Origin of the sequence: Streptomyces sp. NPDC059008 (genome assembly GCF_042749045.1) — a bacterium.
Taxonomy (GTDB): Bacteria; Actinomycetota; Actinomycetes; order Streptomycetales; family Streptomycetaceae; genus Streptomyces.
Genome location: NZ_JBHYJC010000017.1, coordinates 1 through 56912 on the forward strand (window position 1 = coordinate 1; position 56912 = coordinate 56912).

General features: G+C 72.7%; 47 protein-coding genes (1 of these 47 running past the window's edge). 19 read left to right on the top strand and 28 right to left on the bottom strand.

Translation table 11 applies throughout. The annotated features are described in order from the left end of the window. Positions 1-369: 369 nt before the first annotated feature. Positions 370-1377 carry a stage II sporulation protein M gene (locus ACFWZH_RS20865; protein ID WP_384433019.1) on the bottom strand — a complete coding sequence of 336 codons (1008 nt, stop codon included), beginning with the start codon at positions 1375-1377 and terminating at the stop codon, positions 370-372. Positions 1378-1492: 115 nt separating this feature from the next. Between ACFWZH_RS20865 and ACFWZH_RS20870 the strand changes: the two genes are divergently transcribed. Further along, a complete protein-coding gene (locus ACFWZH_RS20870; RefSeq protein ID WP_384433022.1) occupies positions 1493-2575 on the top strand; it encodes an RDD family protein in 1083 nt (360 codons plus the stop codon). A gap of 80 nt (positions 2576-2655) precedes the next feature. Here ACFWZH_RS20870 and ACFWZH_RS20875 read toward each other — a convergent pair whose 3' ends face one another. Together ACFWZH_RS20875 and ahcY are read right to left on the bottom strand one after the other, a co-directional pair. Then, on the bottom strand, positions 2656-3270 hold the full coding sequence (locus tag ACFWZH_RS20875; RefSeq protein ID WP_384433025.1) for a hypothetical protein: 615 nt from the start codon (positions 3268-3270) through the stop codon (positions 2656-2658). Between the two features lie 181 nt (positions 3271-3451). Then, a complete protein-coding gene (gene ahcY / locus ACFWZH_RS20880; protein WP_384433028.1) occupies positions 3452-4909 on the bottom strand; it encodes an adenosylhomocysteinase in 1458 nt (485 codons plus the stop codon). 525 nt (positions 4910-5434) lie between these two features. Here ahcY and ACFWZH_RS20885 point away from each other — a divergent pair. Continuing rightward, on the top strand, positions 5435-7573 hold the full coding sequence (locus ACFWZH_RS20885) for a fructose-specific PTS transporter subunit EIIC (RefSeq protein ID WP_384433432.1): 2139 nt from the start codon (positions 5435-5437) through the stop codon (positions 7571-7573). A gap of 271 nt (positions 7574-7844) precedes the next feature. Here the strand turns inward: ACFWZH_RS20885 and ACFWZH_RS20890 are convergent, their stop codons facing one another. From ACFWZH_RS20890 to ACFWZH_RS20915, 6 genes are all read right to left on the bottom strand, one after another. Further along, positions 7845-8807 (bottom strand): cation diffusion facilitator family transporter, encoded by a 963-nt coding sequence (locus tag ACFWZH_RS20890; RefSeq protein WP_384433030.1) that lies wholly within the window; start codon positions 8805-8807, stop codon positions 7845-7847. Positions 8808-8976: 169 nt separating this feature from the next. Beyond that, positions 8977-10191: a mannose-6-phosphate isomerase, class I gene (manA, locus tag ACFWZH_RS20895; RefSeq protein WP_384433033.1), complete on the bottom strand. Its 1215-nt coding sequence runs from the start codon at positions 10189-10191 to the stop codon at positions 8977-8979. Positions 10192-10289: 98 nt separating this feature from the next. After that, entirely contained in the window at positions 10290-11426 is a 1137-nt protein-coding gene (locus tag ACFWZH_RS20900; protein WP_384433036.1) for an SIS domain-containing protein, read from the bottom strand. 77 nt (positions 11427-11503) lie between these two features. Next, a complete protein-coding gene (locus tag ACFWZH_RS20905) occupies positions 11504-11686 on the bottom strand; it encodes a Trm112 family protein (RefSeq protein WP_384433038.1) in 183 nt (60 codons plus the stop codon). Between the two features lie 154 nt (positions 11687-11840). Beyond that, positions 11841-13199 (bottom strand): phosphomannomutase/phosphoglucomutase, encoded by a 1359-nt coding sequence (locus ACFWZH_RS20910; RefSeq protein ID WP_384433041.1) that lies wholly within the window; start codon positions 13197-13199, stop codon positions 11841-11843. A 123-nt stretch (positions 13200-13322) separates the two neighbouring features. Continuing rightward, the gene (locus tag ACFWZH_RS20915) at positions 13323-13766 is read right to left on the bottom strand and encodes a DUF3499 domain-containing protein (protein WP_384433044.1); all 444 of its coding nucleotides are present in this window, start codon (positions 13764-13766) and stop codon (positions 13323-13325) included. 268 nt (positions 13767-14034) lie between these two features. Between ACFWZH_RS20915 and ACFWZH_RS20920 the strand changes: the two genes are divergently transcribed. Continuing rightward, on the top strand, positions 14035-14493 hold the full coding sequence (locus ACFWZH_RS20920) for a metallopeptidase family protein (RefSeq protein WP_384433047.1): 459 nt from the start codon (positions 14035-14037) through the stop codon (positions 14491-14493). A gap of 172 nt (positions 14494-14665) precedes the next feature. Here ACFWZH_RS20920 and ACFWZH_RS20925 read toward each other — a convergent pair whose 3' ends face one another. From ACFWZH_RS20925 to ACFWZH_RS20935, 3 genes are all read right to left on the bottom strand, one after another. Next, the gene (locus tag ACFWZH_RS20925) at positions 14666-16258 is read right to left on the bottom strand and encodes a DUF5719 family protein (protein WP_384433050.1); all 1593 of its coding nucleotides are present in this window, start codon (positions 16256-16258) and stop codon (positions 14666-14668) included. Beyond that, a complete protein-coding gene (locus tag ACFWZH_RS20930; protein ID WP_384433053.1) occupies positions 16255-20061 on the bottom strand; it encodes a glycosyltransferase family 2 protein in 3807 nt (1268 codons plus the stop codon). The genes ACFWZH_RS20925 and ACFWZH_RS20930 overlap by 4 nt, the downstream gene beginning before the upstream one ends. 317 nt (positions 20062-20378) lie before the next feature. Continuing rightward, positions 20379-20642 carry a WhiB family transcriptional regulator gene (locus ACFWZH_RS20935; RefSeq protein WP_003983763.1) on the bottom strand — a complete coding sequence of 88 codons (264 nt, stop codon included), beginning with the start codon at positions 20640-20642 and terminating at the stop codon, positions 20379-20381. A gap of 705 nt (positions 20643-21347) precedes the next feature. Here ACFWZH_RS20935 and ACFWZH_RS20940 point away from each other — a divergent pair. The 3 genes from ACFWZH_RS20940 to ACFWZH_RS20950 all read left to right on the top strand — a co-directional run bounded on the left by ACFWZH_RS20940 (position 21348) and on the right by ACFWZH_RS20950 (position 24318). Beyond that, positions 21348-21857, top strand: a complete 510-nt coding sequence (locus tag ACFWZH_RS20940) for a cysteine dioxygenase (protein WP_384433056.1) — start codon at positions 21348-21350, stop codon at positions 21855-21857. A 33-nt stretch (positions 21858-21890) separates the two neighbouring features. Then, positions 21891-22925, top strand: coding sequence for a 2-phospho-L-lactate transferase (cofD, locus tag ACFWZH_RS20945; RefSeq protein WP_384433059.1), 1035 nt, complete (start codon positions 21891-21893; stop codon positions 22923-22925). Positions 22926-22989: 64 nt separating this feature from the next. Continuing rightward, on the top strand, positions 22990-24318 hold the full coding sequence (locus tag ACFWZH_RS20950; RefSeq protein ID WP_384433062.1) for a coenzyme F420-0:L-glutamate ligase: 1329 nt from the start codon (positions 22990-22992) through the stop codon (positions 24316-24318). 9 nt (positions 24319-24327) lie between these two features. Here ACFWZH_RS20950 and ACFWZH_RS20955 read toward each other — a convergent pair whose 3' ends face one another. The 3 genes from ACFWZH_RS20955 to ACFWZH_RS20965 form a co-directional block, all read right to left on the bottom strand. Further along, positions 24328-25233 carry a DNA-3-methyladenine glycosylase family protein gene (locus tag ACFWZH_RS20955; RefSeq protein WP_384433065.1) on the bottom strand — a complete coding sequence of 302 codons (906 nt, stop codon included), beginning with the start codon at positions 25231-25233 and terminating at the stop codon, positions 24328-24330. Positions 25234-25281: 48 nt separating this feature from the next. Further along, positions 25282-26364 (bottom strand): sugar phosphate nucleotidyltransferase, encoded by a 1083-nt coding sequence (locus tag ACFWZH_RS20960; RefSeq protein ID WP_384433068.1) that lies wholly within the window; start codon positions 26362-26364, stop codon positions 25282-25284. A gap of 338 nt (positions 26365-26702) precedes the next feature. After that, a complete protein-coding gene (locus ACFWZH_RS20965) occupies positions 26703-28043 on the bottom strand; it encodes a peptidoglycan recognition protein (protein WP_384433071.1) in 1341 nt (446 codons plus the stop codon). A 129-nt stretch (positions 28044-28172) separates the two neighbouring features. On the opposite strand from ACFWZH_RS20965, the gene ACFWZH_RS20970 reads away from it, so the two are divergent. The 5 genes from ACFWZH_RS20970 to ACFWZH_RS20990 all read left to right on the top strand — a co-directional run bounded on the left by ACFWZH_RS20970 (position 28173) and on the right by ACFWZH_RS20990 (position 34716). Next, complete coding sequence (locus ACFWZH_RS20970) at positions 28173-28937, top strand: TIGR03089 family protein (protein WP_384433074.1); 765 nt, start codon at positions 28173-28175, stop codon at positions 28935-28937. Positions 28938-29132: 195 nt separating this feature from the next. Next, positions 29133-30347: an LCP family protein gene (locus ACFWZH_RS20975; protein ID WP_384433077.1), complete on the top strand. Its 1215-nt coding sequence runs from the start codon at positions 29133-29135 to the stop codon at positions 30345-30347. 237 nt (positions 30348-30584) lie between these two features. After that, positions 30585-32351 carry an LCP family protein gene (locus ACFWZH_RS20980; protein WP_384433080.1) on the top strand — a complete coding sequence of 589 codons (1767 nt, stop codon included), beginning with the start codon at positions 30585-30587 and terminating at the stop codon, positions 32349-32351. Between the two features lie 71 nt (positions 32352-32422). Beyond that, positions 32423-34111 (top strand): LCP family protein, encoded by a 1689-nt coding sequence (locus ACFWZH_RS20985; RefSeq protein WP_384433083.1) that lies wholly within the window; start codon positions 32423-32425, stop codon positions 34109-34111. 44 nt (positions 34112-34155) lie between these two features. Further along, entirely contained in the window at positions 34156-34716 is a 561-nt protein-coding gene (locus ACFWZH_RS20990; protein WP_384433086.1) for a GNAT family N-acetyltransferase, read from the top strand. Positions 34717-34792: 76 nt separating this feature from the next. Here the strand turns inward: ACFWZH_RS20990 and ACFWZH_RS20995 are convergent, their stop codons facing one another. Continuing rightward, positions 34793-35824: a glycosyltransferase family 2 protein gene (locus ACFWZH_RS20995; RefSeq protein WP_384433087.1), complete on the bottom strand. Its 1032-nt coding sequence runs from the start codon at positions 35822-35824 to the stop codon at positions 34793-34795. A 268-nt stretch (positions 35825-36092) separates the two neighbouring features. Here ACFWZH_RS20995 and ACFWZH_RS21000 point away from each other — a divergent pair, with 268 nt between their 5' ends. The 3 genes from ACFWZH_RS21000 to ACFWZH_RS21010 are packed head-to-tail and all read left to right on the top strand — an operon-like array spanning position 36093 to position 38657. Beyond that, positions 36093-37556, top strand: coding sequence for an LCP family protein (locus ACFWZH_RS21000; protein WP_384433090.1), 1464 nt, complete (start codon positions 36093-36095; stop codon positions 37554-37556). A gap of 22 nt (positions 37557-37578) precedes the next feature. Further along, a complete protein-coding gene (locus ACFWZH_RS21005) occupies positions 37579-38037 on the top strand; it encodes a hypothetical protein (RefSeq protein ID WP_384433093.1) in 459 nt (152 codons plus the stop codon). 38 nt (positions 38038-38075) lie between these two features. After that, a complete protein-coding gene (locus ACFWZH_RS21010) occupies positions 38076-38657 on the top strand; it encodes a VanZ family protein (protein WP_384433096.1) in 582 nt (193 codons plus the stop codon). On the opposite strand, the gene ACFWZH_RS21015 is transcribed toward ACFWZH_RS21010, so the two are convergent. Then, the gene (locus ACFWZH_RS21015; RefSeq protein ID WP_384433099.1) at positions 38608-39162 is read right to left on the bottom strand and encodes an acyl-CoA thioesterase; all 555 of its coding nucleotides are present in this window, start codon (positions 39160-39162) and stop codon (positions 38608-38610) included. The two genes, ACFWZH_RS21010 and ACFWZH_RS21015, sit on opposite strands and share 50 nt — an antisense overlap. Positions 39163-39403: 241 nt before the next feature. Here ACFWZH_RS21015 and ACFWZH_RS21020 point away from each other — a divergent pair, with 241 nt between their 5' ends. Beyond that, on the top strand, positions 39404-40690 hold the full coding sequence (locus ACFWZH_RS21020) for an LCP family protein (RefSeq protein WP_384433101.1): 1287 nt from the start codon (positions 39404-39406) through the stop codon (positions 40688-40690). 80 nt (positions 40691-40770) lie between these two features. Here the strand turns inward: ACFWZH_RS21020 and ACFWZH_RS21025 are convergent, their stop codons facing one another. After that, positions 40771-41946 carry an acyl-CoA dehydrogenase family protein gene (locus ACFWZH_RS21025; protein WP_384433104.1) on the bottom strand — a complete coding sequence of 392 codons (1176 nt, stop codon included), beginning with the start codon at positions 41944-41946 and terminating at the stop codon, positions 40771-40773. Positions 41947-42155: 209 nt separating this feature from the next. Here ACFWZH_RS21025 and ACFWZH_RS21030 point away from each other — a divergent pair, with 209 nt between their 5' ends. Further along, a complete protein-coding gene (locus ACFWZH_RS21030; protein WP_384433107.1) occupies positions 42156-43496 on the top strand; it encodes a UDP-glucose dehydrogenase family protein in 1341 nt (446 codons plus the stop codon). 394 nt (positions 43497-43890) lie between these two features. Here ACFWZH_RS21030 and ACFWZH_RS21035 read toward each other — a convergent pair whose 3' ends face one another. From ACFWZH_RS21035 to ACFWZH_RS21045, 3 genes are read right to left on the bottom strand one after another with little or no spacing between them, the layout of a single operon-like run. Further along, positions 43891-45027: a dipeptidase gene (locus ACFWZH_RS21035; RefSeq protein WP_384433110.1), complete on the bottom strand. Its 1137-nt coding sequence runs from the start codon at positions 45025-45027 to the stop codon at positions 43891-43893. After that, positions 45024-45563, bottom strand: a complete 540-nt coding sequence (gene purE / locus ACFWZH_RS21040; protein ID WP_384433113.1) for a 5-(carboxyamino)imidazole ribonucleotide mutase — start codon at positions 45561-45563, stop codon at positions 45024-45026. Before purE ends, ACFWZH_RS21035 begins: the two co-directional genes overlap by 4 nt. Beyond that, positions 45560-46744, bottom strand: a complete 1185-nt coding sequence (locus ACFWZH_RS21045) for a 5-(carboxyamino)imidazole ribonucleotide synthase (protein WP_384433436.1) — start codon at positions 46742-46744, stop codon at positions 45560-45562. Before ACFWZH_RS21045 ends, purE begins: the two co-directional genes overlap by 4 nt. A gap of 185 nt (positions 46745-46929) precedes the next feature. Between ACFWZH_RS21045 and ACFWZH_RS21050 the strand changes: the two genes are divergently transcribed. Then, positions 46930-47358, top strand: coding sequence for a hypothetical protein (locus tag ACFWZH_RS21050; protein WP_384433116.1), 429 nt, complete (start codon positions 46930-46932; stop codon positions 47356-47358). Between the two features lie 136 nt (positions 47359-47494). Next, a complete protein-coding gene (locus tag ACFWZH_RS21055; RefSeq protein WP_384433119.1) occupies positions 47495-48013 on the top strand; it encodes a GtrA family protein in 519 nt (172 codons plus the stop codon). Between the two features lie 19 nt (positions 48014-48032). Here the strand turns inward: ACFWZH_RS21055 and ACFWZH_RS21060 are convergent, their stop codons facing one another. Together ACFWZH_RS21060 and ACFWZH_RS21065 are read right to left on the bottom strand one after the other, a co-directional pair. After that, positions 48033-49280: an ATP-binding protein gene (locus tag ACFWZH_RS21060; RefSeq protein WP_384433122.1), complete on the bottom strand. Its 1248-nt coding sequence runs from the start codon at positions 49278-49280 to the stop codon at positions 48033-48035. 6 nt (positions 49281-49286) lie between these two features. Continuing rightward, positions 49287-49967, bottom strand: a complete 681-nt coding sequence (locus tag ACFWZH_RS21065; RefSeq protein WP_033266590.1) for a response regulator transcription factor — start codon at positions 49965-49967, stop codon at positions 49287-49289. A gap of 486 nt (positions 49968-50453) precedes the next feature. Here ACFWZH_RS21065 and ACFWZH_RS21070 point away from each other — a divergent pair, with 486 nt between their 5' ends. Beyond that, entirely contained in the window at positions 50454-51983 is a 1530-nt protein-coding gene (locus ACFWZH_RS21070) for a peptide MFS transporter (protein ID WP_384433125.1), read from the top strand. A gap of 60 nt (positions 51984-52043) precedes the next feature. On the opposite strand, the gene ACFWZH_RS21075 is transcribed toward ACFWZH_RS21070, so the two are convergent. The 5 genes from ACFWZH_RS21075 to ACFWZH_RS21095 form a co-directional block, all read right to left on the bottom strand. Further along, positions 52044-53480: a hypothetical protein gene (locus ACFWZH_RS21075; protein ID WP_384433128.1), complete on the bottom strand. Its 1437-nt coding sequence runs from the start codon at positions 53478-53480 to the stop codon at positions 52044-52046. Further along, positions 53480-54610, bottom strand: a complete 1131-nt coding sequence (locus tag ACFWZH_RS21080; protein WP_384433130.1) for a hypothetical protein — start codon at positions 54608-54610, stop codon at positions 53480-53482. Before ACFWZH_RS21080 ends, ACFWZH_RS21075 begins: the two co-directional genes overlap by 1 nt. Continuing rightward, on the bottom strand, positions 54607-55596 hold the full coding sequence (locus ACFWZH_RS21085) for a hypothetical protein (RefSeq protein ID WP_384433133.1): 990 nt from the start codon (positions 55594-55596) through the stop codon (positions 54607-54609). Before ACFWZH_RS21085 ends, ACFWZH_RS21080 begins: the two co-directional genes overlap by 4 nt. 46 nt (positions 55597-55642) lie before the next feature. After that, positions 55643-56350, bottom strand: coding sequence for an LPXTG cell wall anchor domain-containing protein (locus tag ACFWZH_RS21090; RefSeq protein ID WP_384433136.1), 708 nt, complete (start codon positions 56348-56350; stop codon positions 55643-55645). 264 nt (positions 56351-56614) lie between these two features. Continuing rightward, positions 56615-56912 carry the 3' portion of an ATP-binding protein gene (locus tag ACFWZH_RS21095; protein WP_384433139.1) on the bottom strand. 203 nt of this gene lie beyond the right edge of the window, so the window shows 298 of its 501 coding nt (coding positions 204-501); its start codon lies beyond the right edge, outside the window; it ends in the stop codon at positions 56615-56617.

A 56912-nucleotide genomic window follows, 5' to 3' on the forward strand; every position in this document is an offset into this window, starting at 1 on the left:
TGGCCCCCTGTTGGAGCGGGGTCGGCCGTTCGGCTTTCGCTTTCCGGCTTTTCCGACTCTATCAGATCCGTTTCGTTCCGTTGCCGGTCCGAATTCATTTCCGATTCCCCGTCGGAGGGGGTTGCCTTTTGGCTTATTCCGACTTTATCAGAAGTGCTGTGGTCGAATTAAATCGACCGGGGCTTCCGGTAAGTGGTCGGTTGCGCCTCGCCGAATTGAAATTCCGGCCGAAGCGGAGAAGAGACTAACCGTCGCGGATGAACTTGTCCAGTTCGTTGCAACCGTTCGAATCTACCTCCCCCTGCTACCCGTGTCAACGGGTTTCTGGGGCGGAGAGGAGATTAGCAGGTCAGCGGGGCTCGACGCACATCAGGCGGCGGTCGGGAGGGTGGCGTCGCGGTCGGTGGCGTCGACGTCGCCGGTCACCCCGGCTCGTACGGCGCGGCCGCCCAGCACGTAGACGTACAGGAGGAATGCCAGCTCAACGGCGGCGCCGATGCCGATGCGGGCCCAGGTGGGCAGGCCGGAAGGGGTGATGAAGCCTTCGAGGGCGCCGGATATGAAGAGGACCGCGGCGAGGCCTATGGCGACGCCGAGGGCGGCGCGGCCCTCCTCCGCCAGGGCCGTACGACGGGTGCGCGGGCCGGGGTCGATGACGGTCCAGCCCAGGCGGAGGCCGATGCCGGCGGCGATGAAGACGGCGGTCAGTTCGAGGAGGCCGTGCGGAAGGATCAGGCCGAGGAAGGTGTCGAGGCGGCCGGCCGAGGACATCAGACCGATGCCGACGCCCAGGTTGAGCATGTTCTGGAGAAGGATCCACAGGACGGGGAGGCCGAGGAAGGCGCCGAGGACCAGGCACAGGGCTACGGCCTGGGCGTTGTTCGTCCATACCTGGGCGGCGAAGGATGCGGCGGGGTGGCTGGAGTAGTACGTCTCGTACTGGCCACCGGGGCGGGTCATGGCGCGGAGTTCCTCCGGGGCGCCGATGGCCGCCTGGACCTCGGGGTGGGCGGCTATCCACCAGCCGATGAGGGCGGCGACGACGGTGGAGAGGATCGCGGTAGGGATCCACCAGTGCCGCAGGCGGTAGACCGCGGCGGGGAAGACGGTGGTGAAGAAGCGGGCGGCATCGCGCCAGGAGGCCTTGCGGGCGCCGGTGACCGTGCTGCGGGCGCGGGCCACGAGCGAGGTGAGGCGGCTGGTCAGCGCGGGGTCGGGGGCGCTGGACAGGAGGAGGGAGAGGTGGGTGGTGGTGCGCTGGTAGAGGACCACCAGTTCGTCGGCCTCGGCGCCTGTGAGGCGGCGTTTGCGGTGCAGGAGTGCTTCGAGGCGGTCCCATTCGGCTCGGTGTGCCGTGATGAAGACATCGAGGTCCATAGGGGGTCGCTCCTCGCAGCGGCGTGGGTGGGTGCCGGGTCAGCTTGGCAGACTGGCCGTGTCCGGCTGCGGGGTGGGCGGAATTTCGGGGATCGAGAAGGAAGTGGGGCAGGGCGTGAGTGAGCTCGTAACGGGTGAAGCGGTGGTGCTGGGGCTGCGGCCGGCCAGGCTGCCGAGCCGAGGGCTGGCGGTGGCGGTGGATGTGGCGATGGCCTGGAGCATCTACATCGCGGTGTCGATGCTGCTGGTGAGCGCGACGTCGTCGATGGACAGCGCGGCGATGGCGGCGGTGTCGGTGGCGACGTTCGTGCTGGTGCAGGTCGGGATACCGATCGCGGTCGAGACGCTGAGCCATGGCCGTTCGCTGGGGAAGGTCATGTGCGGACTGCGGGTGGTGCGGGCGGACGGCGGGCCGATCCGGTTCCGGCATGCGCTGGTGCGGGGCGCCCTGGGGGCCATCGAGATCGTGCTGACGCTGGGGGTGGTGGCGGCCATCGCCTCGTTGGTCTCGGCGCGGGGGCGTCGGATGGGGGATGTGTTCGCCGGGACGTTGGTGATCCGGGAGCGGATGCCCGCGGCGCAGGTGGGGAGTGCGCTGCCGCCTCCGCCGCCCTGGCTGGCGGCGGAGCTCGGGGCGCTGGATCTGTCGCGGGTGCCCGATGGGTGGTGGCTGACCGTGCGGCAGTACCTGACGCGGATGGGGCAGCTGGATCCGCAGGTCGGTGCGGCGATGGCGGGGCGGCTGGCGGAGGACCTGCGGGGGTTCACCGGGGTGCCGGGACCGGCGGGGATGCACCCGGCGGTGTATCTGGGAGCGGTGATCGCGGAGCGGCAGGCGCGGGAGGCGCGGCGGACGTTCGGGGTGGCGGCGGGCGCCGGCGTGGCCGCTCCCGGGAACGGGGGTGCGGGGGCCTGGACCGGCGCGCCGTCGATGACCGGTGCGTCGGCGGGGGTTGCCGAGGAGACGGGGGCGTCCGCACCTGTGGTGGCCGCGAGCGGGGGCACGGCGTCGGTGGCGGGTGGGGCTTGGGCGTTGCCCGGTGGAGGTGGCGCCGGGGCAGTCGGAGCCGGGGGGACGGTGCCGGCCGCGGGTGGCGCGGGGGTTGCGGGACCGCCGGTCGGCGAGGGCGGCGGTGGCGCGGGGAGGGGCGACGCGGGTGGGCGGCCGCCGCGTACGGGGTTTGCTCCGCCGGTGTGAGGTCGGCGGACGTGGCGGACGTGGCGTGGCATCGGGCGGCTGCCGGTTGCGGGCGGTGGTGCGGCGCGGGGCCGGGACGGTCAGGTGAACGTCGACGGCGGCGATTCGAGGGATTCGAGTTCGATGCCGGGCGCCGACAGGACTACGTCGCCGGTGATGTGGACGGTGTGCTGCTCGCCGGTTTCGAGGTCGTTGACCTGGTATTCGTCGGCGATGAGGGGGGCGTTGTCGGTGGCGTGTGGTGTGCTGGCGAGCAGGGCCCAGGACTGGTCGAGGGTGCGGGGGGCGAGGACGGGGGGTGTGAAGGCGACGAGGCGGGTGCGGATGGCGCCGCCGCCGAGGGTGGGGCGCAGCAGCCGGGCGGTGGCGATGAGGAACGCGGGGGACGCGCCGGTGAAGGCGTGGGCGGGGACGTTGCCTTCGGTGGCGTGTTCGCCGGTCGGGTCGGTGCGTACCCAGGTGACGCCGTCCAGGGCGGCGCCGCGGACCTGCCAGGCGGAGGCGTGGAGCTCCAGGCGGATGGGGCGGCCGAGGTCGTCGAGGGTGAGGTCGACGGAGCCGACGTGGTCGCCGGAGGGGTTGATGATCTGCGAGACGTAGCGCCAGCCGGAGGGGCCGGTGGCGCAGTGGAAGTGCTCTTCACCGAGGGGGGTGTGATCGTGCGGGTCGTGGAGGGAGTAGTGGCCGCGGGGCATGGGGGTGCAGTCCTTCGAGCGGCGGCCGGCGGTGGGGGTGGCCGGCAGGTGAGGGAACGGGTGGATTCGGGGTTCTTACGGGCCAGGCCCCCGCCGTGAGTGGCGAGGGCCTGGGTTACCGATTGCTGTGGGAGTGCGCCGGGCGATCAGGGGTGCTGATCAGCCGTGAGCACGCCCGGGCTCAGTAGCGGTAGTGGTCGGGCTTGTACGGGCCCTCGACCTGGACACCGATGTAGGCGGCCTGCTCCGGACGGAGCTCGGTCAGCTTGACGCCCAGGGCGTCGAGGTGGAGACGGGCGACCTTCTCGTCGAGGTGCTTGGGGAGCACGTAGACGTCGGTCGGGTACTCCTCCGGCTTGGTGAACAGCTCGATCTGGGCCAGCGTCTGGTCCGCGAAGGAGTTGGACATCACGAAGGACGGGTGTCCGGTGGCGTTGCCCAGGTTCAGCAGACGGCCCTCGGACAGGACGATCAGGACCTTGCCGTCCGGGTGGGTCCAGGTGTGGACCTGGGGCTTGACCTCGTCCTTGACGATGCCGGGGAGCTTGGCGAGGCCGGCCATGTCGATCTCGTTGTCGAAGTGGCCGATGTTGCCGACGATCGCCTGGTGCTTCATCCGCGCCATGTCGGAGGCAAGGATGATGTCCTTGTTGCCGGTGGTGGTGATGAAGATGTCGGCGGTCTCGAGGACGTCGTCCAGGGTGGTGACCTGGTAGCCGTCCATCGCGGCCTGCAGGGCGCAGATCGGGTCGATCTCGGTGACGATGACGCGGGCGCCCTGGCCGCGCAGGGACTCCGCGCAGCCCTTGCCGACGTCGCCGTAGCCGCAGACAACGGCGGTCTTGCCGCCGATGAGGACGTCGGTGGCGCGGTTGATGCCGTCGATGAGGGAGTGCCGGCAGCCGTACTTGTTGTCGAACTTCGACTTGGTGACGGCGTCGTTCACGTTGATCGCCGGGAAGAGGAGGTCGCCGTCGCGGTGCATCTCGTAGAGACGGTGCACGCCGGTGGTGGTCTCCTCGGTGACACCGCGGATCTCGGAGGCCAGGTTCGTCCACTTCTGCGGGGCCTCGGCGAGGGTGCGGGTGAGCAGCTCCAGGATGGCGCGGTGCTCGTCGCTCTCGGCGGTCTCGACGGCGGGGACCTTGCCGGCCTTCTCGTACTCGACGCCCTTGTGGACCAGGAGGGTGGCGTCGCCGCCGTCGTCGAGGATCATGTTCGGGCCGCCGGTGGGCGAGTTCGGCCAGGTCAGCGCCTGCTCCGTGCACCACCAGTACTCGTCGAGGGTCTCGCCCTTCCAGGCGAAGACCGGGATGCCCTTGGGGCTGTCCGGCGTGCCGTCGGGGCCGACCGCGATGGCGGCCGCGGCGTGGTCCTGGGTGGAGAAGATGTTGCAGGACGCCCAGCGGACCTCGGCGCCGAGGGCGGCCAGGGTCTCGATCAGGACGGCGGTCTGCACGGTCATGTGCAGGGAGCCGGTGATGCGGGCGCCGGCCAGCGGCTGGGCGGCGGCGTACTCCTTGCGGATCGCCATCAGGCCGGGCATCTCGTGCTCGGCGAGGGTGATCTCCTTGCGGCCGAAGGCGGCGAGGGAAAGGTCGGCGACCTTGAAGTCCTGGCCGGTGGCTGCTGTCGTCATGCGGGCTGCTCCTCGAGCGTCGAGGTGGATGGGCTGGCAGTCTGCGGCGCGGGCCGGGGCCCAGCTTGAGCTGGGGGAAGAGCGTACGCGGAAGCGGACACACCTCTCCCCTGGCCGCAGCGCAGTCCGTCGGAGGCCCTCTCTCCCTCGGCCGGTCCGCGGGGCGGGCCGACCGACCGCCATCAGCAGCGACGTCTGGCACTGGTCACGAATCTACACCGATCGGCCCAGTGAACCCCAGCCCGGATGGGCCGATTCAGTGCGGTCCCGGCCACGGAGGGGCGCCGGGACGGGCGCGTGGCGGCCGGAGTGGGAGGCGGCGGCGGGCGGGTCCGGGTGGCCGCAGGCCGGGTTGTCAGGGGGGTTTGCCCCGGCCGGGACGTCATGCAGGATGCCTGGAGCGCGCGAACACCGGAACGCCTGTACGACGGCGCGCATGTGCGTAAGGAGACCCACGTGACGACCAGTCCAGCCGAGGCGCCCCAGGGTGCGGGGCGGGGCGGGCAGGGGCTGAAGCTGCTCGCAGTGACCGCCTGCCCGACCGGCATCGCCCACACGTATATGGCCGCGGAGAAGCTGACCCGGGCCGCCGAGTCGCTCGGCCACGAGATCAAGGTGGAGACGCAGGGTTCCATCGGGGCTGAGAACGTACTGTCTGACAACGATGTCAGGGATGCCGACGGGATCATCATCGCCGCGGACAAGGACGTCGACCGGAGCCGGTTCGTCGGCAAGAGGGTGCTGGCGGTCGGGGTGGCCGAGGGCATTCACCACCCCGAGCGGCTGATCGAGCGGGTGCGCAGCGCGCCGGTCCACGGGGGCGAGGGGGCCGGCGGGTCCGGGACGGCCGCGGCACCGGGGGGCGGCAAGGAGCGCAGCGTCGCCTACAAGGCGCTGATGAACGGGGTCAGCTACATGATCCCGTTCGTGGTGGTCGGCGGTCTGCTGATCGCGATCTCGCTCGCGCTGGGCGGGCATCCGCAGGCCGACGGCGGACTGGTGATCCCGGACGGCTCGTTCTGGAAGCACGTCAACGACGTGGGTGTCATCGGCTTCACGCTGATGGTGCCGATCCTGTCCGGCTATATCGCCTATGCGATCGGCGACCGGCCAGCGCTGGTGCCGGGCATGATCGGCGGCTGGATCGCCAATACGGGTGCGCTGTACGACTCCAAGGCGGGCGCGGGGTTCATCGGCGCGATCGTCACCGGCTTCCTGGCCGGCTATCTGGTGCAGTGGATCAAGAAGGTCAAGGTCCCCGGGTTCGTCCAGCCGATCATGCCGATCATCGTGATCCCGATCGTGGCGACCACGACGCTCGGGCTGTTCTTCGTCTACGTCATCGGCAGGCCCGTCTCCTGGGTGTTCACGCACCTCACCGGCTGGCTGGGCGGGATGACCGGGTCGAGCGCGATCCTGCTCGGCGCGATCCTCGGGCTGATGATCGCGTTCGACATGGGCGGTCCGGTCAACAAGACCGCGTTCCTGTTCGGCGCGGGGCTGATCGCGTCCGGCAACCAGACCGTGATGGGCATGTGTGCCGCGGCGATCCCGGTCATGCCTCTGGGTCAGGGGCTGGCCACGCTGATCCGCCGGCGCCTGTACTCCGAGCAGGAGCGGGAGACGGGCATGGCGGCGCTGTTCATGGGGATGTTCGGGATCTCCGAGGGCGCGATCCCGTTCGCCGCGGCGCGACCCGCGCAGGTCATTCCGGCGAACATGCTCGGTGGCGCGGTGGCCGGCGCGGTCGCGGGGATGGCCGGGGTGACGGACGCGGTGCCGCACGGCGGGCCGATCGTGGCGGTGCTGGGTGCGGTCGGCGGGGTGCCGACGTTCTTCCTCGCCGTGGTGATCGGGACCGTGGTGACCGCGCTGACGACGGTGGCGCTGGTCGATGTCGCGGAGCGGAGGAAGGGCGGGGCGGCCCAGGCAGGTGCCGCGGTGGCTGCCGCTCCGGTGGTGCAGCCGGTGGTTGCGGGGGTCGGGGCCGGGGTGGGGACCGGGGCCGGTATCGGCGTGGCAGCGGAGTCCGGTGCGGCCGTGAGTGCGGGGTCTTCTACGGCGGTGGCGGTGGAGTCCCGTAAGGGCGAGGCGTCGGTGCCGGCCGGTGAGCGGGCGGGCGGCCACGGTACGGGCGGCGCGGGCGAGGGCGCCGGGGGCGCGGGCGAGGGCACCGGGGGCGACGCCGACGGCGGCGCGGCCGGCGCGGAGGTCCTGTCCGGCTATCTGACCGAGCGGACCGTCAAGCGGCAGCTCGTAGCCGGCGAGAAGGAAGCCGCGATCCGCGAGATGGCCGAGCTGGCGGCCGGCACCGGCAGGGTGGCGGACGTGGACGAGCTGGTCCGGGTGGCGCTGGCGCGGGAGGCGCAGGGCACCACCGGGCTGGGTGAGGAGATCGCCATCCCGCACGCCAAGACGGACGCGGTGACCGCTCCGGTCGTCGGCTTCGCGCGGTCGGCGGACGGTATCGACTGGGGTTCGCTGGACGGGACGCCCGCCAAGCTGGTCTTCATGATCGCGGTGCCTCAGGAGGCGGCCGGGGATGAGCATCTGCGCATCCTGGCGCTGCTGTCGCGGAAGCTGATGGACGGCGGCTTCCGGGCCCGGTTGCAGGGTGCGGAGGACGAGGCGGCGATTCTGGGGGTTCTGGGGGAGATCCACTAGGGCGGGGGCGAACGGATCCCGTAGGGGAGGCGAGCGCCCCCTGCGGGCCAGAACGTGGTGGGCCTGGGGCGGTATTCCTGGGCTCGCCACGTGATCGGCAGACGCGGTCGACGGGCGTGGAGCCGTCCGCGGCGAAGCGCAGCCCCACGCGGCGAAGGCTCACGGCCGAGCACCGGCCGGCACGACGCAGACCGTACGCCGCAGGCCCCCGCGCTCCTGGGGAGTGCGGGGGCCTGCGGCGTGGCCTGTGGTCGGGCCGGGGGTGTGGTGCTCAGTCGTCGGCAGGGGTCTTCGCCGGGGCGGCGGAGGTTGCGGTGGCCGCGGTCTCGTCGTAGATGTCCGGTTCCAGGTAGATGACCCGGGCGATCGGGACGGCCTCGCGGATGCGGGCCTCGGCGGCGTCGATGGCCTGGGCGACCTGGGCGGCGGTGTCGTCGTTGCGTACCGCGATCTTGGCGGCGACCAGCAGTTCCTCGGGGCCGAGGTGGAGCGTGCGCATGTGGATGACGCGGGTGACGACCTCGCCGTCGACGACGGCCTCGCGGATCTTGGCGACCTGCTCGGGGCCGGCCGCCTCGCCGAGCAGCAGCGACTTGGTCTCGGCGGCCAGGATCAGGGCGATCAGCACCAGCAGCGCGCCGATGCACATGGTGCCGATGCCGTCCCAGACGCCGTTGCCGGTGGCCAGGGTGAGGCCGACGCCGCCCAGCGCGAGGACCAGGCCGACCAGTGCGCCGAAGTCCTCCAGCAGAACGACCGGCAGTTCGGGGGCCTTGGCGCGGCGGACGAACTGGGCCCAGGTCTGCTTGCCGCGCAGCTCGTTGGACTCCTTGATGGCCGTGCGGAAGGAGAAGCCCTCGGCGATGATCGCGAAGACCAGGACGCCGACCGGCCAGAACCAGTTGTCCAGCTCGTGCGGGTCGTGGATCTTCTCGTAGCCCTCGTAGAGGGCGAAGACGCCGCCGATGGTGAACAGGACGATGGAGACCAGGAAGCCGTAGATGTAGCGCTCGCGGCCGTAGCCGAAGGGGTGCTCGGCGGTCGCCGCGCGCTTGGCCTTCTTGCCGCCGAGCAGCAGCAGGCCCTGGTTGCCGGAGTCCGCGACGGAGTGCACGCCTTCGGCCAGCATCGAGGACGAGCCGCTGAAGGCGAAGGCCACGAACTTCGCTGCGGCGATCGCCAGGTTGGCGCCCAGCGCCGCAACGATCGCCTTTGTCCCGCCTGATGCGCTCATAGGTGCCGCATGTCCCTTCCGTCGACGGGGCTCGCCGCTTTACCGCCCCTTTAATTACCGTGCGGCGGTCATTGTTGCAGCCCGACGGCGGGCGGCCGCCACGAGGCCACCTGCCGGACGGATCGTGCTGCTCGCCGCTCCCTTCCCGGGCCTCTGCGCGGCTACGCCCCTAGGCCACGACCGTCGCGCGGAAGAGGGTGCCCTCCCCGGAGAGGGTGAGCCGCTCGTCGGCCGGTACGAACGCGGACTCGCCGGGTGCCAGGGCCAGCTCGGCCCCGGTGCCCCCGCTGTCCCCGGCGGCGCCGTGCAGGTGGACCGTGCCCGCCGTGCAGAGCAGGATCTGCGGCGTACGGGAGTGCAGCGGGCGCGGTGCGGCGCCGGGGGCCAGGACGAAGCGGGAGAGCCGGAACTCGTCGACGGGGGTCTCGTAGATCTCCTCCCCGTCGACCGCCTCGGGGCGCAGTACGCCGGGGTCGCCGGCCTCGAAGCGGACCACCCGCAGCAGTTCGGGTACGTCGACGTGCTTGGGGGTCAGACCGCAGCGCAGCACGTTGTCGGAGTTGGCCATCAGCTCGACGCCCAGGCCGCTGAGGTAGGCGTGCGGGATGCCGGCGCCGAGGAACAGCGCCTCGCCGGGCTGGAGCCGGACGTGGTGGAGCAGCATGGCGGCGAGGACGCCGGGGTCGCCGGGGAAGTGGTGGGCGAGGCCGGCGTAGGCGGCGTAGGCGTCGGCGTGCTCGCCGCCCTTGGCGGCGCGCTGTTCGGCGGCGAGGGCGGCGCGCTCGACGGTCCGGGCGATCGCGTGGTGCTCGGCGCTCAGGACGGCGGTGAGGACCTCGCGCAGCGCGTCCTCCTCCGGGCTGGCGCGCAGGATGTCGACATAGGGCTTGAGGTCGTCGACGTCCAGGGCTTCGAGGAGGTCGGCGGTCTGGGCGGGGTGGCGGAAGCCGCACAGGCCGTCGAAGGGGGTGAGTGCGCAGATCAGCTCGGGCTTGTGGTTGGCGTCCTTGTAGTTGCGGTGGCCGGCGCCGATCGGGACGCCGCGCCGCTCCTCGTCGGCGAAGCCCTCCTCGGCCTGGGCCAGGTCGGGGTGGACCTGGAGGGAGAGCGGCGCGCCGGCCGCGAGGACCTTGAGCAGGAAGGGCAGCCGGGGGCCGAAGGCGCGGACGGCGTCGGGGCCCAGTTCGGCCTCGGGGGCGGCGTCGATCACCTCGGCCAGCGAGACGGGGCCCGCGCCGCGGTCGATGCGGGAGGGGGCGCCGGGGTGGGCGCCCATCCACAGCTCGGCCTGGGGTTCGCCGGTCGGCGCGGTGCCGAGGAGCTCCGGTATGGCGGTGGTGGAGCCCCAGGCGTAGGGGCGCACGGTGTTGGCGAGGCGGTCCATGGGGTTGTTGCTTCCTTACGGGTCGTACGTGACCGGATGGGTCGTACGGGGTGGACGGGGTGTTCGGCCGCGGTGGCTGCGCGGCCGGCCGTCAAAGGTCACTCGGTGCCGGCGAGCGCCAGGTAAACGGCACCGAAATCTGCGATGGCGAGGAGTTCCGCGGCCTTCTCCAGATCGCTGCCGGTGTCGGGTTGCAGCTCGCTGACGGCGGTGTCGCGCTCCTCGGCGAGGGAGTGCGCGGCGCGGGTGGCGGAGAGCGGTCCGGGCTCTTCCTCGCGCAGCAGTACGACCCTGGCGTGCATCGCCGCGGGCTGCTCGACCCGGTCGCGGAAGAAGTCGTCGGGGTCGGCGCCGGCGGCCAGCGCGCCGGCCAGCAGGGTGCGGTGGGTGGTGAGCGCCTCGGGGAGTTCGGCGGCGAGGGCGGGGCGGCCGGCGAGTCCGGCGAGTTCGGTGGCGAAGTGCCGGCCGACGGCGCCGGCGATGGTGCCCTCGGTCCAGATCAGCGGGAGCGCGTCGGCGAGGTCGGCGGCCAGCGCCTTGGCGGGGTTGGTGTAGGTCGGGATGGCCGGGCCGCAGCGTTCGGCGATCTGGTCGAGGCGGTCGGCGAGTTTGCCCAGGGCGTCCGGTGGGGCGCTGAGCAGGCCGATCCGGTCGGCGAGCGCGAGCAGCGGGATCAGCACCGACCAGAGGGTGCCGGGGGCGGCCGGGGGTGCGCCCTCGACGTCGAACTCGGCGTCGTAGGGGGTGGTGGCGAGCGGGACGGCGAGGCCGCAGGCCTGGATGACGGCGTCGTAGAGCGGGCCGCCGGCGGGGGTGACGGCGACGACGGAGCAGCCGCGCCGGTAGGCCTGTTCGACCAGTTCGGCGAGGCCGGGGTCGGCGGCGTCGGGCCCGGCGAGCAGCAGCAGGTCCAGGGGGCCGGCCCAGCCGGGCAGCGTCCAGCGCAGCGCTCCGGGCAGCGGGGCGACGCCGGTGGGCTGGATGAGGCTGACCGGGCTGCTGCCGCCGCTGAGGGCGCGCAGGAGGTCGGCGACGCCGGCGGCGGCCGGGCCGGGGCCGGCGACGAGGACGGCGCGCGGCCGCCCGTCGGGCGACAGTTCCGGGATGCCGGATTCGGCGGCGCCGCGGGCGGCGGTGCGGACCCGGGCGCCGGATTCGGCGACGCCGCGCAGCAGACCGAACCGGTCGGCGCCGGCCAGTGCGTCGGGGGTGTCGAGGAGTGACTCGTCGAGCATGGTGGGCGCGGCCTCCGATCGCCGGTGCGGGCGGGGATGTAAGCCGGGCGGTGCCGGGGCGGGCCCGGCGTGCCCGGTCAGGCGGGGCGGCGGGCTTCGTCGACGAGGAGTACGGGGATGCCGTCCCGGACGGGGTAGGCGAGGCCGCAGTCCCCGGAGGTGCAGATCAGCTCCGCGGGGTCCGCCTCGGTCCGGTCCTCCAGCGGGGCGTGGCACGCCGGGCAGGCGAGGATCTCGATCAAGCTGGCTTCGACCGGCATGGAGGGTGCTCCTTCGGGGTGGGTGCGGCGTGGCCAGCGTACCGCCGGACGGCATGGGCCGGCCTGCCCGGCGGGGATCGGCGGTGGTGGGGGCGGGGGCGTGGGCCGCCCGCCCGCACCACCGGAGCCGGCCTGGTGTCCGGGCTCCGCGGGCTCAGCCGCGGATGATCGCCAGTGCCTCGTCGCGGGCCCGTTCGGCGGTCGCGGTGTCGCGGGCCTCGACGTTCAGGCGGAGCAGCGGTTCGGTGTTCGAGGGCCGTACGTTGAACCACCAGTCGTCGGCGGTGACGGTCAGGCCGTCCAGCTCGTCGAGGGTGACGCCGGGGCGGCCCTCGTAGGCGGCCCTGATCGCGGCGAGGCGGCCGGCCTGGTCGTCGACGGTGCTGTTGATCTCGCCGGAGGCCGCGTAGCGGTCGTACTGGGCGACCAGCTGCGAGAGCCCGCCGTCCTGGCCGCCGAGGGCCGCCAGGACGTGCAGGGCGGCGAGCATGCCGGTGTCGGCGTTCCAGAAGTCGCGGAAGTAGTAGTGCGCGGAGTGCTCGCCGCCGAAGATCGCGCCGGTCTTGGCCATCTCCTCCTTGATGAAGGAGTGCCCGACGCGGGTGCGGACCGGTGTGCCGCCGTTCTCCTTGACGACCTCCGGTACGGACCAGGAGGTGATGCAGTTGTGGATGATCGTCCCGCCCGGGTGCTTGGCCAGCTCGCGGGCGGCGACCAGGGCGGTGATCGCGGACGGGGAGACGGGGTCGCCGTTCTCGTCGACGACGAAGCAGCGGTCCGCGTCGCCGTCGAAGGCCAGGCCGAGGTCGGCGCCGAGCTCGCGGACCCGCGCCTGGAGGTCGACGATGTTCGCGGGGTCCAGCGGGTTGGCTTCGTGGTTGGGGAAGGAGCCGTCCAACTCGAAGTACATGGCGTCGAGTTCGAGGGGCAGTCCCTCGAAGACGGTGGGGACGGTGTGGCCGCCCATGCCGTTGCCCGCGTCCACCACGACCTTCAGCGGGCGGATGGCGGACAGGTCGACGAGGGTGCGCAGATGGGCCGCGTAGTCGCCGAGGACGTCGCGGCGGGTGACGGAGCCGGTGGCGGCGGCCGGCTCGGGGGCGCCCTCGGTGGACCAGCGTTCGACCAGCGCGCGGATCTCGGCGAGGCCGGAGTCCTGGCCGACGGGGGCCGCGCCGGCCCGGCACATCTTGATGCCGTTGTACTGGGCCGGGTTGTGCGAGGCGGTGAACATCGCGCCGGGCAGCCCCAGGGAGCCGCTGGCGAAGTACAGCTCGTCGGTCGAGCACAGGCCGATCTCGGTGACGTCGGCGCCGCGGGCCGCCGCGCCGCGGGCGAAGGCGCCCGACAGGCCGGGCGAGGAGGGCCGCATGTCGTGCCCGGTCACGATCGCGTCCGCGCCGGTGACCTCGACGAAGGCCGCGCCGAACAGCTCCGCGAGCGATTCGTCCCACTGGTCGGGGACCACACCGCGCACGTCGTACGCCTTCACGATCTGCGACAGATCAGTCACAGCCAGCCCTCCTGTGGAGTCTTTGGGGTGGCTCCAACCTACCGGGCGGGCCGGTGCGGGGGTCCGGGGATCCCCTCGCGTCGCGCGGGACGGCCGGATGCGGCCGGGCGCGGCCGGACGGACCTAGGAGTCCGGCGAGCGCAGCACCCGCAGATGGCCGCGGCGGGCGACCTCCATGGGGCGGCCGTCGCGGTCGCCGGGGGGCGGCGAGCCGTCGCCGGCGGCGCGCTCCTGGGGGCGGGCCGCCTCGCGGACGGCGTTAGCCAGGGCTTCGAGGTCGTCGCCGCTGGGGCGGGCCGGGCCGGAGTCGATGGCGAGGCGGACGACCTCCCAGCCACGGGGCGCGGTCAGCCGCTCGGAGTGCTCGGCGCACAGGTCATAGCAGTGCGGTTCGGCGTAGGTGGCGAGCGGTCCGAGCACGGCGGTCGAGTCCGCATAGACGTACGTCAGCGTTGCGACGGCGGGGCGGCCGCACGCAGTGCGCGAACAGCGACGTACAGGGCTCACGACGTTGGACGGTACCGCACTCTTGAGCGGGCCGCGACGACTCTCCCCCGGCTCACCCAACCGTGTCGTCCCGCTTCGTCCGATGCGTCTGACCTGGGCCCGCTCGACCTGGCCTGGGGCGGGCGGGCCGCCGCGGGCGGCACACGGCGAAGAAACCCGTCACCACTCCATGCATTTCCGGCCATTCCGGGCGAGTTCCGCGATCTGTTGCGGGGCCGCAAACGAAAGCGACACGCATCGGTCCGGTCAGTGGACGACGGCAGCTTCCTGCCGCGGATCGCCGCGCTCTGCCGTGCCGTGGGGCCGGTGACGGCTACGCTCGATGCTGATGGACAGCCCCGTACCTCCCCGACCGTCGGAGCCGCGGCTCCGCCGCCGCGACCGCCACGGCCGTGGCATGCGCGGCCCCATCGCGCCACCCCAGGTGCCGCTGTCGGTGACCCGCGCCGACGCCTTCGTGGATCTCGTGTACGACTCCCGGGACCGTCTGGAGCGGCGCTGGCCGCAGCTCTCCCAGGTCGACTTCATGATCTTGGAGGTGCCCGGTTTCGGCCCGGACGACGGGCCGGACGCGGTCGACGGCGAGGAGACCGTGCCGCTGGGGCGGGTGCTGCCCGCGGCGGGCGGACATCGCGACCGGATCGTGATCTACCGCAGGCCGGTGGAGATCCGTACGAAGAGCCGCGACGAGCGCGCGCTGCTGGTCCACGAGGTGGTGGTCGAACAGGTCGCCGAGCTGCTCGGACTGGCTCCGGAGTCGGTGGACCCGCGCTACGGCCAGGAGTAGCTGGTACGTCGTGGATGCCCGGGGCGGAGCCGTTGCCGATTGCGGTTCACGTTGTGGCGAGGGTGGGTTCTTCGGCGGAATGCCGGGGCGGAATGCCGGGCCCGGGCTCAGACCGGGGGGCCTGTCCCGGATCGGCGGGGCAGGCCCCTGGTACGGGCCCGGGTGAGACCGGTCAGTCCGTGAGCACCGTCAGGTCCTGGCCCGCGGTCGGGACGAGGACCGAGCCGCGGTCGTCGGGCATCGGCTGGACGGTGAAGGCGGGCACCCGGCCCTGGGGCCGGGCCAGCATCCGGGCCGCATAGACGGGGCCGCTGCCCGCTTCGGGCTCCACGGTCAGCGCATAGCCGCCCTTGAGTCCCTGCGGGCGGGGCGGGGCGACGTCCAGGGCGGTGCCGCCCTTGACCGTGTACGTCTTGGTGACCGGGGTGCCGCCGCCGCTGCCGGCCGACGCGGTGACCTTCACCTTGGCGTCCTTGCCCTTCTCGGGCGCGACCAGCGACAGGGTGCTGCCCTTGTCGCGGTTGTCGGCGACGGTGGCGCGCTTGTCGACCGGGCGGGTCGCGGGGATGAACGCCATCTCCTGTGCGGCGCCCTTGCCGCGGGTCACCCGCAGGGCGGCCGCCACGGGGGCCTTGGAGCCGCCGTCGGCGGGCGTGAGCACCAGCGAGCCGGCCTCGCCCTTGGTGACGTCCTTGAGGTCCACCGCCGTGGTCATCCCGCTCTTGACGTGCAGGGTCTCCAGACCGGCCGGGGTGATCAGCCCGGTCGGGGTGGCCAGCTGCACCTTGAGGTCGGCGTCGGACTCGCCGGGTGCGACGGCGACCAGCCGGACCGAGGTGGCGTCCTTCGGGATGCCGGGCAGCACCGCGCTCGGCGACGGGTCGGCGGCGGCCGGCAGCCAGTCGCTGCCCAGCTTGCCGTCGCGGGCCTGCACGGCGGCCCCGACCCGGCCCTCGCGGGCCACGACGTGCAGGGAGGCGTTGGTGGTGGGGGTGGTGGTCAGGGTGGAGAGCAGCACCGGGACCGTGGCGTGCGCGGGGACGGAGATGTCCTCGCCGGCGGAGTCGGTCAGCGAGCCGTCCTTGCCGTGCAGTTCGAGGTCGACGACGGCCGGGGTGGCGTCGGGGTTGGTGAGGTGGACGTAGTCCTGGCGGTCGGCGTCGGTGCTGACGCCCGGGAACCAGAAGGTGGTGTCGGGGGTGGTGCAGCTCAGGCCGAGGAGGCCGCGCCCGGTGCCGGCCGCGACGGCGGTGGTCTGCTGGACGGTCCAGCCGGGGGCGAGGGTGCCGTCCGCGGCGCCCACGAGGGCGGGGGCGTCGGCGCGGTCGGTGGTGGTGGTGACCGGCTTTCCGGCCTCCTGGAGGGGGAGGACGGGCTTGGTGTCGCGGGGCGGGACGGTGAGGCTGCCGGAGCCGTCGGCGACCCCGCCCCCCTTGTCGTCCTTCTTGCCCTTCTTGCCCTTGGCGCTGCCGCCGTCGCCGCTGCCGGCGTCCTTGACGGTCGCGGCGGGCACCAGCTGGGCGGTGCCCTTCTTGGTGCCGGCGCCGGCCGCGGCGCCCTTGGGGGCGAAGGCGGTGTAGGTCGTCTCGCCGACCTCGGAGGAGGTCGGGGCGGGGCACAGCAGCGCGGAGCGCTGGACGGGCAGCCGGGTGCCGGTGCCGGCGGTGTCCTCGGGGCCGCCGCCGGGGGCCGCGACGGCGGCGACGCCGGTGACGGCTGCCAGCGCGACGGCCACGCCGGTCAGGGACATCATGGTGCGCTTCACTGCGGGTCGCTCCCGTCACGGCGCGGCTCGGGGTAGGAGCCGGAGTACCCGGGGTACTCGGTGCCGTCGTCGTAGGGCTGCTGCTGGGGCTGCGGCGGTTGGTCGGCGTACTGCGGGCCGCCGTAGCCGTACGGGTCGTAGGCGCCGGCCTGGTAGGGGTCGGCGGCGTACGGTGCGGCCCCGTACGGGTCGGCGGCGGCCTGGCCCTGCTGCGGGTACTGCCGGCCGTAGGGGTCGGCCTGGTAGGGGTCGGCGGCCGCGTAGGGCTGCTGCTCGCCGGCCTGCGCCGGTGGGCCGTCCGGCGGGAGCGGGGCGGGATGCTGGACCGGCTGCCAGTCCTCGTAGGACTGCTGCTGCGGCACCGCCGCATACGGGTCGCCGGTCGGGGCGGCGCCCAGGGCGGGGTCGAACCCCGCCACCGGGTCCGTCGCCTGCTCGCCGGTCCGCGCGGCCGGGACGGTGGGCTGCCCGGCCTGCTCGGGGGCGCCCGCGGCCTCGGCCTGGGCGCGCAGGCGGCGGGCCCGGCGGCCCTCGCCGGCGGCCGCGGCGGCCTGCTCGGCGACGGCGTCCTCGGGGAGGTCGTCGTCGATCTCCCGGCGGCGGCCGGGCAGCGCGAGGACGACCAGGACGACGGCGAGCAGGCCCTGTGCCCACAGCCAGAGGGTGTGGCTGAAGGGGTTGTGGTGGGTGAGGTCGAGCCGGCCGCCGCTGGAGGGGAGCGTGAAGCCCTGCGCCCAGCCGTCGACCGTGACGGGCTTGAGCGGGGTGCCGTCGAGGGTGGCCTGCCAGCCCTCGTCGGCGGTGTCGGCCAGGCGCAGCACCCGCCCGGCGGGCCCGGCGGGGATCTTGGTGTGCGCCTCGACGGGTTCGGACGCCACCGGGACCGGCGCGGCGGCCTCCCCGGCGGCGGTGCCGTCCGCGGCCTGCCCGGACACGATCGAGACCCGCGAGACCCGGCGGTTGACCCGCCACAGGGCGCTGCCGTCCTCCTGGCTGAGCCGGGTCAGGCCCGGGGTGGAGTCCAGTACCCGGCCCATTTCGCGCGGTGCGCCGTCCCTGACCAGGACGTAGCGGACCGCGTAGCCGCCGAGCTGGTTGGTCTGGTCGGCGCCCGAGCCGGCGACGAGGTGGGCGACGATGGTGCCGAGCCGCTCGTCCGCGCCCGCTTGGGCGGCCAGGTCGGCCTCACCGAGCCGGGCGCCGGAGCCGCGGACCAGGGTGTAGTCGACGTGGCCGGGGCGGCCGTCGAGGACCAGGGTGCGGGGCCGGTCGGAGCTGCCGGACTCCTCGGCGACGAAGGCCGGGACCTGCTCGGGGTTGCGGCGCTCCAGCGGGCCGGCCGCGCCGGTGATCATCCAGCTGGCCGCGGCGTAGAGCGGGGCGAGGACGGACGCCAGCGCGATCAGCACGGCGACCGGCTGCTTCCAGCCGAATCCGAGGCTGGCCATGCGGGTGCGGATGCCCTCCGCGCCGATCGCGGCGGCGCACAGCAGCGCCAGGCCGTAGACGAGCATCGCGGGCCCGGTCCAGCCGGAGCCGTTGCCGAGGGCCGCGCACAGCAGCCCGGTCAGCGCCACGGCCCAGGCGACGCGGATCGCCGGCTGGCGTGCGTCGCGCAGCGTGGCGGCGAGCGCGGCCAGCACGATGCCGAAGAGCAGCACTCCGCCCGCGGCCTTGGGGCCGCCGGGGCTGAGGCCGACGAGGTCGAGTACGGAGGCGGAGCCGGTGCCGTAGTCGAGCCCGGCCTCCTGGAAGAAGCGGGAGGGGCTGGTCAGCAGCGACAGCGACCAGGGGGCGAGGACGACGAGCGGGGCGAGCACCACGGCCAGGAAGCGCAGCCCGTAGGCGAGCAGCTGGTCGCGGTTTCCGTCCAGGAAGCGCAGCACCAGCAGGCCGATGCCCAGGAGCACCGCCAGCGGCCAGACGACGGGGGTGAAGGCCGTGGTGAAGGTGATCAGCAGGGCGTACGCCCAGGTGGCGCGCCAGCTGGGCCGGGTGCCGGCCGGAAGGCGCAGTCCGCCGGCGGCGATCGCGGCGCGCGCGATGAGGGGCAGCAGGATGGCGAGCACCGCGGTGCCCAGGCGGCCGCCCGCCAGTGCGCCGGCGGCCGCGGGCAGGAAGGAGTACGCGATGCTGCCCCAGGCCCGCAGCAGCCGGGAGGCGACCAGCGGGCGGGAGGCGAAGTAGGCGGTCAGGCCGGCCAGCGGGACGGAGCAGACCAGCAGCACGGTGAGGGCGAAGCCGGTGGAGCCCAGGAAGACGCTGGAGACCAGGGCGACGATCGCCAGGTAGGGGGGTGCGAAGGCGCTGTCGCCGACCCCGACCGCGTGCCAGCTGTCGAGGTACGCCGACCACAGGTCGGACACGCTGCCGGGCGCGGGCAGCAGCGCGCCGCCGGTCAGGGCGCCGGAGCCGAGCAGTCCGCGGCAGGCGATCAGGGAGACCAGCAGCAGGACGAGGAAGAGCACCGGCCCGGGTTTGCGGGCGATCCGCTTGAGCCGGGCGAACTGCTCGATCTCCAGGAAGTCGGCGTCGTCGCCGCCGGGCCCGGACTCGACGGCGCCGTGCCGGCCGGCCGAGGCCACGTCGGGTGCGGCGCGTCCGGCGAGGTTGCCGGCGACCTGTTCGACGGTGGCCCGTACGGTCGCGCCGGGCGGCGGGAAGAGCGGTCGCAGGTCGCCGGCGTCCACCGCGGGGCGGCCTCTGCGCTTGCGGGCGGCGAGGATCTTGCCGGGGCGCAGCAGGGTGCCGAAGAGTCCGGCGAGTTCGTCCAGCGCCTGGCCGGGGACCTTGCCGACGAGGTAGGCCAGCACCCTCAGGACGGTGCCGATCACCAGCCGCAGCAGGACGTACGGGAGGGTCGCGCCGCGGGTGTTGGTGAGCAGGGTGTAGACGGCGCCGGCCTTGTCGACGCGGTGGGGGTTGGCGACCGAGCGGCCGACGCAGTCGATGGGGCGGCGCTCGCGGGCGGCGGCCTCGGCGTGCCGCAGGATGGCGTCCGGCGCGACGAGGACCTGGTGGCCGGCGGCCTGGGCGCGCCAGCACAGGTCGACGTCGTCGCGCATCAGGGGCAGCCGGCGGTCGAAGCCGCCCAACTCCTCGTAGACGTCGCGGCGGATGAGCATGCCGGCGCTGGAGACGGAGAGCACGGGCCGTACCTGGTCGTGCTGGCCCTGGTCCTGTTCGCGGCGGTCCAGGCCGGTCCAACGGCGTCCGCTGCGGGCGATGCTGACCCCGGCTTCGAGCAACTGGCGGCGGTCGTACCAGCTGCGCAGCTTGGGGCCGACGATGACGGTCGAGGGGCTGGCGTCGGCGACCCGCAGCAGCTCGGCGAGGGCGTCCGGCTCCGGTGCGCAGTCGTCGTGCAGCAGCCACAGCCACTGGACCGGTTCGCCGTGCGGCAACTCCGGCATGTCGTAGGCCTCGTCGCGCCAGGTGCGGCTGACCGGGTCCCAGCCGCTGGGGCGGCGCAGGTAGGGCAGGTCGTCGGGGGTGAGCACGGGGGCGGTGCGGACGGCCTCGTCGACGGCGGTGCCGAATCCGGAGCGGCGGGCGAGGTGCAGCACCCGTTGGTCGCCGATCGCCTCGGCGAGCAGTTGGGCGGAGTTGTCCGCGCTGCCGGTGTCGGCACCGATGACGTTCTGCACCGGGCGCTCCTGGCCGAGCAGGCCGGTGAGCGCGTCGGGCAGCCAGCGGGCACCGTCGTGGGAGACGATCACGGCGGTGACCACGTGCCGTGGGAACTCTGGGGTGGCGGCTGCGTGTGAGGCGGCCTGGGCCGCCGACTGGCTGTGCAAGGACATCGAGGTACGGGCCCTCCGGACCCGGGAGTTCGAAGGCCCGCGGCGAAGTCGCTCAAGGCCCCCGCCCCCGGAAGACACTGCGACGGACTACGAGGCGACGCGCGGGCCCGGCGGGGCGGCGGCGCATCTCGGACGGGGCCCCACACTAATGGTTCGTGCCGCCGCCCCGGCCGGATCCCCGCACAGCAGTCCGCCTCCGGCGGCCGGGGCGCTGGAGGCGGAGTGTTCGCTATAGGGGGATATGGGGAGTTGGGGCGGTACGGCGGCGTGGTCCACAGGGCCGCGCGCCGTCGGTCGGGACGGCTGCCTGGTCATCGTCAGACGGCGGCCTTCTTGAGCCGGCGCCGCTCGCGTTCGGACAGACCGCCCCAAATACCGAAGCGCTCGTCGTTGGCGAGGGCGTATTCGAGGCATTCGGACCGGACTTCACAGGCGAGACAGACCTTCTTGGCCTCGCGGGTGGACCCACCCTTCTCCGGGAAGAAGGACTCGGGGTCGGTCTGGGCGCACAGTGCGCGCTCCTGCCAGCCGAGCTCCTCGTCCGCCTCCTCGACCAGCAATTCCTGGAACAGCTCGGTCATGTGCGCCCCTCGTCTGTCTTTACGTCCCCGTGATCAAGCCGTGATCGATTTCGGCTGAACGACACGAGTGAAATTACAAGTGTGGTGATCCGGGCCAGTCAAGCCGAGATCTGCTATTGAGCCTCTTATTCACTCGGCGGAACCAAGCGGATGCAGAAAGTGTTCAAATCAGTAAAAACCAGGACACTTCCCCGGGCGTACCGCCTGGCACGTCCGCGTCGTTCACCAAGACGCGATCAGGCGGCGTCCGCGTTGCACCCCGCGCACCGAAGCGGGGAAGATCACAGACGGATCACGGAGCCGCAACGGCGTTTGTGGGTGCGGATACCGGCCGATGTCTCCGGGTCGGGGGCTGCACAAACCTTTCTCCGACCGGAGCAACCGGATTTGGTGAAAGATTCGCGGCAAACCAGACATCCGGTTGACATCACGCCGTGAACCCGGTCTCCTTGTCCCCATGCCAGTGACTCCCGCGCCCCGACTGACCCGTGCCTACGGGTCGCTCTGCGCTGCGCAGGCTCGCTGTCGCTGTTCCAGCTGTCGTAGCCACTGAGCTCCAGCTTCTCCGCTCGCACCACCCCGCAGCACCTCTGCACCGCGACCACCGCGCCGTGCCCCCCACAGGGAACGCCCGCGCCGTGCCGCACCCCTTCCGCGCCGCCCGGGCGCGCCACCCCAGCACTTCCGCCGAGGAACCCGACACCGATGAACAGCGACGTCCAGATCGCCGGCGATCCGCTCGCCATCCCCCACCTGCTGCCGCCCGTCCCCGCGCACCCGGCCACCGTCGCCGGCTTCGCCGGACTGGCCCGCTCGATCGCCGCCGACCGGGCCGCGTGGGCCCCGCTCGTCCGCTACGACGCCACCACCCGCTGGTACCACCGGCTGCGCACCGGCCCGGGCTACGAGGTCTGGCTGCTGAGCTGGGTGCCCGGACAGGGCAGCGGCCGGCACGACCACGGGGCGTCCTCCGGTGTACTGACCGTCCTGGAAGGCGAGTTGACCGAGCACGTCGAGGCCGGGCCCCGCACGCTCGCGGCCGGCGCCCAGCGGGTGTTCGCCCCCGGCTATGTGCACGAGGTCGTCAACGACTCGCTCACCCCGGCCGTCAGCCTGCACGTCTACTTCCCGGGCCTGACCGATATGCCGATGCACCCCAGCCAGGCCGCCGCCGACCGGGCCGCGGCCGCCTCGCCCGAGGTACCGGCCCCCTGACGCACGGTCGCGGGCCCCTGACATCCTGGGGTCATGCGAATCGTGGTTCTGGCCGGCGGTATCGGCGGCGCCCGCTTTCTGCGGGGACTGAAGGCAGCGGCTCCGGACGCGGACATCACCGTCATCGGCAACACCGGCGACGACATCCATCTGTTCGGGCTCAAGGTGTGTCCCGACCTCGACACCGTGATGTACACGCTCGGCGGCGGCATCAACGAGGAGCAGGGCTGGGGTCGCGCCGACGAAACCTTCCGGGTGAAGGAGGAGTTGGCCGCCTACGGCGTCGGCCCCGAGTGGTTCGGACTCGGCGACCGGGACTTCGCCACCCATATCGTGCGCACCCAGATGCTGAGCGCCGGCTATCCGCTCAGCGCCGTCACCGAGGCCCTGTGCGACCGCTGGCAGCCCGGTGTGCGGCTGCTGCCGATGTCCGACGACCGGATCGAGACCCATGTGGCGGTCACGCTGCCCGACAGCGGCTCCGCCACGGGGTCCGGCGAGCGCAAGGCGATCCATTTCCAGGAGTACTGGGTGCGGCTGCGCGCCTCGGTGCCCGCGCACGCCGTGGTGCCGGTCGGCGCCGACCAGGCCAAGCCGGCGCCGGGCGTGCTGGAGGCGATCGCCGAGGCGGACGTGGTGCTCTTCCCGCCGTCCAACCCCGTCGTCAGCGTCGGCACGATCCTGGCGGTACCGGGCATCCGCGAGGCGATCGCGGCGGCCGGGGCGCCGGTGATCGGCCTCTCCCCGATCGTCGGGGACGCCCCCGTGCGCGGCATGGCCGACAAGGTGCTGGCCGCGGTCGGGGTGGAGTCGACGGCGGCGGCCGTGGCCCGGCACTACGGCGCGGCGAGGCCGCTGTCCGGACAAGAGGGCCAGGAGCGGGGCGAGGGCGGTGCGGGGCTGCTGCACGGCTGGCTGGTCGACTCCGTCGACGCGGGCGCGGTGGACGAGGTGGCGGCCGCCGGGATCCGCTGCCGCGCCGTACCGCTGATGATGACGGACCTGGACGCCACCGCCGCGATGGCCCGCGAGGCGCTGGCGCTGGCCGAGGAGGTCCGCGCGTCGTGAGCGAGCGAGCCATGGGCGGATGTGCGCCGCGCGCCTGCGGGGGCGGGCGAAGCGGGGTGCCGGCATGAGCGCGGCGCAGGTGCCCGGGTACCGGGTCTGGGCGCTGCCGAGGATGCCCGAGGTGCGGCCCGGTGACGACCTGGTCAAGCTGATCGTCGCCGCGGCGACGGCCGACGGCCTGCCCCAACTCGTCGACGGCGACGTGCTGTTGGTGACTTCGAAGATCGTCAGCAAGGCCGAGGGCCGGGTGCTGGAGGCCGGCGACCGGGAGGCGGCGATCGACCAGGAGACGGTGCGGGTGGTGGCCCGCCGGGGCACGCTGCGGATCGTGCAGAACCGGCAGGGCCTGGTGATGGCGGCGGCCGGCGTCGACGCCTCCAACACCCGGGCCGGGACGGTGCTGTTGCTGCCCGAGGATCCGGACGCCTCGGCCCGCGCCCTGCGGGCGGGCCTGCGCACCGCGCTCGGCGTGGACGTCGGGGTGGTTATCAGCGACACCTTCGGCCGGCCCTGGCGCGCCGGCCTGACCGACGTCGCCATCGGGGCGGCCGGTGTGCGGGTGCTGGACGACCTGCGCGGCGGCACGGACGCGCACGGCAATCCGCTCAGCGCGACGGTGGTGGCCACCGCGGACGAACTGGCCGCGGCGGGCGACCTGGTCAAGGGCAAGGCGAGCGGGCTGCCGGTCGCGGTGGTGCGCGGGCTGGGGCACGTCGTGGAGGGGGCGGGCGACGGCGACGGGGCGCGCGCGATGGTGCGCGACGCCGCGAGCGACATGTTCCGGCTGGGCACCTCGGAGGCCGTACGGGAGGCGGTGACCCTGCGGCGCACGGTCCGGGCGTTCACCGACGAGCCGGTCGATCCCGGGGCGGTGCGACGGGCGGTGGCGGCGGCCGTCACCGCCCCGGCTCCGCACCACACCACGCCGTGGCGGTTCGTGCTGCTGGAGTCGGCCGGGGCACGGCGGCGGCTGCTGGACGCGATGCGGGACGCGTGGATCGCCGATCTGCGCGCCGACGGCAAGTCGCCGGAGTCCATCGCCAAACGGGTACGGCGCGGCGATGTGCTGCGCAACGCCCCGTATCTGGCGGTGCCGTGCGTGGTCGCGGACGGCGCGCACAACTACCCCGACGCGCGGCGCGGCGCGGCGGAGCGGGAGATGTTCCTGGTGGCCGGCGGCGCCGGGATCCAGAACTTCCTCGTGGCGCTGGCGGGCGAGCAGCTGGGCTCCGCCTGGGTGTCGTCGACGATGTTCTGCCGGGACGTCGTACGGGACGTCCTGGGGCTGCCCGAGAACTGGGAGCCGATGGGCGCGGTGGCCATCGGGCGCGCTGCCGAGGCGCCCAGGGAGCGGCCGCCGCGCGCCGCCGACGACTTCGTCGTCGTGCGCTGAGGCCCCAGGTCACAGGCGGGCGATGTCCCCGACGGGGAAGCGCGGCGCCCGCCGCGGCGGGGTGATGCCCGAGAGCAGGATCAGCCGGGCGGCGCGGTGGCGCTGGCCCTCGTAGGGCGCGAGGAGTTCGAGCATCTCCTCGTCGGTGGTACCGCGGCGGCCGGTGAGCGCAAAGCCGATGATCTTCGGCAGATGGAGGTCGCCGACCGTGATCGCGTCCGGCGCGCCCAGGGCCCGCTGCAGGGTCTCGGCGGCGGTCCACGGGCCGATGCCCGGTATCGCCGTCAGCCGGCGGGTGGCGTCGGCGAGGTCCATCCGCGCGGCCTCCTCCATCCTGCGCGCGGCCCGTACCGCGCGCAGGATCGCCGAGGAGCGCTTGGCGTCGACGCCGGCGCGGTGCCACTCCCAGGAGGGGATCAGCGCCCAGGCGCGCGGGTCGGGCATCACCCGCATCCGCTCCCAGGGGCCGGGGGCCGGCTCGCCGTGCCGCTGCAGCAGCAGCCGCCAGGCGCGGTAGGCCTCGTCGCTGGTGACCTTCTGCTCCAGGACCGAGGGGATCAGCGACTCCAGGACCAGGCCGGTCCGGGCGAGCCGGACGCCGGGGTGGCGGCGGCGCGCCTCGTGGACGATGCGGTGGCGGGCGGTCAGCCGCGCGGGGTCGTCGCGCTCGCCCAGCAGGTCGGGCAGTTGCTCCAGCAGCCAGTCGGCGCCCGGGCCCCAGGCCTCGGCCTCGATCTCGCCGGCGGCGGGGCGGGCGGCCAGGCGCAGGGTGCCGGCCCCCTCGGGGGTGCGGCAGGCCCGCCACAGCTCGCCGCCGCGCACCGCGAACGCGGGGTCGCCCGGGCCGCGCTGCAGCACCCCCAGCGTGCGGTGCAGGTCGAACGGGCCGGGCGGGACCCAGGTACGGGCGGGCATGCGGCCAGCGTAGGCGACGCACCGGCCGCGCGACGGGGCCGCGGCGGACTACTGGTCGGAGGAGAACCGCACCGATCCGGCCGGGATGTCGGCGTCGCACCAGATCCGGATGCCGTCGCGCAGCTCGTTGTCGGCGCCGATCGTCGCGCCGTCGCCGACGACCGCGCCGTCGAGGACCGTGCGGGCGCCGATCCGCGCGCCGGCGCCGATCAGCGAGTCGTGGATCCGGGCGCCCTCCTCGACGACCGCGCCGTCGAGGACGGCGCTGCCGTGGATCCGGGCGCCGGCGCCGACGACGGTGCGCGGGCCGACGACGGTGCCGCCGCTGAGCTTGGCGTCCGCGGCGACCTCGGCGGTCTCCAGGACCAGGGCCTCGCCGCGGCGGCCGGGCACCGCCGGGGACGGGGCGCGGCCCAGGACCAGGTCGGCGGAGCCGCGGACGAAGGCCTGCGGGGTGCCCAGGTCGAGCCAGTAGGTGGAGTCGACCATGCCCTGGAGGTGGGCGCCGTCGGCGAGCAGTCCGGGGAAGGTCTCGCGTTCGACGGAGACCGGGCGGCCGGCCGGGATGGTGTCGATGACCGACCGGTTGAAGACGTACGCGCCGGCGTTGATCTGGTCGGTGACGATCTCCTCGGGGGTCTGCGGCTTCTCCAGGAAGGCGGTGACCCGGCCGGTGTCGTCGGTGGGCACCAGGCCGAAGGCGCGCGGGTCCTCGACCCGGGTCAGGTGCAGGGAGACGTCGGCGCCGCAGGTGCGGTGGGTGTCGACGAGGGCGGCGATGTCCAGGCCGGTGAGGATGTCGCCGTTGAAGATCAGCACGGGGTCGCCGGGGGCGGAGTGCAGCCGCTCGGCGACGTTGCGGATGGCGCCGCCGGTGCCCAGCGGCTCCTGTTCGGTGACGTACTCCAGGTGCAGGCCGAGCGATGATCCGTCGCCGAAGTACGGCTCGAAGACCTCGGCGAGGTAGGAGGTGGCGAGGACGATGTGCTCGACGCCGGCGGCCCGGGCGCGGGCCAGCTGGTGGGTGAGGAACGGCACACCGGCCGCCGGGACCATGGGCTTGGGCGTGTGCACCGTCAGCGGGCGCAGCCGGGTGCCCTTGCCACCGACCAGGAGGATCGCTTCAGTCAATGTGTCCTCTGTTCGCTTCTCCGCCCGCTGGGTCCCCTGCCCGATGGCGGGCAGGGAGGGAGCAGCGGTGCGGCTCTCGTCGCCGACTGCCGCCCGGCGGCTGCACGTGCGACGCTCACGGTGTCTTCTCTGCTTCCTGCTGGGGGCGGCCGGTCGGCGGACCAGTTTAGGCAGACGGCTTTCCGGTCGCCCGAGGTGGGACGCGCAAGGCCGCGGGGCGCACACGTCGTGGTCGCTAAGACGTGCCCACGGCGGAAACGGTTCAGTGGTGACTGCAGCCTGCGCCTCACCAGACCCGCGCAAACCCCCAGGTGCCGCCAGGAGTGGCTGAAAACGGGTCAGCGGCCCTGCAGGTGCGCGGCGGCGAGGCGGGTGGCGGCGAGCTTGTTGTAGAGGCGGGCGCCGGGGCAGTCGGTGTGGAAGCCGTCCCGGTGGCCGGCGATGGTGTGCATCTGGACCTTGGCGCCCTTGGGGTAGCGGTTGCCGCCGGCGGAGAGCATCTGGACGGTGGCGCGCGGATCGACGCTGTGCAGGCCGAGTTTCCAGGCCGCCAGCTTGGAGACCGCGTCGATGGCGGGCTTGGGCGGCTCGGTGCCGGTGAAGGCGCCGAGGATGGCGATGCCGGTGCTGTCGGTGTTGAAGCCGAGGGTGTGGGCGCCCATGACGGGCTTGGCGACGCCGCCCGCGCGGCCCTCGTAGACCGTGCCGCACTTGTCGACCAGGAAGTTGTAGCCGATGTCCCGCCAGTGGTTGCTCTTGACGTGGAAGCGGTACATGGCGCGGATCAGCGAAGGGGACTGTGCGCAGGTGTAGTTGTTGCCCGATCCGCTGTGGTGGATGAAGGCGGCGCGCACGGTGCGGGTGTGGATGAAGGCCTTCTCGCGCAGCCGCTCGTCGGCGCCCCAGCCGGCCCGGGTGACGATCCGCGGGCGGGGTCCGACGTGGGTGTGCCCCGTCGGGGAGCCGCCCACGACGGCGGCGTCGGCCTGGGAGGCGGCCTGGTCGAGGGCGGGGATCTCGGTGGCGCCGAGGGGGGCGAGCGGGGCGTTGGCGGCGGAGGCCGCGGTGGCCTCGGGGGTGAGCGGGGTCGGGGGGCCGGCCTGCGCGCCGCGGTCGGTGCCCGGCCGGGTGCCGGGATCGACGAGTTCCAGCCGGAGTCCGGCCGGGGCGGTGAACGGTACGCGGTCACCGCTCTCGGGGGTGATGCGCAGGTCGACGCCGTCGGAGTCGCCGACCCACAGGGGCGCGGTGCTGCCCCGTACGCCGCTGTCCCGGCGTTCGGCGGCACCGGAATCGGGGACGTCGTCGTTGTGGGTCTGGACGTCCTGCCAGCTGGACCAGGCGCCGCTGCCGGTGGCGCGGGTACGGACCTGGACCCGGCCGTGCAACTCGGCGCCGGCGTCGTCCCAGACGACCCCGAGGAGGGCGAACGGCCGTACGGTGCGGGCCGGCAGACCGAGTGTCCGGGGCGTGGCGGCGGTGTCGCGGTCGGTGCTCTGCGGGGCCACCGTGCCGAGTGCCGCCACCGGGAGGGACTGGGTACTGCCCGGCAGATCGCCGGAGCGCACCGTGGCGGGGGACGGCGGGCGGCCGGCGGCGGCTCCGGCGTCCGGCGCGAAGGGCAGGGCGATGGCGGCGGTGCACGCCGCGCCGAGGCAGCTCGCGAGGAAGGGGCGCATGGGCACCATCGTGAACACGGCCGGACAGAACGCGCCAACGGGATCTGACGGCGCATCGTCCGATCCGGTGGCCCGCGCCCGCCGTGCCCGGCCCGTCGCCGGCCGGGTGCCGCGCGTACTCTGGCCGCGATGAACGCCATCGATCGCACCCCCGCCGACCTGCTGGGTTCCGCGCTCGCCGCGGACCCGGCCCGCCCGCTGGTGACCTTCTACGACGACGCCACCGGCGAGCGCGTGGAACTGTCCGTCGCGACCTTCGCCAATTGGGTGGCCAAGACCGCCAACTACCTGCAGGGCGATCTGGCCGCCGAGCCCGGCGACCGGCTCGCGCTGCTGCTGCCCGCGCACTGGCAGACCGCCGTATGGCTGCTGGCCTGTTCGTCGGTGGGCGTGGTCGCGGACGTGGGCGGCGACCCGGCCGCCGCCGACCTCGTCGTCGCCGGGCCCGACCGGCTCGATGCCGCGCGGGCGTGCTCCGGGGAGCGGGTGGCGCTGGCGCTGCGCCCGATGGGCGGCCGCTTCCCCGAGCCTCCCGGGGGCTTCGCCGACTACGCGGTGGAGGTGCCCGGTCAGGGCGACCGCTTCGCGCCGTTCGCGCCGGTGGACCCGGGCGCGGTGGCCCTCTCCGTCGACGGCGAGGAGCTGACCGGGGCCGGGATCGGGGCCCGCGCGCTGGCCGACGCGGGCGCGGCCGGGCTGCCGGATGCCCCCCGGGTGCTGTCGGGGCTGGGGTACGACAGCTGGCAGGGCCTGTCGTACGGGCTGTACGCGCCGCTGGCGACCGGCGGCTCGGTGGTGCTGTGCCGTCACCTCGACCGGCTGGGCGCCGAGGCCGCGGCGACCCGCGAGGCCAGCGAGAAGATCACGTTCAGGGCGCCGCTGCCGGCGGCCTGAGGCCTCCCTCTCCCTCCCCCTCGCCCCCTCCCGCGTCCTCCGGACGGGGGAGGGACCTCGCTCCTTGCGGGACGGTACGACCGTTTCGGTCCATGATCTTAAGTTACGTACCACCATGCGGGGTTTGTCCGTCTGCTGTTCCGCCCGGGCCCCGCGGGCGGGCGCGATGCCGACTCCGTGAGGGATGGACGCCAGGTGACCGACACCCCCGAGCCCCCCAGGTTCGACGGCTGGGCCGAGCACCCGGCCGGGGGGCCGGAACCGGACCGGCCGGGGCCGCCCCGCCGCAGGCACTGGCGGCGCTGGGCCGCGGCGGGGGCGGCCGGCGTCGTACTGGCCGGGGCCGGCGCCGGCTGGGCGCTGTACGCCAAGCTCAGCAGCAACATCCACACCGACAGCGCCACCGAGCGGGAGCTGCGCAAGTGGGAGTCGGAGCGGCCTCCCGCGGGCCCGCCGAACGCGCAGAACCTGCTGCTGATCGGCTCGGACAGCCGCAAGGGCGGCAACGGCAAATACGGCCGCAGCCACGGCCAGCGCTCGGACACCACGATCCTGCTGCACCTGGCGGCGAACCGGAAGAGCGCCACCGCGGTCAGCATTCCGCGGGATCTGATGGTGACGGTGCCGCACTGCCAACGCGCCGACGGCAGGGAGTCGGCACCGCAGACCGCCCAGTTCAACTGGGCGTTCGCCTTCGGCGGCGCGGCCTGCGCGATCCGTACGGCCGAGAAGGCGACCCGGATCCGCATCGACCACTACATGATCATCGACTTCGTCGGCTTCAAGAAGATGGTGGACGCGGTGGACGGTGTGGAGGTCTGCCTGCCGCAGGCCGTGCGCGACGACGAGGCGCACCTGCGGCTGCCCGCGGGCCGGCAGACGCTGCACGGCGAGGCCGCGCTCGGATACGTCCGCGCGCGAAAGAGTCTGGGGAACGGCAGTGACACCCAGCGCATGGAGAGACAACAGCGATTTCTTGGTGCTCTCGTGAAGAAAGTGCAGAGCAATGGTGTCCTGCTCAATCCGACCCGGCTGTATCCGGTGCTGGATGCCGCGACGAGTTCTCTGACCACGGATCCGGGGCTTGCCTCGCTGCGGGGTCTGTACGAATTGGTGCGCAGCACCCGCGGCATTCCCACCGAGCGGGTCCAGTTCCTGACCGTGCCACGTCAGGAGTACCGCTATGACCCCAACCGCGATGAGCTGGTGCAACCGGATGCCGGCCGGCTCTTCGGGCAGCTGCGCAGCGATCTTCCGGTCACGGTGGAGCCCACGCGGGACACCGGGGAGGAGCCCCTTCGCGCCGGAAGCGGATCATCGGACGGCAAGCCGGCGGCCTCCCCCGCACCGTCGGCGAGTTCGGGCCCGACCTTTCCCGGGACGACCGCGGAACACGGGATCTGCGAATAAAGATGCCGCAAAGTACCGCCGGGGACTCGAATGGATTGGGCGGATTGCCCAGTTGTAGGTCAGTGGAATTTGTCACGCGCGTCGCGGGGCGCTGAACTGGGCGGATAGTGTGAGCGATCCGGTCCGCACGTTTGGCTGACCGACGACCATGCACCATTGACATGCACTGCACGATCGACCTACCGAGCGCCTTGAGGGGATGGCGCCGCGTGGCACCGACGGAGGACTCAAGGCACCGTGGACGCGCAAGGCCGTGGGCGGGCGGGCGACGACAACGTCGACCCCGCCGATCAGTGGGTGTTCGATCCGAACACCGGCAATTACGAGCTGCGGCTTGACCCCGCCGGTCAAGCCCCCGCTCGGCCTTCCGACCGCAAGGCGCCCGGTTCCAGACGCGCCGCGCGGCAGCAGCGCGAGGAGGTCGGTGACACCGACACCCGCCCGCTGCCGACCCAGCGCGGCCGCCGCGGCCAGCGCCCCGAGGACGGCGCGGGCGAGCGCCCCGCCGGCGGCAGGGCCGCGGCGCGCCGGGCGGCCGGCCGTACGGCGACGGCGTCGCCGGCCGCGGCGGGCCCGGCCGGGCGCCGCAAGCGCAAGCCGAAGGCGTCGGGCAAGAAGAAGGCGCTGTACTGGACGTCCGGCGTGCTGGGCTTCGTGCTCGTCGCCGTCGGCGGCGGCGCGTTCTACCTCTACCAGCAGCTGAACGGCAACATCTCCAAGGTCGACGTCGGCGTGGAGAACGACGCGGTGTCCGACGGGCCGGTGAACCTGCTGATCATCGGGACGGACGCCCGCTCCGGCAAGGGCAACTCCGGCTACGGCGACGCCGGCAGCGTCGGGCACGCGGACACCACGATCCTGATGCACATCTCCAAGGACCGGTCCAACGCCACCGCGCTGAGCATCCCGCGCGACCTGATCACCGACATCCCGAACTGCACGACGAGGCCGGAGGACGGTCCGAAGAAGGAGATCCCCGGTGAGCGCGGGGTGCGCTTCAACACCAGCCTGGGGCAGGAGGGCCGGGACCCCGGCTGCACCTGGCGCACCGTCGAGAAGCTGACCGGACTGAAGATCGACCACTTCATGATGGCCGACTTCAACGCGGTCAAGGAGCTGACCGACGCGGTCGACGGCGTGGAGGTCTGCGCCGCCAAGGACATCGACGACCCCAAGTCGCATCTGCGTCTGAAGGCGGGCCGGCACGTCGTCAAGGGCGAGCAGGCCCTGGCCTTCGTCCGCACCCGGCACGCCATCGGGTACGGCAGCGACCTGGACCGGATCAAGATGCAGCAGCAGTTCCTCAGCTCGCTGATCCGCAAGCTGAAGTCCGACGCGTTCTCCAGCCCCGGCAAGCTCTACGACGTCAGCCAGGCGGCGACCAAGGCGCTCACCGTCGACACCGGTATCGGCACCGCGAACAAGCTGCTGGACTTCGGCACCGACCTCAAGAAGGTCGACATCGACAAGGTCACCTTCGCCACGGTCCCGGTGCTGGACAACCCCGACGACCCGGCCACCGTCATCCTGGACCAGGCCAAGGCGGACCCGCTGTTCGCGATGGTGCGGGCCGACCACACCCTGGCCAAGCACAAGAAGGGCAAGAAGGGGCCGGCCAAGAAGGCTCCGCCGGAGCTCGTACGGGTCGATGTGACCAACGGCGGCGGACCGATCGGCTCGGCGCAGGAGACCGTGGACTGGCTGCAGAACACCAAGGCCGCCAAGCTCTCCACCAACGCCGGCAACGCCCCCGCCAAGCTGGCCGCCACCCGTCTGGAATACGCCCCCAACCAGGCCGACCAGGCCGCGACCCTGGCCGACTGGATGGGCCTGCCCAAGAGCGCGCTGAAGAAGTCCTCGCAGGACGCCGGCGAGCGGGTGCCGATGAAGCTCGTCCTCGGCAAGGACTTCAAGGCACCGGGCACGCCGATCGAGGCACCGACGGAAACCCCGGACGGGGTGCAGAACGTCAATGCGGATGACAAGAACGTCTGCGCGAAGTGACCGGAGCGGAATCCGGCCGCCGATGACGGCGCCGAGCGCACCGCCGAACTGACAAACGGGGAGAGGGCCCAATGCGGCAGAGCAGTGTGCGTGGCGACAGATCACGGCGGCGCCGGCGCGAGCCGGACGCGCAGGAACTGGGCTGGGACGACAGCCTCTACGAGGACAAGGGGCTGCCGCCGGACGCCCCCGGCTGGACCCCGCCCGAGGGCAGCGCTGTGCCCGCCGGCGACGGGGAGGCGCCGGCCGAGGGCGGTGGCCACCGCAAGGGGGGCCGGCCGCGCCGCGGCAAGGGCCGCAAGGTGCTGCGCTGGACCGCACTGAGCCTCGCCGTGCTGATAGTGGGCGCGGCGGGCGCCGGCTACTGGTACTACGAGCACCTCAACGGCAACCTCCGCAAGGCCCCCCGGTCCCTGGGCAACGGTCTGAAGAAGCCGGACCCCAACGCCTTCGGGCAGAGCCCGCTGAACATCCTGCTGCTGGGCTCGGACGGCCGGAACAGCAAGAAGAACATCGAGCTCGGCGGCGCCCGGCAGGACGCGGACCGCAAGCCGCTGGCCGACGTGCAGATGCTGCTGCACGTCTCCGCCGACCGCAGCAACATGTCGGTGATCTCCATCCCCCGGGACACCCGGGTGACGATCCCCAAGTGCACCGACCCCAAGACCCACGAGGTCTATCCGCAGACCACCGGCGCCATCAACGAGTCGCTCCAGCACGGCGGTCCCGGCTGCACGCTGGACACCTGGCAGGAGCTGACCGGCATCTACATCGACCACTTCATGATGGTCGACTTCTCCGGCGTGGTGTCCATGGCGGACGCCATCGGCGGCGTCCCGGTCTGCGTGGACCGCAACGTCTACTCGCACGACAGCAAGGGGCACGGCAGCGGGCTGCGGCTCACCAAGGGCACCCACCCCGTCAAGGGCGTCCAGGCCCTGCAGTGGCTGCGCACCCGTTACGGCTTCGAGGACAACACCGACATCGGCCGGGCCAAGGCCCAGCACATGTACATGAACTCGATGGTCCGTCAGCTGAAGAAGGACGCCAAGCTCACCAACCCCGGGGAGCTGCGCGATCTGGCGGAGGCGGCGACCAACGCGCTGACCGTCGACGACGGCCTCGACACCGTCAAGAAGCTCTACGACCTGGGCGGCGACCTGAGCCGGGTGCCGACCAAGCGCATCACGATGGTGACCATGCCCTGGCAGTACGGCCCCGGCGAGGAGTACGTCGTGCCCAAGCCGGGCGACGCGGAGGCGACCTTCGCGATGCTGCGCAACGACACCGCGCTGGACGGCAAGGACCAGAAGAAGAAGGCGACGCCGGACCCCAAGCCGTCGACTGCCAAGGACCAGTTGAACGTGGTGGTGCAGAACGGCACCGGCAGCACGGTGACCGGCCCGGCCTCCGGCCGCGCGTCCGACGTCCAGCAGCGGCTGGCGGGCCTCGGCTACACCGCGGCCTCCACCAACTCCGTCCTCACCAGCCAGGCCGACACCACGATCACCTACCGCGAGGCGTCCCGGCGGGGTGACGCGCTGGCCGTGGCCAAGGCCCTCGGCCTGCCCAAGAGCGCGGTGCGGGAGTCGAGTTCGGCCACCGGGATGCGGCTGGTGATCGGCAACGACTGGCGCGCCGGCGTGACGTACCCGAAGAAGCCCGGCGACAAGCCCACCGACAAGGCCCCGGCCAGCGCGGACGCCCTCAACGGCGAGAAGAAGGGCTGCATGACGGTGAATCCGCAGTACACCTTCTAGGTTGTACTGCGCAGGGTGTGTGGCCCGCTCTCCGGAAGGTGACGATGTACGCGATATCCCTGGGTGACGACGGTGCGCAGCTGCGTCCGCTCGAACCGTGGCAGGCCCCGGAGTTCCTGGCCCACATGGACCGGGGGCGGGAGTTCATCGGGCGGCACAACGCGCTGCCCGACGTCGTCACGGACCTGGAGTCGAGCCGGGCGTACCTGCGGACGTACGCGGAGAAGGCCGCGGCCGACACCGGGCGGATCCACGGCATCTGGGCGGGCGGCGAGCTGGTCGGCGCGGTGATCCTGCGGACCATGGACGTCGCGCAGGGCACCGCCGAGGCGGGCTGCTGGCTGGAGCCGTCGGCGGTGGGCAGGGGGCTGGTGACCCGCGCCGCGCGTGTGCTCATCGACTGGGCCGTCGAGGAGCGGGGCATCCACCGCGTGGAGTGGTGGGTCTCGGCGGGCAACGAGCCCAGCATCGCCGTCGCCCGGCGACTGGGGATGACGAGGGACGGCGTGCTGCGGGAGAGCCATCTGCACCGCGGCGAGCGGCACGACGAGGAGATCTGGTCGGTGCTCGCGCCGGACTGGCGGGCGGCGAAGCGGCAGCCCTAGGGGTGGTCCGCCCCTGCCCGCCGCCAGGACGGTGGGGCGTGGGGCGCCCGCGCGTGGGGCGCCCCGGCGGACCCGTCTACTCCGCCCCGGCCGCCGGACGCACGACCGCCGGGCGGCGGCTGGCGATGACCCGCTTGGCCAGGGAGCGGGGGCTGGTGAGGAAGCCGACGCCCCAGGACATGTGCATGGTGGCCAGCGCGACCGGGATCTGGGCGCGGGCCTTGAGCGACAGGCCCTTGCCGGCGGGGAGTGAACCCGCGGTGATGGCCGCCAGGTAACCGGCCGGGACGACGAGGCCCCACGGCGTGAGGGTCGCACCGACGACGATGCCCGCGGCGATCGCGCCGACCGCGGTCGGCGGTGCCAGGTAGCGCAGGTTGATCGAACCGGCGTGGTAGCGGGCGACGACATGGCGCCACTTGCCGTAGTCCTTGTACTGCTTGGCCAGCGCCTTGATGCTCGGCCGGGGGCGGTACTGGACCTTCAGCTCCGGCGAGAACCAGATCTGGCCGCCGGCCTCGCGGATGCGGAAGTTCAGCTCCCAGTCCTGGGCGCGGATGAACTCCTCGTTGTAGCCGCCCTGCTGCTCCAGGGCCTCACGGCGGAAGACCCCGAGGTAGACGGTCTCCGCGGGGCCGGCCTGGCCGCCGGTGTGGAAGGCGGCGTTGCCGACGCCGATCTTGGAGGTCATCGCGGCGGCGACGGCGTCCTCCCAGGCGTTCTCGCCCTCGGCGTGCATGATGCCGCCGACGTTCGCCGCACCGGTCTCCTCCAGGAGGCGCACGGCGGTGGCGATGTAGTCGGGCGAGAGCATGCCGTGGCCGTCGACGCGTACGACGATGGGGTGCCGGGAGGCCTTGATGGCGGCGTTGAGCGCGGCGGGGGTGCGGCCCGTCGGGTTCGGCACGGTGTGCACCCGGGAGTCTTCGGCCACCAGCTGGGCGGCGATCTCGTCGGTGCGGTCCGTGGACGGGCCGAGGGCGATCACCACCTCCATCTCGCCGGCGTACTCCTGCTCCAGGATGTGCCGGACCGAATTGCGCAGGTGACGTTCCTCATTGAGCACCGGCATGATCACGGAGACGGCCGGGGGCTGCTGCTGCGGCATGGTTCCTCGGGGGTACGGCCCGTGACGGAGCCGCCAGGGACGGCGGCGCCCGCCGGGAGACTGCGGTATCGCGCCTCACGTTACCGCGAATGGACGACGGGGTCGGACGCGGTCGGGTGGCCGGGCGGCCGATGACCGGCGTGTGGCGCTTTGCAGCAGATCATATTGACCTACGGTGTTCTCTCCCGATTCATCCCTGTTCGCCACTACCCCGACCGCTCCCCCGACGGGCGCCGATCACGCCCGGCCAGCCGCGGAGGTGTCCCCCGTGACCGCGCCGTTCCGCTCCCCCCGCCCGGCAGGGCGACGCCGGTCCGCCCGGGCGGCCGCGTCCCGGCGCCCGTCGGGCCCGCGGTGGGGGCTGCGGAGCAGTGCCGTCGCGTCCGTGCTGCTGCTGGCCGCGAGCGGCGTCGGGCACGCGATGGTGACCGGCGTGGAACGCGGCATCGGGCGGGTGGACGCCTTCACCGGGATGAGCAACCGGCCGGGCGGCGGCGACGGGCTGAACTTCCTGGTCGTGGGCACCGACGGACGCGACCGGCTCACCGCGCGGGAGAAGCGGAACTACCGGCTGGGCGGTGCGCCCTGCCACTGCACCGACACGCTGATGCTGGTGCACCTCTCCGCCGACCGCGACCGCGCCAGCGTCATCAGCCTGCCGCGCGACTCCTACGCCGAGGTGCCCGCCCACCGGGACGCCGCCACCGGCCGGCAGCGCGCCCAGCACGCCATCAAGCTGAACGCGGCGTACGCGGAGGGCGGCCCCAATCTGACCGTGCGGACCGTCGAGCACATGACGGGGGTGCACATCGACCACTACCTGGAGGTCGACTTCACCAGCTTCATGCACGGCGTGGACGCGGTGGGCGGGGTGGAGATCTGCACCGCGCGTCCGCTGCGCGACAGCTACACGGGGCTGGATCTGCCGGTCGGCAAGTCGCAGCTCAACGGCGGCCGGGCGCTGCAGTACGTGCGCTCGCGGCATGTCGACGGCTCCGCCGACCTCGGCCGGATGCAGCGCCAGCAGCGCTTCCTGGCCGCCCTCATCCACAAGATCACCTCCTCCGGAGTGCTGATGAACCCGATCCGCTTCAAGGACGTCGCCGACACGATGCTCAAGTCCGTACGCGCCGACTCGGGCTTCGGGGCCAACGACCTGGTCGACCTCGGGCAGGCGATGCGCGGCTTCACCCCGTCGTCCTCGGAGTTCACCTCCGTACCGCTGGCCGATCTGGCGCAGCCGGTGCGGGGGGTCGGCTCGACGGTGCGGTGGGATCCGGTGCGGGCGCCCAAGCTCTTCCAGGCGATCCGCGAGGACCGGCCGATCGCGGTGCACCGGGACCGCAAGGAGCCGCGCGCCACGGCCGTGGAGGTGCCGCCGGACCAGGTGCGGGTGCGGGTCGACAACGGCAGCGACCGGGCGGGGCTGGGCACGTCGGTGGCCGGCGCGCTGCGCGCCACCGGGTTCGCCGTCACCGGCTCCCCCGGCCGCTCCCCCGGCGCGGTGGCCCGCACGGTCATCGCCTACGACCCGCGCTGGGACCGCTCGGCCCGCTCGCTGGCCGCCGCGCTGCCGGGCGCACAGCTGCGCCCGGCGGCCGGGCAGGGGCCGGTGATGCGGGTGACGGTCGGCCGGCAGCACCATGCGGTGCGGCGGGTGCGGGCCGAGGAGCCGGGGCAGCGGCCGGGCGGGATCTCGGCGATCACCGGCGATGAGGCCGTGTGCCCATGAGCGAGCGAAGCGAGGATTCGGCATGAGTGTCCCCGCGCCCCGTCGCACCGCGCCCACGACGCCCGCGCGCCGACCGGACGCGCGCCGCTCCGCGCGCCGGGTGTCGGTGGCCGTCGCGGCGATGTGCCTGGTCGTGGCCACCGCCGCCGCCGCGCCGCCGGCGCCGGCCGCCCCGACCGGCTGCGGTGACCTGGTGCGCGGCCAGCTGTGTCTGCGCGGACCGGTGGGGGCCGACGGCATGTACACCGCGGCCTACCGCCGGCACGGGGCGGCGACCGGCCTGGGCGAGATCACCGTGCGGCTCGGCTATCAGCGCAAGAACGTCCGTATCACCGCGTTCCCCGGCTGGTTCGGCACCGGGCGGACGCGGGGCGGCGCCGTCACGCTGAGCGGCCGGGTGGAGATGCTGTCGGACGAGTGCATCCGGGGCGTCATGGAGCGCGGGGAGACGGTCTACGTCACAAAATGGAGCTGCAGTTGACGTCCGGTATGCCCGGACTGACCTGAAGGGTGCGCATCGTGTGGCAGGTTGTGCTGGGCATCACCCCCACCACGGTGACGCTCTTCCTCATCGTGGCGCTGGCCGTGGCGGCCGCCTTCGCCCTGTGGACCGCCGCCGTCCCGGCCGACGGCCGACCGCGCACCACCGCCCGGGTGCTGCTGACGGTCTGGCTGCTGGTGGTCCTGGTGGCGACGCTGGCACCGGCCCAGCCGATCGGCTCCGGGGACGCGACGGTGTGGTGGCGGCCCGGTGAGGGCCTGTTCGAGCTGGGCGCCCAGCTCGAACCGGGCGAGCTGGAGATGCTGGTGCGGCGCCAGGTGGCCAACGCCGCACTGTTCGTGCCGGTACCGCTGCTGCTGCGGTTCGCGGCGCCGCGCACCCCGCTGGCCGCGGCGTTCCTGATGGGGGTGGGCCTGTGCCTGGTCATCGAGACGGCGCAGCTGCTGATGCGGGCCGGGCGGATCGCCGACATCGACGATGTGCTGTGCGCGGCGGCCGGCACCGTCGTCGGCGCGGGGCTGACCCTGCTCGGGCAGCTGGCCGCGGCCGCTATGCGTCGTCGAGGCCTTCCGCGGCGCGCCGTTCGCGCAGCTCCTTGATCGCGCGGCGCCGGGCGAGGCGGTGCGTACGGCGGATCTGCGCCTCCTGATAGCGGCGCTGGTCCCGCTCGGTCTCGGGGAGCACCGGCGGCACCTGGCGGGGCTTGCCGTGCTCGTCGACGGCGGCGAAGACGAGGTAGGCGGAGCCGACCTGCTGGGCCGGGCTGGACTCGTTCCAGCGCTCGGCCAGGACCCGTACGCCGACCTCCATCGAGGAGCGGCCGGTCCAGTTGACCTGGGCGCGCACATGGACGAGGTCGCCGATCCGGATCGGCTCCAGGAAGGCCATCTCGTCCATGGAGGCGGTCACGGCCGGCCCGCCGGAGTGCCGCCCGGCCACCGCGCCCGCCGCGTCGTCGACCAGTTTCATGATCACGCCACCGTGGACGGTCCCCAGGAGGTTCGTGTCGCCGGCCGTCATGATGTGGCTGAGCGTGATGCGGGACACGGAGGTGGGCTTGCCCACGAGCCTGCCGTCGGGGTCGTTGGTGACGAGTTCGGTCATGCAGCCAGCCTAAGCGGCGTCCGTGGGGCCACCGCCCCGCTCCGTACGTGACACAGGTCTCCCGACCCCGCCGGAAACTATCCGGAATGGATGCTTCCATTCGGCCCCGCCGGAATGGTCACGGCCCCTTCAGGTATGCGGCGGAAGGCCGCCGTGGCTTTGCATCAGCTCTGCAACAGCCCTGGCCCGATCCGGCACCCGCCCTATGGGACACCCCCCTGCGGCGTGCACACTGCCGGGTATGAATGAGTGGCCCAATGGGTGGTCCGGCGACCAGAACGGCAACAGGTACGGACGCGGCAGCAGCGGCGATCCGGAGGGCGTGCGCGCCATGCCGCAGGTACGGCGCGACGCGGGCGCCGGCTACCCGCGGCCAGAGCCCCCGATGCCGCCGTCGATGTCCCCGCGCCGGGGAGCGACCGTGCCGCCGCAGCAGTCCCAGGGCTACGACGACGCGTACGACGACGGTTACAACACCGGCCAGGTCTACGGCGGCGGCCGCGGTGGCGGCGGGGGCTACGACGACGGCTACGGCGACGGCCGGCCGCGCCCCCAGTGGGGCCGCCGCATCAAGCGGACCCTCATCGCCCTGCTCGTGGTGCTGCTGGTCGGTTCAGTCGCCACGTACTTCTGGGCCGACGGCAAGCTCCGCCGCGAGGTCGACCTCAGCAAGGTCATCGATCGGCCGGAGGAGGGCGACGGCACGAACTACCTGATCGTGGGCTCCGACAGCCGCGAGGGCATGTCCGCCGAGGACAAGAAGAAGCTGCACACCGGCTCGGCCGAGGGCAAGCGGACCGACTCGATGATGATCCTGCACGACGGCAGCAACGGTCCGACGCTGATCTCTCTGCCGCGCGACTCGGACGTGGAGATCCCGTCCTTCGTCGGCTCCGACTCCGGCAAGAAGTACCAGGGCACCGGGCGGCACACCAAGCTCAACGCGGCCTACGCCGAGGACGGCCCGGAGCTGCTGGTGCGCACCGTCGAGTTCAACACCAAGCTGCACATCGACCACTACGTCGAGATCGGCTTCGCCGGCTTCGCCAACATCGTGGACGCCATCGGCGGCGTCGAGATGGACATCCCCAAGGCGTTCAAGGACAAGGACTCCGGCGCCGACTTCCAGGCCGGCAAGCAGACCCTCGACGGCCAGCAGGCGCTCGCCTTCGTCCGCACCCGCCACGCGTTCGCGACCCAGGACCTGGAGCGCACCAAGAACCAGCAGAAGTTCCTGGCCACCCTGGCGAGCCAGACCGCCACCCCGGGCACCGTCCTCAACCCCTTCAAGCTCTACCCGACGATGAGCGCCGGCCTGGACACGCTGATCGTCGACAAGGACATGAGCCTGTGGGACCTGGGCCAGATGTTCTTCGCGATGAAGGACGTCACCGGCGGCGACGGCAAGTCGATGAACATGCCGATCTCCGGCAGCAACGGCGGCAACCTCGTCTGGGACAAGACCAAGCTCCAGCAGCTGGTGACCCAGCTGAAGAACGACGAGAAGGTCACGGTCTCCGGCGACTGACCGGCGCACCGGAACGGCGAAGGGCCCCGCACCGCGACCGCGGTCCGGGGCCCTTGCGCATGCCGCCTGCGCGCCGCCGCCTACTGGGGCAGGTTGCGGGCCATCACGATGCGCTGCACCTGGTTCGTGCCCTCGTAGATCTGCGTGATCTTGGCGTCCCGCATCATCCGCTCGACCGGGTAGTCACGGGTGTAGCCGTAGCCGCCGAGCAGCTGGACGGCGTCCGTGGTGATCTCCATGGCCGCGTCGGAGGCGTAGCACTTGGCCGCGGCGCCGAAGAAGGTCAGGTCCTCGCCCTTGCCGCCGGCCGATATCCGCTCGGAGCGGGCGGCCGCGGCGTAGGTGAGCTGACGGGCCGCCTCCAGCTTCATGGCCATGTCGGCGAGCATGAACTGGATGCCCTGGAAGTCGCCGATCGGCTTGCCGAACTGCTTGCGCTCCTGGACGTAGCCCTTGGCGTAGTCCAGGGCGCCCTGGGCGATGCCGAGCGCCTGGGCCGCGATCGTGATGCGGGTGTGGTCCAGGGTCTTCATGGCCGTCGCGAAGCCGGTGCCCTCCGCGCCGATGAGGCGGTCGGCCGGGATCCGGACGTTGTCCAGGTAGACCTCGCGGGTCGGGGAGCCCTTGATGCCGAGCTTCTTCTCCGGAGCGCCGAAGGAGACGCCCTCGTCGCCCTTCTCCACCACGAACGCGCTGATGCCCTTGGAGCGCTGCTCGGGGTCGGTCACGGCCATCACCGTGTAGTACTCGCTGACGCCGGCGTTGGTGATCCAGCGCTTGACGCCGTTGAGGATGTAGTGGTCGCCGTCGCGCACGGCCTTGGTCTTCATGCCGGCCGCGTCGGAGCCGGCGTCCGGCTCGCTCAGGCAGTACGAGAACATCGCGTCGCCCTTGGCGAGCGGGCCCAGGTACTTCTTCTTCAGCTCCTCGGAGCCGGAGAGGATCACCGGCAGCGAGCCGAGCTTGTTGACCGCCGGGATCAACGAGGACGAGGCGCACACCCGCGCCACCTCCTCGATCACGATGACGGTGGCCAGCGCGTCGGCGCCGGCGCCGCCGTAGGCCTCCGGCACGTGGACGGCGTGCAGGTCGTTGGCGACCAGCGCGTCGAGCGCCTCCTGCGGGAAGCGGGCCTCCTCATCCACGGCGGCGGCGAACGGCGCGATCTTCGCCTCGGCGAGCGAGCGCACCGACTCACGGAGCATGTCGTGCTCCTCCGACGGTCGGTACAGATCGAAATCAGCGGATCCCGCCACTAACTCTCACTCCCCTGTGAGCTCCCGGCAGTGCTAACTACCGTTAAGTAACCCTTTACCTCTCCGGATTCTAGGCGCCCACCCCGGCCTGCGGATACGTGAGGTTGCCGACAGTTACAGAGCTGCTCCCACGCGGGCTGGAGTCGACCGTTCCAGGCGCGACTATGCTCGGTCAGCGCCGTTTTCCTCAGTATGCGTCTGGAGCATCCATGGCCCTCAAGATCACCGTGATCGGCACCGGCTACCTTGGCGCCACCCACGCCGCGGCCATGGCCGAGCTCGGCTTCGAGGTGCTGGGGCTCGATGTGGTCCCCGAGAAGATCGAGATGCTGCAGCGCGGCGAGGTCCCGATGTACGAGCCGGGCCTGGAGGAGCTGCTGCGCCGCCATGTCGCCGGGATCGAGGGGTCCAGCGGCCGACTGCGCTTCACCACCTCCTACGAGGAGGTCGGGGCGTTCGGCGATGTGCACTTCGTCTGCGTGAACACCCCGCAGAAGCACGGTGAGTACGCCTGCGACATGAGTTACGTGGAGAGCGCCTTCGACGCGCTGGCGCCGCATCTGACCCGCCCGACGCTGGTGGTCGGCAAGTCCACGGTCCCGGTGGGCAGCGCGGCCCGGCTCGCGAAGCGGCTGGCGCAGGCCGCCCCGGCCGGCGCGGCGGCCGAGCTGGCCTGGAACCCCGAGTTCCTGCGCGAGGGCTTCGCCGTCGACGACACCCTGCACCCGGACCGGATCGTGGCCGGGGTGGCCGGCGAACGGGCCGAGGAGCTGCTGCGCGAGGTGTACGCCACGCCGATCGCCGAGGGCTCGCCGTTCATCGTCATGGACTACCCGACGGCCGAGCTGGTCAAGACCTCCGCCAACTCCTTCCTGGCCACGAAGATCTCCTTCATCAACGCCATGGCCGAGGTGTGCGAAGCGGCCGACGGCGACGTGGTGAAGCTGGCCGAGGCGATCGGGCACGACGAGCGGATCGGGAACAAGTTCCTGCGCGCCGGCATCGGCTTCGGCGGCGGCTGCCTGCCCAAGGACCTGCGGGCCTTCATGGCGCGCGCCGGCGAGCTCGGCGCCGACCAGGCGCTGACGTTCCTGCGCGAGATCGACTCGATCAACATGCGGCGCCGCGGCCACATGGTCGAGCTGACCCGTGACGCGGTCGGCGGCGGCTTCCTCGGCAAGCGGGTCGCCGTCCTCGGCGCCACCTTCAAGCCGGACTCGGACGACGTACGCGACTCCCCCGCGCTCAACGTCGCCGGCCAGATCCATCTCCAGGGCGGCCAGGTCACCGTCTACGACCCGAAGGGCATGGAGAACGCCAGGCGCGTCTTCCCGACGCTCTCCTACGCCGACACCGCCCTGGACGCCGTACGGGGCGCCGACGTCGTGCTCCACCTCACGGAGTGGCGCGAATTCCGCGAACTGGACCCGGCCGCCCTGGCCGAGGTGGTCGCCGAGCCCCGCATCCTGGACGGCCGCAACGCGCTGGACGCCCAGCTGTGGCGCAAGGCGGGCTGGACGTATCGGGCGCTTGGTCGGCCGAAGGCCTAGCCGCTGCGCTTTGCTGCGGCCGACTTGTCTGGCTGGCCCGCCGTACCGCCTGCGGCGGGCTGGTTGCCGCTGCGCGGGGCGTTTACGGCAGCGGGTGCGCCCCTCCGGACTCCGTCCTGCGGTCCGCCCCCTCCCGTGGGAGGGGGGAGAGGAGACCGGTGGGGGTGAACGTACATCGTCGTGCGCGCGCGGTCGACGGACAGGGCCCGCCCCCACCGACCGCTCTTTCCACCCACCCACGGGAGGGGACAGACCGTAGGACGGAGTCCGTAGGGCTGTCACCGCACCCGACACACAACCGCCCGCCGCAGGCGCAACGGCGACAAGCCCCCACGGCGGGAAAGCCGAAAACGTGGGAAGCAGCAAGGCGCAGCCGACAACGTGGGAGGCAGGCCTAGCGCCGAGCGACCGCCTCCGCCGCCCGCAGCACCCGCACCGCGTTCTGCCAGGTCAGCTTGGCCAGGTCGGCCTGGGACCAGTTGCGGTCGAGTAGTTCGGCGACCAGGTTCGGATAGCCCGCCACGTCGGCCAGGCCGTCCGTGGTGAAGGCGGTGCCGTCGAAGTCGCCGCCGATGCCGATGTGGTCGACGCCGGCGACCTCGCGCATGTGGTCGAGGTGATCGGCGACGGTGGCCACGGTGGCCCTGGGGCGCGGGTTGGCGGCCTCGAAGGCCCGCTGGACCGTCATGCCCGCCTCGGTGGTGTCTAGGTGGTGCAGACCGTGGGCACGCATGTTCTCGTCGGCGCGCAGCGTCCACTCGACGGCCTCGGGCAGCACGAACTTCGGGACGAAGGTGGCCATCGCGACGCCGCCGTTGGCGGGCAGCTGGGCGAGCACGTCGTCGGGGATGTTGCGCGGATGGTCGCAGACGGCGCGGGCGGAGGAGTGCGAGAAGATCACCGGCGCGGTGCCGACCCGCAGCGCGTCGCGCATGGTGTCGGCCGAGACGTGCGAGAGGTCGACCAGCATCCCGCAGCGGTTCATCTCGCGGACGACCTCCTCGCCGAAGGCGCTCAGGCCCTGGTGGCGCGGCTCGTCGGTGGCGGAGTCCGCCCAGTCGATGGTGCTGTTGTGGGTGAGCGTCATATAGCGCACGCCGAGTCGGTACAGCGCGCGCAGCGTGGCCAGCGAGTTGTTGATGCAGTGGCCGCCCTCGGCGCCCATGAGGGAGGCGATGCGGCCCTCGGCGCGGGCCGCCTCCATCTCGTCGGCGGTGTGCGCCAGACGCAGCTCGTCCGGGTAGCGGGCGGTCAACTGCCGTACGGCGTCGATCTGTTCGAGGGTGGCGCTGACCGCCGTGTCGCCCGCGTAGTCGGCGCGTACGTACACCGACCAGAACTGCGCGCCGACGCCGCCGGCCCGCAGCCGCGGCAGGTCGGTGTGCAGGTGCGCGGACTGGTCGGCGGCGATGTCGCGCCGGTCGAGGTCGTAGCGGACCTGTTCGCGCAGCGCCCAGGGCAGGTCGTTGTGGCCGTCGACGACGGGCCAGCGGGCGAGCAGGGCCCGCGCCTCCTCCAGGGAGGAGCTCACTTGGCGCCGCCGAAGCCGAAGCCGTTGGGGGTGGCGACCTTGTTGCGCAGTCGCTTGCCCTTCTCGGTGGCCTGCTCGTTCAGCTCCTGCTGGAAGTCGCGCATCCGGGCGAGGAGTTCGGGGTCGTGGGCGGCGAGGATCCGGGCGGCGAGGAGTCCGGCGTTGCGGGCGCCGGCGACCGAGACCGTGGCGACCGGCACGCCGGCCGGCATCTGCACGATGGACAGCAGCGAGTCCATCCCGTCGAGGTACTTCAGCGGGACGGGGACGCCGATGACCGGCAGCGGGGTGACCGAGGCGAGCATCCCGGGGAGGTGGGCGGCGCCCCCGGCGCCGGCGATGATCGCTTTCAGGCCACGGTCGGCGGCGTCCTCGCCGTACGCGATCATCTCGCGCGGCATGCGGTGGGCCGAGACGACGTCGACCTCGTAGGGGATCTCGAACTCGGCGAGAGCCTGGGCGGCGGCCTCCATGACGGGCCAGTCGGAGTCGGAGCCCATGACGATGCCGATCACGGGGTTCGCGGCTGAAGTCATTCGGTGATCGTTCCTCGCAGATAGCCGGCGGCGTGCGCGGCGCGCTCGCGCACATCCGCCAGGTCGTCGCCGTAGGTGTTGACGTGTCCGACCTTACGGCCGGGCTTCACGTCCTTGCCGTACATATGGATCTTCAGCCGCGGGTCCCGTGCCATGCAGTGCAGGTACGCGTAGTACATGTCGGGGTAGTCGCCGCCGAGGACGTTGGCCATGACCGTCCAGCGGGCGCGCGGGCGCGGATCGCCGAGCGGGAGGTCGAGCACGGCACGGACGTGGTTGGCGAACTGCGAGGTGATCGCGCCGTCCTGGGTCCAGTGGCCGGAGTTGTGCGGGCGCATGGCCAGCTCGTTGACGAGGATGCGGCGGGTGCCGTCGGCGGCGACGGCCTCGAAGAGTTCGACCGCCAGATGGCCGACGACGCCCAGCTCCTTGCCGATCCGCAGCGCCAGCTCCTGGGCCTGGCCGGCCAGCTCGGGGTCGAGGTCGGGCGCCGGTGCGATCACGGTGTCGCAGACGCCGTCGACCTGGATGGACTCCACGACCGGGTAGGCGACGGCCTGGCCGTGCGGTGAGCGGACGATGTTGGCGGCCAGTTCGCGGACGAATTCCACCTTTTCCTCCGCAAGGACGGGCACCCCGGCGCGGAAGGGCTCCTCGGCCTCCTTGGAGGATCGTACGACCCAGACTCCCTTGCCGTCATAGCCGCCGCGGACGGTCTTGAGGACCACCGGGAAGCCGCCCGACCCGTCGCCCGGCCACCGCCCCTCCTCGAGGCGCTCCGCGCCGCCCCCGCTGATCTCCGCCGCGAAACGTGCCACGTCCGCGGGGTCGGAGACGAGGCGATGGCGCGGGCAGGGGACGCCGATCGCGTCCAGCTTGGCGCGCATCACCCCCTTGTCCTGGGCGTGCACCAGCGCGTCGGGACCGGGCCGGACGGGGATGCCGTCGGCCTCCAGGGCCCGCAAATGCTCGGTGGGGACGTGCTCGTGATCGAAGGTGATCACATCGCAGCCGCGCGCGAAGGAGCGCAGCGTGTCCAGATCGCGATAGTCGCCGATGACGACATCGCTGACCACCTGGGCCGCCGAATCCTGCGGAGTGTCGCTGAGAAGCTTGAACTTGATGCCGAGGGGGATACCCGCCTCGTGGGTCATACGGGCGAGCTGACCGCCGCCGACCATGCCGACTACCGGGAACGTCACGCCCCCCAGGGTATCCGCCCCGCGCCGCGACCCCGACCCCGGCTTGGATGATCCTCCGAGTTCGCGCGTTCGAAGATCGCCGGTGGAAGATCGGCACCGGCCATTAGTCTCGGGCACGGGTGTGCGACCGGTGCCGGGCTGCGGCCCGGCCAAGGGGAGGCCGGATGGAAAGCAGTGGCATATCGAGGGGCGCCCGGGCGCTGGTGATCGGCGTCGCGATCGCCACGCTGGTGGTCGCTGTGCACTCGGTGATCAGTCAGCTGTCCGCGCCGAAGGTCTTCGACGCGGACGACACGGAGATCGCGGTCCGGGCCGGCGACCGCTTCAGCGTGCGGGTCGAGGACGACCCGGCCGGCCGCTACCACTGGATCATCGCCCCGCCCCGCCCCGACCCCGGCGTCCTCGAAGCGACCGGCGCCCGCCGGGCCACCGGCGGCGCCACGCCGTCCGGCACCGGCCCCGCCCGCTACCTCGACTTCGAGGCGGTCCGCGCCGGCCGCACGGACTTACGGCTGCTGCGCTGCCGCAGCTGCGCCACCGGCGCCGAGGAGCCGGGCGCCCGCACCCTCAACTTCCGTGTCACCGTCGGCTGACCGCATGCGCCGAGGGGCCGCCCGCGCACAATGGCCGGGAGTGGGGCACCGCCGTTCGAGGCGTGGTTAGCATGAGGGGGCGGACCAGGGTTGACGGCCGCGGACACCGCCCACAACGGGGAGCTGAACGACCACCATGAGTGAACGGAGCGCGCTGCGGTCGCGGCTGGAGGCGCTCACTCGCGAGCTGGTGAAGTTCGGCGCGGTCGGCGGCGCGGGCGTCGTGGTCAACTTCGCGGTGTTCAACCTCGTACGGCAGCTGACCGACGTGCCCGTCGTCCGGGCCAGCATCATCGCCACGGTCGTGGCGACCGGCACCAACTATCTGGGCTACCGCTACTTCACCTACCGCGACCGCGACAAGCGGGGCCGTACGAAGGAACTGACGCTCTTCCTGCTGTTCAGCGCGGTCGGCCTGGTCATCGAGAACGGCCTGCTCTACATCGCGACCTACGGGTTCGGCTGGGACAGCCGGCTGCAGAGCAACGTCTTCAAGTTCCTCGGCATCGGCCTCGCCACGCTCTTCCGCTTCTGGTCCTACCGCACCTGGGTCTTCCGCACGCTGCCCGCGCGGGAGGCGATAGAGACCGCTGAGTCCTTCCTCGACGACGGCTCCCACCGCCCGTCGCACCCGCGCAGCGGCTCCCGGAAGTAGCCGGGCAGCCGCGGGCCGCTCACACGTCGGCGGGCTCCGCCTCGCGGGCCAGGAAGAGCGCGAAGACCGGCGGATGCTGCTGGAGCAGTTCCAGCCGCCCGCCGTCCGCCTCCGCGAGGTCCCGGGCGACGGCCAGTCCGAGCCCCGTGGAGTTGCGTCCGGAGACGGTCCGCTCGAAGACCCGCGAGCCGAGGTCCGGCGGAACACCCGGGCCGGCGTCGGTGACCTCGACGACCGCCTGGTTGCCGGTGACGCGGGTGCGCAGCGCGACCGTCCCGTCGCCGTGCATCAGCGAGTTCTCGATCAAGGTGGCCAGCACCTGGGCAACCGCGCCCGGTGTGCCGACGGCCCGCAGCCCCTTCTTGCCGGAGCGGACGATGGCCCGCCCGGCGCTGCGGTAGGCCGGCCGCCACTCCTCGATCTGCTGCTTGACCACCTCGTCGAGGTCGAAGGCGACCGCCGAGCCGCTGCGCGGGTCGCGCGAGTTGGTCAGCAGCCGCTGGACGACGTCGGTCAGCCGCTCCACCTGGGCCAGCGCGATGGTGGCCTCTTCCTTCACCGTCTCCGGGTCGTCGGTGACGGTGATCTCCTCCAGCCGCATGGACAGCGCGGTCAGCGGCGTACGCAGCTGGTGGGAGGCGTCCGCGGCCAGCCGCCGTTCGGCGGTCAGCATCCGGGCGATCCGTTCGGCGCTGGCGTCCAGTACGTCGGCGACCCGGTCCAGCTCCTGGACGCCGTAGCGGCGGTGGCGGGGGCGCGGGTCGCCCGAGCCGAGCCGCTCGGCGGTCTCGGCGAGGTCGGTCAGCGGCGCGGTCAGCCGGCGGCCCTGGCGGACGGCCAGCACGACGGCCGCGAGGATCGCCAGCACCGCCACGGCCAGAATGACCAGCAGCGTCCGGCCGATCTCCGAACTGATCGTGGAACGCGACTCCTCGACCGTGACGGACTCACCGCGATCCCCGCGCACCGTCGACTCGATGACGTCGCCCGAGGGCCGCTGTCCGATCTCGATCGGCGCCTTGCCGGGCACCTTGATCTCGGCGTACCGCTTGGCGGTGATCTGCTCGGAGAGCACGTCCGGGGTGATCTTCTCGCCGCTGCCCAGCCGGCTCTCCACGATCCCGACGAGCCGGACCGCCTCGGACGCCACGCTCTCCTGCGCACCGGACTGGATCGTGCGGGTCTCGACGATCACGAGCGAGACACCGAAGACGGCGATCACGACGAGCACCACGGCGAGCGTGGAGTTGATCAGGCGACGGCGCACGGGCCCCTAGCTCTTTTCGAAGCGGAAGCCGACGCCACGGACGGTGGCGATGTAGCGGGGGTTGGCGGCGTCGTCCCCGAGCTTCTTGCGCAGCCAGGAGATGTGCATGTCGAGCGTCTTGGTGGACGACCACCACGTGGTGTCCCAGACCTCGCGCATCAGCTGGTCGCGGGTGACGACCCGGCCGGCGTCGCGCACCAGGACCCGCAGCAGGTCGAACTCCTTGGCCGTGAGCTGGAGTTCCTCCTCGCCCATCCAGGCGCGGTGCGACTCGACGTCGATCCGTACGCCGTGGGTGGCGGGCGGCTGCTGGGGCTCGGCGGTGGAGCCGCGGCGCAGCAGGGCCCGGACGCGGGCGAGGAGTTCGGCGAGCCGGAAGGGCTTGGTGACGTAGTCGTCGGCGCCGGCGTCCAGGCCGACGACGGTGTCCACCTCGTCGGCCCGAGCCGTCAGCACCAGGATGGGGAAGGAATGGCCTTCGTTGCGCAGCCGGCGGGCGACCTCCAGGCCGTCCATGCCGGGCAGCCCCAGGTCCAGGACGACGAGATCGATATTGCCCTGGAGACCGGCGTCGAGCGCCGTAGGGCCGTCCTCGCGCACCTCGACTTCGTAACCCTCGCGGCGCAGTGCGCGGGCGAGCGGCTCCGAGATGGACGCGTCATCCTCGGCGAGCAGTACACGGGTCATGGCCCGATGGTAGTCCGATGTATCGCGCCCGAGGGGCGGACCAGCAGGGATGGCCCGTGACGGACCGTTTCCCCGGCCATCACGGCCGTGAGCTGCGGACCCTTCGAAGGGGCGGCGGTGGAGGGTTCCCGACCCGAATGTGAGCGTTGTCTCACGGCGCCCAAACGCGCGTTAACGAGACGTATGGTGGCCGGACGTCCGTCGCACAACGCCGGGACCGTGGCTCTTCACCGGAGTCGGCGGTCCCTGTTGTGTGCAGGCTAGCACCACCAGTCCTGAACACAGTGAATGACCTGACGACCGGGTCCGCCGCGCAGCAGCACGGGGGGCGTGGATCCCGGTGTACGACCGTCCTGCCGGCACCCGCCTTGCGTGGTGCCGAACCCCCGGACGTGGGGGGGCATGTCTGCACCGGTGCCGGTCAACCCCCACAAGGGCGCGTATCGGGACTCTCGAACGCGTCCCGAGCAGAACAAGGAAACTTCCATGGCGTCAAGCCTGACGAAGGACAACGCCAAGCAGGGCACCCCTGTGGACGGCGGCAAGACCTTCCTCGGCCACCCCCGCGGACTGGCCCCCCTCTTCATGACCGAGATGTGGGAGCGCTTCAGCTATTACGGCATGCGCGCCCTGCTCGTGGTCTATCTGATCTCCGGCGGCCCGGACGCCGAGGCGGGCGCCCAGGGCGGCGGTCTGGCCATGAACGCGGTCACCGCCTCGGCCATCTACTCCATCTACGTGGCGATGGTCTATCTGCTGGCCCTGCCCGGCGGCTGGATCGGCGACCGCATCTGGGGCCCGCGCAAGACCGTCGCGGTCGCGGCCGGCGTGATCATGACCGGCCACCTGGCGCTGGCGGTACCGGGCCAGGCGATGTTCTTCGTCGGTCTGGCGCTGGTCGCGGTGGGCTCGGGTCTGCTGAAGGCCAACATCTCGACGATGGTCGGCCACCTCTACGACGGCCCCCAGGACCCGCGCCGGGACGGCGGCTTCACCGTCTTCTACATGGGCATCAACATCGGTGCCTTCGCGGCGCCGCTGGCCATCGGCACGGTCGGCCAGAGCGTCAACTGGCACATGGGCTTCGCGCTGGCAGCGCTCGGTATGGCCCTGGGCCTGGTGTCGTTCCTGCTCGGCACCCGCCACTTCAGCCCGCAGTCCAGCGTCGTGCCGACCCCGCTTCAGGCGGAGGAGCGCACCGCGTGGCTGCGCAAGGGCCTGATCTGGGCCGCCGTCGCCGCGGTCTTCTACGGCGTGGTCGGCTTCACCGGTCACTTCACCCTGAACTGGGCGCTCGTCCCGCTGGCCCTGCTCGGCCTGGTCATTCCGATCACGGTCCTGGCGCGCATCAAGCGCGACAAGGAGCTGACCGACACCGAGCAGACCAAGGTCAGCGGCTACATCTGGTTCTTCGTGGCCGCCGCGGTGTTCTGGATGATCTTCGACCAGGCGGGCTCGACGATGTCCGTCTTCGCGGAGAAGAAGACGAACGGCGAGGTCTTCGGGCTGAGCTTCCCCTCCTCGTGGTTCCAGTCCGTGAACCCGCTGTGGGTCATGGCCCTCGCCCCGGTGTTCGCCTGGCTGTGGCTGCGGCTGGCGCGCCGCGACCGCGAGCCGAGCACCACGGTGAAGTTCTCGATGGCGATGCTCTTCATCGGCGCCTCGTTCGCCGTCTTCATCGTGCCGATGATGATGGCCTCGGACGGTTCGAAGGTCAGCCCGATGTGGCTGCTCTCCATCTACATGATCCAGACCATCGGCGAGCTGTGCCTGTCCCCGGTCGGCCTGTCGGTGACCACCAAGATGGCGCCGCAGAAGTACGCGAGCCAGATGCTGGGCGTGTGGTTCCTGGCCGTCACCGCGGGCGACTGCATCGTCACCCTGCTGTCCACCGGCGGCGCGGACCTGAGCGGTATCCCGGTGCTGGCCGTCGAGGCCGCCATGGCGGTGCTGGCCGGTCTGGCGATCTACCTGAGCCGCAAGAAGATCATTGCGCTCATGGGCGACGTCCGCTGACGCGACCCGCAACCATGGAAGGGCCCGGTACGCAGCTGCGTACCGGGCCCTTCCGGTGTCCTACCGGCCCAGCCGCCGCCACGGGGTGAAGGCGAAGACCGCCGCGCCGAGCAGGATGACCGTGCCGGCGACCAGGCCGAGCGCGGTCAGCGCGCCGTGATCGCTCGCTCCGGTCTCGGCGAGGCCGCCGCCGCTCCCGCTCCCGCCCGAGACGCTGGCCGGTCCCGCCGCGCTGCCGCCGGAGGCCGCCGCGCCGCCCGACGAGCCGCCGGAGGTGCCGCCCGGCTGCGCCGCGGTGTCCAGCGTGAGCGAGACGCCCGGGTCCTTCTCCGGGGTGCAGGTCGTGGTCGTGCCCAGGGCGTTGACGGTGAGGACGCCCGGGGTCAGCGTGGCCTTGCCGGTGGCACCCGGCTTGTAGGTGCCCTTCAGGTCGGGGACCTCGATCGGGTCGCCGGACTTGATGGGCTCGGGGTTCGTCGGCCCCTCGACCTTCACCGAACCCTTGTCCGCGCCGCCCACCTTGACGTCCATCGACGGTTTGACCGAGTCCTTGGGGATGTCGGCCGGGCTGTCCATGACGGACTTCTTGAACTGCACCGTCAGGTCGTAACCGCCGCCCTTCTTCACGGCGTTGATCTGCACCGGCGAGGTCGCCTTCTTGTCCCCGATGGGCGTCTTGCAGGCGTAGGGGACCTTCACCTCCGTGCCCTTGTACGCGGTGCCGTCGGGGTCGCCGCCGGAACCGCCGGTCGAGCCGCCGGTCGCACCGCCGGAGCCGCCCGTACCGCCCGAGGTGCCGGCGCTGGTGCCGCCGTCGGTGCCGCCCCCGGTGGTGCCGCCGTTCGCGGTTCCCCCGGTCGAGCCGCCGGTGGTGCTGCCGCCGTCGGTGCCGCCGTTGGTGCCGCCGTTGGTGCCGCCCCCGGAGGACGTACCGCCGGAATCGCCTCCGCCGTCGGTCACCTTCACCGTGACCGCGGGCTTCACCGCCTCCTTGGCCGAGCACTTGGTGTCGGTGGAGATCGGCTTGTTGACGTTGATGTTGTAGAAGCCGGGCGTGAGGGTGATCTCACCGGGCTTCGTCAGCTTCAGCTTGCCCGTCATGTCGGACAGCTTCATCGCGCCGCCCTTGGGGATCGGCGGATTCTCCCGCGGCCCCTGCATCGGCAGCTCGCCGCTCTGCGCCCCGGCCACCGTGATCGTGCCGGTGGGCTGGACGGTGTTCTCCCCCAGGTCGAGGATGTCGGGGTTCTTCGACGCGGCCTCGACGGTCTTCCAGACCACCTCGATCTCGTCGCCGACCTTCGCCGTCGCGGGTGCGCTGACGGCCACCTTCGTGGTGCCCTGGATCGGCGGCAGCCCCGATATCGGCGGCGGCAGACACTCCGTCTTGTACGACACCTCCGCCGCCTGGGCGGTACCGGCCGCGGCCATGACGCCCGCACCCGCGAGCACCAGCGCGGCCGCCGAGGCCACCGCGGCTCTCCTCCGTTGCCTCATCACGCAGAACCTTTCGACGTCGGTCGTTCGGTTGATGTGGTGGTGGACGGTGCGGTGTCCGGGGTGAACCACGGCAGGGCGGCGGCCTCGCCGTCCTGTGCGGCAGCACTTCTGACGGTGGTGCGGGCCCTGCGGCCGGCCGCGGTACGCGCCCGGCGGCGACCGGTGGCGCGGGCCGTACGGCGCGGGCGTACCCGGTCCACGATCGCCATCCCGACGCGGAACACCGCCGTCGGGACCACGACGCACAGCAGCACCCAGAAGAGCGTCACGCCCCAGGGCCTGCCGACCCCCCAGGGCTGCTCGACCAGGACCTTGCCGCCGTACTTGAGCGAGACCAGGTAGTCACCGTGCGCGCCGGCCGCCAGCTCGACCGGCAGTGTGACCTCGGCCTTCTTCCCGGCGGGTACGGTCCCCCGCCACTGCTGCTCCTCCCACTGGGGGGCGAAGACCCCGTGCGAGGTGCCGACTTCGAAGACCGGGTCCTTGGCCGGCGCCGAGCCGAGGTTGCCGACCGTGACGGTCAACTCGCGCTGCGGCGGGGCGCCGAACCAGGTCAGCAGGCCGCTGCTGCCCGACAGCCGCGGCTGGGCGAGCACCGCCAGGCGGCCGCCGGTGCGCTCCTCGGGCAGCGGTGCGACGGGGTGGCCCGCCACTTTGAACGCGGCGTCCGCGGCGGCCGCCGCACCCGTCACCGTCGCCACATGCACCACACAGGGGCAGGGCTTGGGCGGCTCGGCGACCGGGAGGCTCTTGCGGAAGGCGCCACGTGCGTCCGTTCTGACGGCCCGTCCGTCCCCGTTGGCACAGGAGTTGGTGCCGCCGATCATGTTCTGTCCGCAGATCAGCAGCGTGAGCAGCACCTTGGGCCGCCAGCCGCGGCCGGTCACGGTGAGGGCGCCGCCCTTGCCGGCCTCCTTCGCGGAGAGCCGGACGGTGGGCTCGCCGTCGGCCCGGGCGCGCGCGCCGGCCGCGGTGTCCGGCCACACGGCCAGTGCCAGGGCCGCGCACAGGGCCAGTGCGGCCGCCGTCCGCCTCGGCCCCCGGGGCCGCCGGCCCCTGCCCGTCCTCCGCCACGTCCCGGCGCCGGCTGCCGCGCCGGCCGTCGACCTGCCCTGCTCCCCGTTCACGATCGCGCTCCTGATCCCGTGTTCGCCAGTCGACCTGCCGCGTCGGCCACTTCGCCGCCGGCCGGCCGCTCACCGACGGCCGCGTCCCGCTCGCCCGGCGGCCGGTTCCGGCCCTGCACGCGGCGCCACCGGACCGCCACCGCACTGCCCGCCCCCGCGGCCACGACGAGCGCCGCCCCCGCGCCGGCACCCGGTGGGAAGGCCGTGTACGAAGCCGTGGCGGACCCGTGCGCACCGCCCTCGGCCGTCACCGCGAGCCGCACGTCCACCGCGTCCAGCGCGGGCGGATCGGGCCACTCCTCCGTCAGATCGACGCTCCGGCCTGGCTTCAGGGTGAGCGGCAGGGTGCGGGCGGCGCGCCGCAGCACCGGTCCGGACAGCCCGTCGGCGCGCACCGCCAGCCGCGGGGTGAGCGAGGTGTTGCCGCGGTTGACCAGCGTGTACCGGATGACGGCCGCGCTCCCCCGGCCCCGCACCGCCACGTTCTCGACGGTCAGCGCGGACAGTTCCGGTCCGGTCACCCGCAGATGCACCGGTACGGTGACCCGCCCGCCTCGCCCGCCCGCGCCCCCGCCGGTCGCGACGATCGCGCCGGCCAGGTCACCGGGGAGCGCGTCGCGCGGCACGGTCGCCGAGAACGGGACGCCCGCGCGGGTGTGCGCGGGGAGCTTCACCTCGCGCGCGGCGAGCGCGAGCCACGCTCCGGCGCCGGATCCGGAGCCGCGCAGCCGTACGGTGACGGCGTGGCCGGTGGGGTTGCTGAGGGCGAGCCGGTCGTTCATGACGGTGCCCGGCGCGCCCTCCAGATAGAAGTACGGGCGGTCCTGTGCGCTCGGCTCGGCGCCGTCACCGGGCGCGGGCGCCGCGGACCAGCGCGGGTCACCGGGCGCAGCGGACGGCTGCGCCCCGGCCGCGGCGGGGCACAGCAGCACGGCGGCGGCCGCGAGGATCACCCCGCTGACCGCGGTGCGCGGACGGAACGGCATCGGCGGCTCCTGGTGCTCGTACGCGGAGGGCGGGACTACCGGAGCGTCAGGCCCGTTGCCGGCGGCGGGTCAGCCAGAGCGCACCGGCCGCACCGGCCAGCAGCACCGTGCCGCCGAGGGTGCCCAGCGCGATCGCGGAGTCCGCGGGCCCGGTCTGCGGCAGCTGCCCGCCCGAGGAGCCGCCGGCGGTCGCCCCGCCGCTGCCGCCCGAGCCGCCGGAGCCCTTCACGTCGAGGCTCAGCGAGGGCTTCGGGTTGTTGCTGGGGGTGCAGGTGGTGGTGGTGCCCAGCGCCTTGATGGTGAGCGTGGCGGCCGTGAAGGTGACCTTGCCGCTGCCCTTGGGCGTGTACGTACCGCTCAAGTCGCTGATCTTGATGGGGGTGTTGGCCGGTATCGGCTGGTCGTTCGGTGGCCCGGCGACCGGCACCGTACCGCTCTCCGCGCCGCCCAGCTTGATCAGCGCGCTCGGCTTCATCGCGCCCTTGCCCAGCTCCACGGGGCTGGAGGAGACGCCCTTCTCGAAGGACATCACCAGCTTGTACGCTCCCCCGCTGGGGGTGCTCTTGATGTCGATGGGCGAGACCGCGCCCTTGTTCCCGATCGGCGTCTTGCACTGGTAGTCGACGTCGACGACCTCGGCGTGGGCGGCCGGCGCGGTGAGCATCACCGCGGCCCCCGCCGCCATCGCCATCGCGGCGGCGCGGCCGGCCGCCCGGCGCGGACGCCTGCCGTGCTGTTCGTAGAAGCGGGTCACCTTCCGTTCCCCTTCTCCCGGTGGGCGCACCGCCGGACGTTCTGACGGCACATCAGATTGGCCGCTCAAGGTACGCCGGGGACCTTGTCGAGGGAAGGCAATGCACAGCCCCGATCCGTACGGCCCTGGGACGGCGGGGAAATCCGGCCGCGGCGGCGACGGCCGCGGGCACTCCCGCTCCGCAGAGGGCACCGGAGGCACAGACGACGCGGCGCGGGCCCGCAGGCCCGCGCTCGGTTCACTCCGCTCGTTCCCGCCCGCCCGTCAGGACGGCGCGGCCAGCTCCGCCCAGACGGTCTTGCCGGCGCCGTCGGCGTTGCGCACCACGCCCCAGTCCAGGCACAGCCGCTGCACGATGAACATGCCGTGGCCACCGGGACGGCCCGGACGGTGCGGGCTGCGCGGCGCGGGCGATCCCGCACCGAGGTCGCTGACCTCCAGGCGCAGCACCTTGGCGGTGCAGCGCAGCCGCAGCTCCTCGGGCCCTTCGGCGTGCAGGCAGGCGTTGGTGACCAGCTCCGAGACGACCAGCAGCACATCCTCGGCGGCGGCGCGCTGATCG

Excerpts from the sequence above, each read along its gene's own strand:
- ACFWZH_RS20865 (WP_384433019.1), bottom strand. The coding sequence starts at position 1,377 with ATGGACCTCGATGTCTTCATCACGGCACACCGAGCCGAATGGGACCGC.
- ACFWZH_RS20875 (WP_384433025.1), bottom strand. The coding sequence starts at position 3,270 with ATGCCCCGCGGCCACTACTCCCTCCACGACCCGCACGATCACACCCCC.
- ahcY (WP_384433028.1), bottom strand. The coding sequence starts at position 4,909 with ATGACGACAGCAGCCACCGGCCAGGACTTCAAGGTCGCCGACCTTTCC.
- ACFWZH_RS20890 (WP_384433030.1), bottom strand. The coding sequence starts at position 8,807 with ATGAGCGCATCAGGCGGGACAAAGGCGATCGTTGCGGCGCTGGGCGCC.
- manA (WP_384433033.1), bottom strand. The coding sequence starts at position 10,191 with ATGGACCGCCTCGCCAACACCGTGCGCCCCTACGCCTGGGGCTCCACC.
- ACFWZH_RS20900 (WP_384433036.1), bottom strand. The coding sequence starts at position 11,426 with ATGCTCGACGAGTCACTCCTCGACACCCCCGACGCACTGGCCGGCGCC.
- ACFWZH_RS20905 (WP_384433038.1), bottom strand. The coding sequence starts at position 11,686 with ATGCCGGTCGAAGCCAGCTTGATCGAGATCCTCGCCTGCCCGGCGTGC.
- ACFWZH_RS20920 (WP_384433047.1), top strand. The coding sequence starts at position 14,035 with ATGGACAGCCCCGTACCTCCCCGACCGTCGGAGCCGCGGCTCCGCCGC.
- ACFWZH_RS20930 (WP_384433053.1), bottom strand. The coding sequence starts at position 20,061 with ATGTCCTTGCACAGCCAGTCGGCGGCCCAGGCCGCCTCACACGCAGCC.
- ACFWZH_RS20935 (WP_003983763.1), bottom strand. The coding sequence starts at position 20,642 with ATGACCGAGCTGTTCCAGGAATTGCTGGTCGAGGAGGCGGACGAGGAG.
- ACFWZH_RS20940 (WP_384433056.1), top strand. The coding sequence starts at position 21,348 with ATGAACAGCGACGTCCAGATCGCCGGCGATCCGCTCGCCATCCCCCAC.
- cofD (WP_384433059.1), top strand. The coding sequence starts at position 21,891 with ATGCGAATCGTGGTTCTGGCCGGCGGTATCGGCGGCGCCCGCTTTCTG.
- ACFWZH_RS20950 (WP_384433062.1), top strand. The coding sequence starts at position 22,990 with ATGAGCGCGGCGCAGGTGCCCGGGTACCGGGTCTGGGCGCTGCCGAGG.
- ACFWZH_RS20955 (WP_384433065.1), bottom strand. The coding sequence starts at position 25,233 with ATGCCCGCCCGTACCTGGGTCCCGCCCGGCCCGTTCGACCTGCACCGC.
- ACFWZH_RS20965 (WP_384433071.1), bottom strand. The coding sequence starts at position 28,043 with ATGCGCCCCTTCCTCGCGAGCTGCCTCGGCGCGGCGTGCACCGCCGCC.
- ACFWZH_RS20970 (WP_384433074.1), top strand. The coding sequence starts at position 28,173 with ATGAACGCCATCGATCGCACCCCCGCCGACCTGCTGGGTTCCGCGCTC.
- ACFWZH_RS20985 (WP_384433083.1), top strand. The coding sequence starts at position 32,423 with ATGCGGCAGAGCAGTGTGCGTGGCGACAGATCACGGCGGCGCCGGCGC.
- ACFWZH_RS20990 (WP_384433086.1), top strand. The coding sequence starts at position 34,156 with ATGTACGCGATATCCCTGGGTGACGACGGTGCGCAGCTGCGTCCGCTC.
- ACFWZH_RS20995 (WP_384433087.1), bottom strand. The coding sequence starts at position 35,824 with ATGCCGCAGCAGCAGCCCCCGGCCGTCTCCGTGATCATGCCGGTGCTC.
- ACFWZH_RS21005 (WP_384433093.1), top strand. The coding sequence starts at position 37,579 with ATGAGTGTCCCCGCGCCCCGTCGCACCGCGCCCACGACGCCCGCGCGC.
- ACFWZH_RS21015 (WP_384433099.1), bottom strand. The coding sequence starts at position 39,162 with ATGACCGAACTCGTCACCAACGACCCCGACGGCAGGCTCGTGGGCAAG.
- ACFWZH_RS21020 (WP_384433101.1), top strand. The coding sequence starts at position 39,404 with ATGAATGAGTGGCCCAATGGGTGGTCCGGCGACCAGAACGGCAACAGG.
- ACFWZH_RS21030 (WP_384433107.1), top strand. The coding sequence starts at position 42,156 with ATGGCCCTCAAGATCACCGTGATCGGCACCGGCTACCTTGGCGCCACC.
- purE (WP_384433113.1), bottom strand. The coding sequence starts at position 45,563 with ATGACTTCAGCCGCGAACCCCGTGATCGGCATCGTCATGGGCTCCGAC.
- ACFWZH_RS21045 (WP_384433436.1), bottom strand. The coding sequence starts at position 46,744 with ATGGTCGGCGGCGGTCAGCTCGCCCGTATGACCCACGAGGCGGGTATC.
- ACFWZH_RS21050 (WP_384433116.1), top strand. The coding sequence starts at position 46,930 with ATGGAAAGCAGTGGCATATCGAGGGGCGCCCGGGCGCTGGTGATCGGC.
- ACFWZH_RS21055 (WP_384433119.1), top strand. The coding sequence starts at position 47,495 with ATGAGTGAACGGAGCGCGCTGCGGTCGCGGCTGGAGGCGCTCACTCGC.
- ACFWZH_RS21065 (WP_033266590.1), bottom strand. The coding sequence starts at position 49,967 with ATGACCCGTGTACTGCTCGCCGAGGATGACGCGTCCATCTCGGAGCCG.
- ACFWZH_RS21070 (WP_384433125.1), top strand. The coding sequence starts at position 50,454 with ATGGCGTCAAGCCTGACGAAGGACAACGCCAAGCAGGGCACCCCTGTG.
- ACFWZH_RS21075 (WP_384433128.1), bottom strand. The coding sequence starts at position 53,480 with ATGAGGCAACGGAGGAGAGCCGCGGTGGCCTCGGCGGCCGCGCTGGTG.
- ACFWZH_RS21085 (WP_384433133.1), bottom strand. The coding sequence starts at position 55,596 with ATGCCGTTCCGTCCGCGCACCGCGGTCAGCGGGGTGATCCTCGCGGCC.